The 57,442-nt window shown below is 59.6% G+C and carries 52 protein-coding genes and 4 pseudogenes; 37 read left to right on the top strand and 19 right to left on the bottom strand.

The genetic code is table 11. The features are described 5' to 3' along the window. A partial coding sequence (locus AC0L2Y_RS28030) for a transposase domain-containing protein (RefSeq protein ID WP_473560949.1) occupies window positions 1–297 on the top strand: 297 nt, incomplete at its 5' end. Window positions 298–367: 70 nt separating this feature from the next. On the opposite strand, the gene AC0L2Y_RS28035 is transcribed toward AC0L2Y_RS28030, so the two are convergent. The 3 genes from AC0L2Y_RS28035 to AC0L2Y_RS28045 all read right to left on the bottom strand — a co-directional run bounded on the left by AC0L2Y_RS28035 (window position 368) and on the right by AC0L2Y_RS28045 (window position 9,145). Further along, window positions 368–976, bottom strand: coding sequence for a 4'-phosphopantetheinyl transferase family protein (locus AC0L2Y_RS28035; protein WP_473560951.1), 609 nt, complete (start codon window positions 974–976; stop codon window positions 368–370). A gap of 291 nt (window positions 977–1,267) precedes the next feature. Then, window positions 1,268–2,620 carry an MATE family efflux transporter gene (locus tag AC0L2Y_RS28040; protein WP_473560953.1) on the bottom strand — a complete coding sequence of 451 codons (1,353 nt, stop codon included), beginning with the start codon at window positions 2,618–2,620 and terminating at the stop codon, window positions 1,268–1,270. 63 nt (window positions 2,621–2,683) lie between these two features. Beyond that, complete coding sequence (locus AC0L2Y_RS28045; RefSeq protein ID WP_473560955.1) at window positions 2,684–9,145, bottom strand: amino acid adenylation domain-containing protein; 6,462 nt, start codon at window positions 9,143–9,145, stop codon at window positions 2,684–2,686. Between the two features lie 509 nt (window positions 9,146–9,654). Here AC0L2Y_RS28045 and AC0L2Y_RS28050 point away from each other — a divergent pair. Further along, window positions 9,655–10,340, top strand: a pseudogene (locus AC0L2Y_RS28050) (IS6 family transposase); the annotation flags it as partial. A 660-nt stretch (window positions 10,341–11,000) separates the two neighbouring features. On the opposite strand, the gene AC0L2Y_RS28055 reads toward AC0L2Y_RS28050, so the two are convergent. From AC0L2Y_RS28055 to AC0L2Y_RS28080, 6 genes and pseudogenes are all read right to left on the bottom strand, one after another. Then, window positions 11,001–11,333, bottom strand: coding sequence for a hypothetical protein (locus AC0L2Y_RS28055; RefSeq protein ID WP_473560957.1), 333 nt, complete (start codon window positions 11,331–11,333; stop codon window positions 11,001–11,003). Further along, window positions 11,303–11,518 (bottom strand): molybdopterin-binding protein, encoded by a 216-nt coding sequence (locus AC0L2Y_RS28060; protein ID WP_473560959.1) that lies wholly within the window; start codon window positions 11,516–11,518, stop codon window positions 11,303–11,305. The genes AC0L2Y_RS28055 and AC0L2Y_RS28060 overlap by 31 nt, the downstream gene beginning before the upstream one ends. After that, window positions 11,490–12,314, bottom strand: a complete 825-nt coding sequence (locus AC0L2Y_RS28065; RefSeq protein ID WP_473560961.1) for a molybdopterin molybdotransferase MoeA — start codon at window positions 12,312–12,314, stop codon at window positions 11,490–11,492. Before AC0L2Y_RS28065 ends, AC0L2Y_RS28060 begins: the two co-directional genes overlap by 29 nt. Before the next feature lie 13 nt (window positions 12,315–12,327). Then, the gene (locus AC0L2Y_RS28070; protein ID WP_473560962.1) at window positions 12,328–12,759 is read right to left on the bottom strand and encodes a c-type cytochrome; all 432 of its coding nucleotides are present in this window, start codon (window positions 12,757–12,759) and stop codon (window positions 12,328–12,330) included. Continuing rightward, window positions 12,756–13,025, bottom strand: a pseudogene (locus AC0L2Y_RS28075) (Rieske (2Fe-2S) protein); the annotation flags it as partial. The pseudogene AC0L2Y_RS28075 and the gene AC0L2Y_RS28070, both read right to left, overlap by 4 nt. A gap of 1,412 nt (window positions 13,026–14,437) precedes the next feature. Next, window positions 14,438–15,364: an ATP-binding protein gene (locus tag AC0L2Y_RS28080; protein WP_473560964.1), complete on the bottom strand. Its 927-nt coding sequence runs from the start codon at window positions 15,362–15,364 to the stop codon at window positions 14,438–14,440. Between the two features lie 97 nt (window positions 15,365–15,461). Here AC0L2Y_RS28080 and AC0L2Y_RS28085 point away from each other — a divergent pair, with 97 nt between their 5' ends. The 13 genes and pseudogenes from AC0L2Y_RS28085 to AC0L2Y_RS28145 all read left to right on the top strand — a co-directional run bounded on the left by AC0L2Y_RS28085 (window position 15,462) and on the right by AC0L2Y_RS28145 (window position 28,062). Further along, window positions 15,462–15,812 carry a hypothetical protein gene (locus AC0L2Y_RS28085; RefSeq protein WP_473560965.1) on the top strand — a complete coding sequence of 117 codons (351 nt, stop codon included), beginning with the start codon at window positions 15,462–15,464 and terminating at the stop codon, window positions 15,810–15,812. Between the two features lie 126 nt (window positions 15,813–15,938). Beyond that, window positions 15,939–16,089 (top strand): annotated as a pseudogene (locus AC0L2Y_RS28090) (IS110 family transposase); the annotation flags it as partial. A gap of 379 nt (window positions 16,090–16,468) precedes the next feature. Next, on the top strand, window positions 16,469–17,635 hold the full coding sequence (locus tag AC0L2Y_RS28095; protein ID WP_473560967.1) for a GmrSD restriction endonuclease domain-containing protein: 1,167 nt from the start codon (window positions 16,469–16,471) through the stop codon (window positions 17,633–17,635). Next, on the top strand, window positions 17,632–18,783 hold the full coding sequence (locus tag AC0L2Y_RS28100; RefSeq protein WP_473560969.1) for a DUF3696 domain-containing protein: 1,152 nt from the start codon (window positions 17,632–17,634) through the stop codon (window positions 18,781–18,783). The genes AC0L2Y_RS28095 and AC0L2Y_RS28100 overlap by 4 nt, the downstream gene beginning before the upstream one ends. A 2-nt stretch (window positions 18,784–18,785) precedes the next feature. Further along, on the top strand, window positions 18,786–19,751 hold the full coding sequence (locus tag AC0L2Y_RS28105) for a hypothetical protein (RefSeq protein ID WP_473560971.1): 966 nt from the start codon (window positions 18,786–18,788) through the stop codon (window positions 19,749–19,751). A gap of 662 nt (window positions 19,752–20,413) precedes the next feature. Then, on the top strand, window positions 20,414–21,151 hold the full coding sequence (locus AC0L2Y_RS28110; RefSeq protein ID WP_473560973.1) for a sigma-70 RNA polymerase sigma factor region 4 domain-containing protein: 738 nt from the start codon (window positions 20,414–20,416) through the stop codon (window positions 21,149–21,151). Between the two features lie 4 nt (window positions 21,152–21,155). Continuing rightward, window positions 21,156–21,755, top strand: coding sequence for a hypothetical protein (locus tag AC0L2Y_RS28115; RefSeq protein ID WP_473560975.1), 600 nt, complete (start codon window positions 21,156–21,158; stop codon window positions 21,753–21,755). Then, window positions 21,756–22,217, top strand: coding sequence for an ImmA/IrrE family metallo-endopeptidase (locus tag AC0L2Y_RS28120; protein ID WP_473560976.1), 462 nt, complete (start codon window positions 21,756–21,758; stop codon window positions 22,215–22,217). Continuing rightward, window positions 22,195–25,098 (top strand): ATP-dependent DNA helicase, encoded by a 2,904-nt coding sequence (locus tag AC0L2Y_RS28125; RefSeq protein WP_473560978.1) that lies wholly within the window; start codon window positions 22,195–22,197, stop codon window positions 25,096–25,098. Before AC0L2Y_RS28120 ends, AC0L2Y_RS28125 begins: the two co-directional genes overlap by 23 nt. Before the next feature lie 161 nt (window positions 25,099–25,259). Beyond that, complete coding sequence (locus AC0L2Y_RS28130) at window positions 25,260–25,730, top strand: hypothetical protein (protein WP_473560980.1); 471 nt, start codon at window positions 25,260–25,262, stop codon at window positions 25,728–25,730. Further along, window positions 25,730–26,206, top strand: coding sequence for a DUF7665 family protein (locus AC0L2Y_RS28135; RefSeq protein WP_473560982.1), 477 nt, complete (start codon window positions 25,730–25,732; stop codon window positions 26,204–26,206). Before AC0L2Y_RS28130 ends, AC0L2Y_RS28135 begins: the two co-directional genes overlap by 1 nt. After that, the gene (locus AC0L2Y_RS28140) at window positions 26,154–26,678 is read left to right on the top strand and encodes a hypothetical protein (protein ID WP_473560983.1); all 525 of its coding nucleotides are present in this window, start codon (window positions 26,154–26,156) and stop codon (window positions 26,676–26,678) included. The genes AC0L2Y_RS28135 and AC0L2Y_RS28140 overlap by 53 nt, the downstream gene beginning before the upstream one ends. Beyond that, complete coding sequence (locus AC0L2Y_RS28145) at window positions 26,671–28,062, top strand: hypothetical protein (protein ID WP_473560985.1); 1,392 nt, start codon at window positions 26,671–26,673, stop codon at window positions 28,060–28,062. The genes AC0L2Y_RS28140 and AC0L2Y_RS28145 overlap by 8 nt, the downstream gene beginning before the upstream one ends. Window positions 28,063–28,188: 126 nt before the next feature. Here the strand turns inward: AC0L2Y_RS28145 and scpB are convergent, their stop codons facing one another. Continuing rightward, complete coding sequence (gene scpB / locus AC0L2Y_RS28150; protein WP_473560987.1) at window positions 28,189–28,875, bottom strand: SMC-Scp complex subunit ScpB; 687 nt, start codon at window positions 28,873–28,875, stop codon at window positions 28,189–28,191. Window positions 28,876–28,877: 2 nt separating this feature from the next. After that, window positions 28,878–29,825 carry a DUF1403 family protein gene (locus tag AC0L2Y_RS28155; protein WP_473560989.1) on the bottom strand — a complete coding sequence of 316 codons (948 nt, stop codon included), beginning with the start codon at window positions 29,823–29,825 and terminating at the stop codon, window positions 28,878–28,880. Window positions 29,826–29,951: 126 nt separating this feature from the next. Between AC0L2Y_RS28155 and AC0L2Y_RS28160 the strand changes: the two genes are divergently transcribed. Next, window positions 29,952–31,187, top strand: a complete 1,236-nt coding sequence (locus AC0L2Y_RS28160; protein ID WP_473560991.1) for a site-specific integrase — start codon at window positions 29,952–29,954, stop codon at window positions 31,185–31,187. Window positions 31,188–31,224: 37 nt separating this feature from the next. Here the strand turns inward: AC0L2Y_RS28160 and AC0L2Y_RS28165 are convergent, their stop codons facing one another. Continuing rightward, window positions 31,225–31,917, bottom strand: coding sequence for a nucleotidyl transferase AbiEii/AbiGii toxin family protein (locus AC0L2Y_RS28165; protein ID WP_473560993.1), 693 nt, complete (start codon window positions 31,915–31,917; stop codon window positions 31,225–31,227). Further along, window positions 31,917–32,180 (bottom strand): hypothetical protein, encoded by a 264-nt coding sequence (locus AC0L2Y_RS28170; protein WP_473560994.1) that lies wholly within the window; start codon window positions 32,178–32,180, stop codon window positions 31,917–31,919. The genes AC0L2Y_RS28165 and AC0L2Y_RS28170 overlap by 1 nt, the downstream gene beginning before the upstream one ends. 192 nt (window positions 32,181–32,372) lie before the next feature. On the opposite strand from AC0L2Y_RS28170, the gene AC0L2Y_RS28175 reads away from it, so the two are divergent. From AC0L2Y_RS28175 to AC0L2Y_RS28210, 8 genes are all read left to right on the top strand, one after another. After that, window positions 32,373–33,329 carry a hypothetical protein gene (locus AC0L2Y_RS28175; RefSeq protein WP_473560996.1) on the top strand — a complete coding sequence of 319 codons (957 nt, stop codon included), beginning with the start codon at window positions 32,373–32,375 and terminating at the stop codon, window positions 33,327–33,329. Between the two features lie 241 nt (window positions 33,330–33,570). After that, a complete protein-coding gene (gene repA / locus AC0L2Y_RS28180; RefSeq protein ID WP_473561044.1) occupies window positions 33,571–34,779 on the top strand; it encodes a plasmid partitioning protein RepA in 1,209 nt (402 codons plus the stop codon). A 71-nt stretch (window positions 34,780–34,850) separates the two neighbouring features. Further along, window positions 34,851–35,837, top strand: coding sequence for a plasmid partitioning protein RepB (gene repB / locus AC0L2Y_RS28185; protein WP_473560998.1), 987 nt, complete (start codon window positions 34,851–34,853; stop codon window positions 35,835–35,837). A gap of 156 nt (window positions 35,838–35,993) precedes the next feature. Continuing rightward, window positions 35,994–37,199 carry a plasmid replication protein RepC gene (repC, locus tag AC0L2Y_RS28190; RefSeq protein WP_473560999.1) on the top strand — a complete coding sequence of 402 codons (1,206 nt, stop codon included), beginning with the start codon at window positions 35,994–35,996 and terminating at the stop codon, window positions 37,197–37,199. 89 nt (window positions 37,200–37,288) lie between these two features. Further along, a complete protein-coding gene (locus tag AC0L2Y_RS28195) occupies window positions 37,289–37,720 on the top strand; it encodes an antitoxin Xre-like helix-turn-helix domain-containing protein (RefSeq protein WP_473561000.1) in 432 nt (143 codons plus the stop codon). Further along, complete coding sequence (locus tag AC0L2Y_RS28200; RefSeq protein ID WP_473561001.1) at window positions 37,717–38,199, top strand: RES family NAD+ phosphorylase; 483 nt, start codon at window positions 37,717–37,719, stop codon at window positions 38,197–38,199. The genes AC0L2Y_RS28195 and AC0L2Y_RS28200 overlap by 4 nt, the downstream gene beginning before the upstream one ends. 174 nt (window positions 38,200–38,373) lie before the next feature. Then, window positions 38,374–38,991 carry a hypothetical protein gene (locus AC0L2Y_RS28205; RefSeq protein ID WP_473561003.1) on the top strand — a complete coding sequence of 206 codons (618 nt, stop codon included), beginning with the start codon at window positions 38,374–38,376 and terminating at the stop codon, window positions 38,989–38,991. Continuing rightward, window positions 38,988–40,157 carry a hypothetical protein gene (locus AC0L2Y_RS28210; protein WP_473561004.1) on the top strand — a complete coding sequence of 390 codons (1,170 nt, stop codon included), beginning with the start codon at window positions 38,988–38,990 and terminating at the stop codon, window positions 40,155–40,157. The genes AC0L2Y_RS28205 and AC0L2Y_RS28210 overlap by 4 nt, the downstream gene beginning before the upstream one ends. Window positions 40,158–40,235: 78 nt before the next feature. Here the strand turns inward: AC0L2Y_RS28210 and AC0L2Y_RS28215 are convergent, their stop codons facing one another. Beyond that, window positions 40,236–41,138, bottom strand: a complete 903-nt coding sequence (locus tag AC0L2Y_RS28215) for a tyrosine-type recombinase/integrase (protein ID WP_473561006.1) — start codon at window positions 41,136–41,138, stop codon at window positions 40,236–40,238. Between the two features lie 400 nt (window positions 41,139–41,538). Between AC0L2Y_RS28215 and AC0L2Y_RS28220 the strand changes: the two genes are divergently transcribed. From AC0L2Y_RS28220 to AC0L2Y_RS28230, 3 genes are all read left to right on the top strand, one after another. Further along, entirely contained in the window at window positions 41,539–41,790 is a 252-nt protein-coding gene (locus AC0L2Y_RS28220) for a hypothetical protein (protein WP_473561008.1), read from the top strand. Between the two features lie 207 nt (window positions 41,791–41,997). Next, the gene (locus tag AC0L2Y_RS28225; RefSeq protein ID WP_473561010.1) at window positions 41,998–42,195 is read left to right on the top strand and encodes a hypothetical protein; all 198 of its coding nucleotides are present in this window, start codon (window positions 41,998–42,000) and stop codon (window positions 42,193–42,195) included. Between the two features lie 9 nt (window positions 42,196–42,204). Then, window positions 42,205–42,963 carry a nitroreductase gene (locus AC0L2Y_RS28230; RefSeq protein ID WP_473561012.1) on the top strand — a complete coding sequence of 253 codons (759 nt, stop codon included), beginning with the start codon at window positions 42,205–42,207 and terminating at the stop codon, window positions 42,961–42,963. Here the strand turns inward: AC0L2Y_RS28230 and AC0L2Y_RS28235 are convergent. Then, window positions 42,948–43,493, bottom strand: a pseudogene (locus AC0L2Y_RS28235) (sarcosine oxidase subunit gamma). The gene AC0L2Y_RS28230 and the pseudogene AC0L2Y_RS28235 overlap by 16 nt on opposite strands. A 377-nt stretch (window positions 43,494–43,870) precedes the next feature. Here AC0L2Y_RS28235 and AC0L2Y_RS28240 point away from each other — a divergent pair. Next, window positions 43,871–44,221, top strand: a complete 351-nt coding sequence (locus AC0L2Y_RS28240) for a DUF5131 family protein (RefSeq protein WP_473561015.1) — start codon at window positions 43,871–43,873, stop codon at window positions 44,219–44,221. Window positions 44,222–44,392: 171 nt separating this feature from the next. On the opposite strand, the gene AC0L2Y_RS28245 is transcribed toward AC0L2Y_RS28240, so the two are convergent. The 3 genes from AC0L2Y_RS28245 to AC0L2Y_RS28255 form a co-directional block, all read right to left on the bottom strand. After that, window positions 44,393–44,593, bottom strand: coding sequence for a DUF6494 family protein (locus tag AC0L2Y_RS28245; RefSeq protein ID WP_008878415.1), 201 nt, complete (start codon window positions 44,591–44,593; stop codon window positions 44,393–44,395). A gap of 256 nt (window positions 44,594–44,849) precedes the next feature. Continuing rightward, complete coding sequence (locus AC0L2Y_RS28250) at window positions 44,850–46,019, bottom strand: tyrosine-type recombinase/integrase (protein WP_473561017.1); 1,170 nt, start codon at window positions 46,017–46,019, stop codon at window positions 44,850–44,852. A 9-nt stretch (window positions 46,020–46,028) separates the two neighbouring features. Continuing rightward, entirely contained in the window at window positions 46,029–47,120 is a 1,092-nt protein-coding gene (locus AC0L2Y_RS28255) for a hypothetical protein (RefSeq protein WP_473561019.1), read from the bottom strand. 233 nt (window positions 47,121–47,353) lie between these two features. Between AC0L2Y_RS28255 and AC0L2Y_RS28260 the strand changes: the two genes are divergently transcribed. Both AC0L2Y_RS28260 and AC0L2Y_RS28265 read left to right on the top strand, forming a co-directional pair. Beyond that, window positions 47,354–48,472 carry an RHE_PE00001 family protein gene (locus AC0L2Y_RS28260; protein ID WP_473561020.1) on the top strand — a complete coding sequence of 373 codons (1,119 nt, stop codon included), beginning with the start codon at window positions 47,354–47,356 and terminating at the stop codon, window positions 48,470–48,472. Window positions 48,473–48,629: 157 nt separating this feature from the next. Then, entirely contained in the window at window positions 48,630–49,253 is a 624-nt protein-coding gene (locus AC0L2Y_RS28265; RefSeq protein ID WP_473561022.1) for an XRE family transcriptional regulator, read from the top strand. A 146-nt stretch (window positions 49,254–49,399) separates the two neighbouring features. On the opposite strand, the gene AC0L2Y_RS28270 is transcribed toward AC0L2Y_RS28265, so the two are convergent. Continuing rightward, entirely contained in the window at window positions 49,400–49,627 is a 228-nt protein-coding gene (locus tag AC0L2Y_RS28270) for a hypothetical protein (RefSeq protein WP_473561023.1), read from the bottom strand. Between the two features lie 158 nt (window positions 49,628–49,785). Here AC0L2Y_RS28270 and AC0L2Y_RS28275 point away from each other — a divergent pair, with 158 nt between their 5' ends. From AC0L2Y_RS28275 to AC0L2Y_RS28305, 7 genes are all read left to right on the top strand, one after another. Continuing rightward, entirely contained in the window at window positions 49,786–50,610 is an 825-nt protein-coding gene (locus tag AC0L2Y_RS28275; protein ID WP_473561046.1) for a MurR/RpiR family transcriptional regulator, read from the top strand. A 72-nt stretch (window positions 50,611–50,682) separates the two neighbouring features. Beyond that, entirely contained in the window at window positions 50,683–51,828 is a 1,146-nt protein-coding gene (locus AC0L2Y_RS28280; protein ID WP_473561024.1) for an ABC transporter ATP-binding protein, read from the top strand. 1 nt (window position 51,829) lies between these two features. After that, a complete protein-coding gene (locus AC0L2Y_RS28285) occupies window positions 51,830–52,783 on the top strand; it encodes a carbohydrate ABC transporter permease (RefSeq protein WP_473561025.1) in 954 nt (317 codons plus the stop codon). After that, entirely contained in the window at window positions 52,780–53,613 is an 834-nt protein-coding gene (locus AC0L2Y_RS28290) for a carbohydrate ABC transporter permease (protein WP_473561026.1), read from the top strand. The genes AC0L2Y_RS28285 and AC0L2Y_RS28290 overlap by 4 nt, the downstream gene beginning before the upstream one ends. A 43-nt stretch (window positions 53,614–53,656) precedes the next feature. After that, window positions 53,657–54,916, top strand: coding sequence for an ABC transporter substrate-binding protein (locus tag AC0L2Y_RS28295; protein WP_473561028.1), 1,260 nt, complete (start codon window positions 53,657–53,659; stop codon window positions 54,914–54,916). 274 nt (window positions 54,917–55,190) lie between these two features. Continuing rightward, a complete protein-coding gene (locus AC0L2Y_RS28300; RefSeq protein WP_473561030.1) occupies window positions 55,191–55,877 on the top strand; it encodes an HAD family hydrolase in 687 nt (228 codons plus the stop codon). 45 nt (window positions 55,878–55,922) lie between these two features. Beyond that, window positions 55,923–56,840, top strand: coding sequence for a CehA/McbA family metallohydrolase (locus AC0L2Y_RS28305; protein ID WP_473561031.1), 918 nt, complete (start codon window positions 55,923–55,925; stop codon window positions 56,838–56,840). Window positions 56,841–57,442 lie beyond the last annotated feature (602 nt).

Consider the following 57,442-nt stretch of genomic DNA (forward strand, 5'->3'; position numbering starts at 1 on the left):
GTATCATCAACGACGATAATCAGAAATCGCTGTTTCCCGCCATTTGAAGAGGGGGTGCATAATGAATCAGTCTTCGCGCTGAACCGCAAGAATGCGCTCTTCGCCGGCTCCGACGGCGGCGCCGAGCACTGGGCAACGATCGCTTCGCTGATCGAGACATGCAAGCTCAACGGCGTCGAGCCTCACACCTACCTCGCTGACGTGATCGCCCGGATAGTCGCCGGCCATCCACAAAGCCAGATCGACGATCTGCTGCCTTGGGCCTACAGCCCTATGCCGCTCAAGGCCGTGGCCTGAGAACAGCGGTTACCCTAATTCCTAATTCCACTTGATTTTCCGGAACTCGACGAGCTCTGCTGCGGCCGAGTCAAGCGCGGCCGAAGATGATGCCCCATTTTGATCGGGGCCCCGTAACGAAGACTGCAGTGAGTATCAGTCCATTGGCGATGATGAACCGGCCGCGAAGCTCCCACGCATGATCTTCGGCCGGCAGGAATGTGTGGGGGAGGCGAGCATGAAATGTGCCATCGTCGGGGATGATGGTGACCACGGCGTCCTCGAAGCCTAGCCATTCACGTGTGAGCGGGAACCATGCCTTAAAGATGCTTTCCTTAGCACTGAAGAGCAACCGGTCCCAATTGAGGCGCCCGGATGCGTTGGCCAGCCAATACCGTTCCTCGTCAACCGAAATGAGCTCCAATACGCCGGAGGGCAACTCCTCGTCGACTTCTGCATCGATTCCAAGCGCAGCGTAGTCCCCATGCTGAGCGACGGCGGCGGCACAGAATCCAGCACAATGTGTTATGCTGCCAACCACACCAGGTGGCCAAAGCGGCTCACGGTGAGGTCCACTTGGGATCGCGCAGGGAGGAAAGCCGAGCTTGGACAATGCCGCTCTGGCACAGGCACGCCCGATCGAGAATTCACGCCTTCTGCTCTCGACTGCAGTGGCGATTGCACTCTCTTCTTCGGCCATCACCAGGGCACTGCTGAGATTTCTTGCTCGACAGGTTTGCACAGCAACGTTTGGGGGGAGCAGCGTATCCAAATGTCCTCGCTCTCTCGACCGCGATCCGCTGCTGGGCGGCTCATGCAGGTCGCGCTGCGGCCAACACCCGTCCTTTGTCCTCGCCGTGCCGGATTGACCATTCGTGCGCCCGGTCAAGCATGCACGGATGGGTCCTGTATTGGATCTGGCTCTTCAACCACGATCTGCGGGCAGAACCGAAATGATCGCCCTTCACGTCAGCAGCGTCGACCCGATTCCCTAGCTCAGCGAGGGCATTCCTTTAAGAACGCCGATCTGCCCGCGAATTACAAACAGAGCAATCAGCCCCGCCACCAACTCAGCAACTGCCTGGCTGGCCAACAGTCCGTTAAAGCCCCAAATGACTGGAAACAGTAGTATGGCGGGTATGAAAAGGTAGCCTTGCCTGGCAAGGGAAACGACGGCACTGAGGCGTACTCTCCCCAATGACTGAAGCAGGGTGATCGCAACATACTGAACACCAAAGAGGCCAAAGAAAAGATGGAAAACAATACAGGCAGAGACGGCGAGATCGATTACATCCTCGTTATCGCTGAAAAGCGAAACCATTGGCCGAGCAAAAATCAGGACCACGGCGGAAAAGCTGACTGAAAATGCGACGGTTATGAAAAGCATGAACTTCGCGGCCTTCTCTACCCGGGCGAAATCCTGTGCTCCCCAACCGAAACCGAGAACCGCCTGAGAGCCTATGCAGAAGCCGATAATTGGGAGTGCCCCGATCGTTGACAATCGCACGGCTATACCCACAGCGGCAACGGAAGCGTCGCCGAATGGTGCAGCAGCACGGTAGAAGAGCATGAATGCAACGGCAGACAAAATACTGGTGATAGTTGACGGCGTTCCAATGGCAGCGATCTGTTTGATGCGGCCCACCCTGAAGGTAATGTAAGAAGTTCCGATACGAACAATCCCACACTTCTTCAGGAAATATACGATGTAGACGCTGATAGCGGCGATCTGAGACAACAGCGTCGCAAGCGCCGCTCCTCGAACGCCCAGATCTAGCAAGAAAATGAAGATAGGATCGAGCACGGTATTCAGCACGAAAGCCGTAATCATGGTCCACATGCTGAATCGTGTATTGCCCTCGGCCCTTACGATGAACCCATTGACAATGTTCAGCAGCATGAGAGTGTAGCCGAACAAGAGCGTCGATGCGTACTCAAGCGCGGCCGGCATGATTGTCGGACTGGCGCCAAGCATAGCGAGAATCTTGCGCAAAGACAGAAGCAGACCGACAGCAAGACCCACTCCGATCGGAACCGCGAGAGCGAGCGCCAAGCTCGCGCCGCGACTCGCCTCAAGCGAGTTGCCAGCGCCAAGATTGCTAGACACGAATGATGCTGTGCCAACGCCGAGCCCCTGTCCGACTGCCAAGAGGAGGACAACGATGGGGAAAGTCATGCTGACGGCGGCGATAGCCTGTGCCCCAAGCGTGCCAACAAAGATCGCATTCACGAACTGCTGAAGCGCATTGATCGATAAGCCAATAATCGAAGGAATGGCGAGTCGCATGATGAGGCGGGAAAGTTTTTCGTCCGACAGATTAATGTGTTGTTCCGGTGCTGCCATGCTTCCGATTGCCCCCTCTTCCTCAACCCCCTACCCCGGACTTATCGTCGGTTGACAGGTCGGCTACACATCTTCAGATGTATTGATTATCTGGAGCAGTTCCTGGCGCAAGATTGTGCAGAGGTTGCGGGTCGTTCCATAGCCAACTTGTCTTGGATCGTATCTCACTTCGATTTGTAGCTCACCAGCTTCGTATCCGACACGAAACCAGAAGAGGTAGTTCATGGCGGACTGCTCCATATCTTCGCCGATCCAAAGTGAGTGCGGATCTCTGGCTAGCAGACGCCGTGGATAATGGCGTTGCAGTCGTGCTCGATAGTTCAGTCCGATCCTAGGAAACGGCAAATGATCGATCCGCTTCCGCACTGCCGGATCCCGATTCAAGAACTTCATCGCCCGAAAACCGATCCCCCGGCGCGGCAGCGCGTTGCGCTGCCGATATATCGAACGAGCGCGATCCGGACGAGACTCCTTCCCCGTCAGATATAAGGGAAGCGGAACCAGTTCGCCGACATAGCCGATGATCTGAGACGGATCGATGTCGTCGAATAACTCACCTCTGGTCGATGTGAGGCTGTCGATCCAGAGCGAGTAATTCCCGAAAGCGCGGCCAAACGCCCCTGACACAGCCGCAAGGAATATATCAAAATCCTCGCATTGCGCAGACGTCGCCGAGACATTGAGAAGTCTGGCCGTCGCCTTCTCGCCGATCGTTACGCAATATTTGGCCTGATCTTCCCAAAGTTGGCTGCAATATTCTTCATTTACCAATCCCTCCAAGCGGGCATAATGGAGCCTTCTTGCAGTTTCATTTAAAAATTCCGCTGTACCCGAGCCAGCATCGCTCACATGCATATCGAACAGATCATATCGAACCCCCTCCCAATATTCGAGTTCGGTTGGCGCTTCGCTATCTGCGTAATGGCCCAATCGCTCCAGCCACCGAGAGAGAGGCGTCGTCTCTGGATCTGCAATGGTCCCGCCTGCGGCTAGCGTATTGTAGGCTGTTTCCAGTGCATTTAGGAACAGTCGGTACCCAGTACCGTCAGCTACAAAGTGATGCATCAGAACAAGCAGATAGTAGTCGCCGCTCTCTGATATCCGGAAGGCTGAAAGCCTGACGAGGGGTGTCTGACCGTCAAACCGAAACCCGGTTTGACGCTCTGCGCAGGAGCCTTCGATGACCGTCAGCTGTTCTGCCGTGGTCATGCCGACCAGGTCTATTTCTTCCACGAGGAGATTGGGTACCGATCCGATTGCCTGAGATAGGCCGCTCTCGGTTTGCACTATTCGAAGTCTCAGTCCTTCGTGCCGACCAATGACATGAGCCAGGGCGCCTTCAAGGATTGATAGATTCAAGAGACCCGCAGGCAGGAGGAAGAGGTCGCCAATGTTGTAGTGCTCGCCTAATCCGACAAGGCTGTTCCAAGATGAGACGGCAGGAGTCACTAGCAACGGTCCATCGGTGGCCTCAAAGGCAGAGATCGTCGTGGCTGATGCGATTTCCTTGGCCAATTCCCGAATGGTGGGTATTCTGTACAGTTGGCCAACGGTCAAGCTCAGTCCGGCTTTACGCGCTAATGTAACGCAACGCACGCTCAGAAGAGAGTTTCCGCCGATATCAAAGAAACTGTCATCGATCCCGATGGATTTGGCGCTCAACAGTTCTTGCCAGATCTCGGCAAGAAGTCGCTCCCGCTCCGTGCGCGGCTCAGCGGATTGGGCACTCCGAAGCTCGCGGGATCGGACAGAAGAGAGGCGACGACGATCTATCTTCCCGCTCGCCGTCAGTGGCAGACGGTCCACCATGCGAAAATCGGATGGAATCATGTAAGGTGGCAATTCCTGCCGTAGGTGATTCACAATGTCTCCTAAGGTAAGGCCATCGTCAGTTGGGACCACTATGGCCACCAGTCGGCGATTATCATCCACTCCCCGAACGACTGCGGTGGCCCTGGTAATTCCAGGATGCGCTTCAAGGGCGGTTTCGATTTCCTCCAGCTCAATTCGGAAACCCCGGAGCTTGATTTGGTTGTCTGATCGACCGCAAATCTCCAGAAGACCTTTGGCTGAGACGCGGGCGATATCGCCACTGCGATAAAGAAGGCCGTATTGGCAGTCATCGTATGGATTGGGCACGAAACTTTGCTTCGTTCGCTCTCGGTCCCGCCAGTACCCCGTGCTTACGCAGCGTCCCGCGACGCAGAGTTCGCCTGCTACCCCAACGGGAACCCGCTCCAACTGTGCATTGAGCACATAGATCTTCACATTGTCGATTGGGCGCCCGACCGGCACAGCTTTAGAGCCATCGTCGGCCTCCGATGTTGCGTAGACTGCCGCATTAGACGCGCATTCCGTGGCGCCATAAAAATTCCATAGCGGCACATCTGGAAAGCACTCTCGCCAACGAGAAGGAAGCGATGGCGGCATCGGTTCAGCACTGCTTGTGACTAGGCGCAAGCTGGTCGTTTCCGCATGTCGTTTTTGAGAGGTAATCAGACCGGACAGAATGGGCGGGGAAGCGAACAACCGAGTCACGCGATGCCTTGTCAAGGCACTCAACAAGAGGTCGGGGTCGAGCAACTGGTCATCGGTCAGGATCAGCGTCGGGACTCCCTTCAGGAGTCCTCCAAAATACTCCCATGCTGCGGCAACAAGTGCCATCGACTTCTGAACAACGATCACGTCGGCGCCATCAAACGGAAAGCATCGCCACATCCAATTCAGTCGATTGAGTATTGCGGGCTCAGGTATGAGAACGCCTTTCGCCTTACCCGTTGAGGATGAGGTGTAGATCAAGCTCGCTGCACCGTTATCAGGCCGCTCGACCTCGCAGTGCAACGCCCGAGCAGGGTAGTATCTCTCCTGCAGGAAGGACAAGCTAACGGACGGCACACCAAAATCGATCTCTTCGTCCGCGCTGGCGTGAATTAGGAGCTTAGCCCCGCTATCTCTTACAACATGGCTGATCCGTTCCTTCGGGTCATCTGGCGATATAGGCACGACGGTCGCCTGCATTGCCCGGATAGCCAAAGTTGTAGTGGCCACTTCAGGTGACCGGTCGATCAGCATGACGACCATGTCGCCCGGCCCTACCTCGCAGGTACGCAGAGCGGACTGGATCGCCGCCATGCGTTCGCGCAGTTGGCCGAACGTGACTTCTCCGAACTCGCCGAAATACGCCACCTGGTCGTTCTTTGCGCTGACCTGATCGAAGGCTTCCACGAGCGAAGGTTCGTTCTCATATACCTGCTCAGGGCCCCTGAGCGCGTCCAGCATGGCGACCTCCGAGGGGCACAGGCAGGTCAGGGCGATAATCGGCTCAGCCGGCCTCTCGACACAGGCAGCAATAAGATGGCGAAGATTGGCCGCCATGCGAGCGATCAGGTCACGTGAAAAAATGTCTTCCGCATATGCCAGTTGCAGCGCAATGTCATCGCCCTGGTCTTGCGCATACAGGGTAAGGTCGAACTTCACATAGCCTGTGTCATATTCACGAAACGTCAGATCCAAATCGCGTTCGGCCGGTGGCTCCTCCTGGGGTTCGGAGTACATGTTGAACATGACTTGGAAGATCGGTGATCGACCGGCTTCACGGTACAATCGGGCGTCCCTCACCATCCAACTGAATGGATACGCCGAGTTCGCGATGGCATCGCTGACAAGGGCTTGCACATGAGTTACGTGAGCCGCAAAGGACTTATTGACATCGATCGTGGTTCGGATTGGTAGCATATTGAGGAAAAAACCAACGATCTCCTCCGTGCCTGTTTGGTCGCGCACGACGTGCGGTATACCGACGATGACATCGTCCTGGCTGCTATACATCCGCAACAGGAGCTTAAAGCATGCCAACAGGATCGTGGATGTGGTGCACCTGTGCCGACGTGCAAAACCCCTCACTTGATCGGACAGTTCTTCACCAAGGGGAACCGCATGCGAGGCCCCACGGTAGGAATTCCCTTTCGGCCGGGGTCGATCACTCGCTAGCAAAAGCGCGGGCGGATTGTCGCCAATCTGCCCACGCCAGTAGCGCCGCTGCGCAACCAGCAAGTCCGGTGTAACGTGTACACTTTCCCAGAGCGCATAGGCCGAGAGTGACACACGATGCTCTGGAGAGAACGGGGCAGCATTGGTGTATCTCGTTCGCAAGTCTCTGAGCAACACGGAGATCGACCAGGCATCTATGATAATTTCGTGTGCGGTTATCAGTATTAGATGGTCAGCCGCGGCAAGGCGGATCATGCGCGCACGAAACAAATGGCCCTGACTGAGATCAAAGGCGTCGTTGAGCTCGGTCCGCCGCATCTCCGCCACAAGCTCCTCAGCCTCCTGTTGCGTAAGGTGAGTGGTGTCAACCAACTCTAAATTGGCGTAATGCGGATCATCAAAAATCTGGACCGGCCCATCTTCGTCGCTGAAACGTGCCGAAAGCGCGTCGTGGGCCCTGACGACATTGATCCAAGCTTCATTGAAAGCAGTCAGATCGATTGCTCCTCGTATACGCAGCCCACCTTGAATGACGTAGTTTTTCGCATCCGGATCGAGCTGCCAGAGGAACCACAGGTGTTCCTGCACCCGTGTCAGCGATGATCGTCCGTGCTTCCGGCCCGCTGGAAGCACGTTCTGTGTCGTCTCGGATTGGCTTGATAGCGATGCCGCCAGCGACCTGACGGTCCCATTTAGCACCAGCCTGAAATCCACCTTCGCCCTGAGCTGCCTCTGCAGCTGGGCTAATATAAGCATCGCCCGGAGCGAGTCCCCGCCAAGGTCCATGAATTGGTCGTTCACGCCGATATCTTTGATGCGAAGAACGCTGGACCAGATACCTCGCAGCTTGCCTTCGAGCTCCGTCTTTGGTTCCTCGAACGAATTCAGCAGCTGAGGGCGTATGGTCGTCGGATCCGGCAAAGCTGCAAAGTCTACTTTCCCGTTTCTGGTAATTGGAATGCCATCGACATGAATGATTCGCTCCGGGACCATGTAGGCAGGAAGCGTTTCGGCAACAAAGCTTCGGAGTCCACTTTCCAAGACGTCGGGAGGAGCCGATACATAGGCCACTATTCGTCTTGGCCTGATCCCTCCGTCGGCCTTGGTTATGTCTCTTGCTGTGAGCTTCACGCCTTCATTGACGGGTGCTACGGCGACGGCGCCACTTACCGAAGGATGGGTGCAGAGCCGAGACTCAATCTCTCCAAGCTCGACCCGGTGCCCCCGGATCTTGACTTGACGGTCTCGCCTGCCAAGACATTCCAGCAGGCCGTCAGCTCTGAAGCGTCCGCGATCGCCTGTCTTGTAGAGGCGCCGATGGGATGGATGGTTGGAGAACGGGTTTGGAAAAAAAGCATCTTTGGTACGCGCGCTATCATTGATGTAGCCAGCAGCGACACCGACTCCGCTGACACAGATCTCGCCGACTTCACCCGTCCTGCACAGCCGCCATCCATCGGCGACATAGACTTCAAGATTGGAGATCGGCCGACCGATCGGTACATAGGCGTCAGCTGCACTAGGCGGGACAGAAACCACATGGTGGGTAACCCCATCCGCACATTCTGTCGGGCCATAGTGATTGAGAATTGAGACTTGGGGATACAGTGCCAGCCAGGTGCGCGCCAGGGCAGGCGTCAGTGGCTCGCCGACCGTGGAGATCATGCGTAAGGCACTGAGAGGGCGCTCGTCTGCCGCGAGTGTCTGCAGATACTCAACAAATATGGCAAGCACCGATGGGACGAATTGGACAATTGTGACGCCTTGTCCCTGCAGCGCCTTAAGAAGAGCGATCGGAGATCTAAGCGTGGCATCGTCTATGATCGCGACGCGGCTTCCAACGCATAGCCCTGCCAAGAGCTGCCACAGCGAGATGTCAAAGCAATGCGATGCAGTTTGAGCGATGCAGTCCTTCTCGGTCAGCTCGAGCGCATCGATCTTGGCTATCAAATGGTTGTTTAGTCCGGTACGCTCGACCATCACACCCTTGGGCCACCCCGTCGAACCGGACGTAAACAAGATGTAAGCGAGACCGCACTCAGCCGAAGAGGGCATCGCAGAAGAGGGCATCGCAGAAGAGGCACGGTCCCCAAATAAGGCGGTCTGCACCGTCATGAATTCTCGAGTGCCGTGGCTGTTTTCTTGAAGTAGACCAAGGGCTTCCGGTCGCTCTTGCCCGATAATCAGAGTGCATCCACTCTGCTCGACCATGAATGAAGTGCGTGAGGCCGGTAAAGATGGGTCGAGCGGCAAATATGTTGAGCCGCCCTTCAGAATTGCGATTACTGTAGCGGCCCAATTGGGATTTCGTTCACCACAATAGCTCACGATCGTTCCCACCGCGCAGCGCTCTCGTAGAGTGCTCGCGATTCTAGCCGACATGACTCGCAGCTCACCATATGTGAGTTCCGCCGCGCCATGCGTAATCGCGATTCTGTCCGGAAACGATGCCCCGATTTCATCGATAGCCGCGATTACATCGGTGAGCCGACGTCCGTCCAGCTTGTGCTTCTCACGTGAATTTTCGTTAAACATGCGCCTCCAGCTCTGCGCCGCTAGCTCCGCGGCACTCGAAACCTACAATTTTTGGGGTCTCCCTCACTCCAGAGCCGATTCCAGGCTTGAAGTTTGTGAGGGGCTCGCCACGCCGGGGGCTCAATCTGCAAGACCATGTTGCTCCAAAGCTATTGCCAAAGGTTGCGCGACTTTATGCGCAAGCTTGTTTCCCTCTTAGAGACGAGGCGCCAGGTTCAAGGGAAGTTTCTGCGTGCAGTCAGCCCTCACTCAATGTCGCTGCATCTCATTCAGCAAAGGCCGTGCCAGCACGCTCCGCGCGCGGGAAGCGCATGATTACGCGTTGAAAACCTCCACAGTGCCCAAGATGTGTTTTGAACCTGACATGTTTTCTGACGATGTCAGGTTTTGGACACGCATCACGCGCTTCGCGCTGCCAGAATAGCATGGCCAGCTACGACGGATGTGTTGCAAAGTTTTTGGTAACGAGGCGCATGGCAATGGGCTCCGGTGTTCCCCGGAGAGTTGAGATGTTCAAAGGCCGCCATTTCGACCAATCTGTGATCTTGCTTTGCATTCGCTGGTATCTGGCCTACGGACTGAGCCTACGCGATCTTCGAGAAATGATGGCGGAGCGTGGCATTAGTGTCGATCATTCAACGATCCATCGCTGGGTCGTTCATTTCGCGCCGCTGCTGATGGAACGCTTCAACCGGCGCAAGCGCGCCGTGACCGGCAAATGGCATGCGGACGAGACCTACATCAAGGTGCGCAGGCGATGGATGTACCTGTATCGCGCCATCGACAGCGTCGGCGACACCGTCGAGTTCTGGTTCAGTGAATACCGGGATTTGCCGGCCGCCAAGCGTTTCCTCACAAAAGCGTTGGCACGCCATGGCCGTCCCGATCGCATCGTCATCGACGGCAGTCAGACCAACCGGGAAGCCATCGTTTCCTGCGATGCCACAAGTCGATTGCAGGATTGCTCCCAGCGCCGGTCGAAGCCGATCCGCATCCGCCAAAGCCAATACCTCAATAACCGCATCGAGCAGGACCATCGGCGCATCAAGCGCCGGGTGCGGCCGATGCTCGGTTTCAAATCGACGCACGCCGCCGCGGTCACCCTGTCCGGCATCGAGATGGTCCATATGATGCGCAAACGACAGGCACGGTACGCCTTCAATCTCTCGCCGAGCAGTTCGAAATCCTCGCTGCCGCATGTTGCCACCACTCTGGCAAATTCTCTGACCAGACAAAACTTTGCAACGGAACCACTTTCACCTATAGAAGACGCGGTCCGCAATCTGCGTTGCATTGCCAGATGATGCGGACTGGCTCGCAAGAAACTGTGGGCCCCCCATTCGTCCGCATCAAGATGCTCAAGTCGGGTTTGGACAAGCGCATTAAGGCCGATGCCATGTTCGTGGCACGGCCGGATCCAAACTGCGCGCCTCGCTTTCGGCAGAGGCAGACGCGTTGAGGAAGATCGGCAATATGCACCGCATTCGCCATTCCAAGACATGGCAAGGCCCCCGTGACCAGTTGCCGCGTTTGGCAAGGCGAGGCGGGTTTCCTCGCCGCCGCCCTCTGTTTCGTTCAAGATCTCAGCCCGCGGGAGGCCCAGATGATCGATCGTCCCAACCTTGACCCAGCCCTATACCCGAGTGACTTGGAAAGCTTGAAGTCGGTTTTCGACCAGCTTTGCCAAGAGAGCAATGTCCAACCAGGGTCACCAGAAGCCGAGAACGTTGCCTCTGACCTGGTTCGACTTTTCCAGGACGGACTTAGCGACGAGACCTGCCTGCTTATCGCAACTCGGGCGCGGCATCAGGATTTGCGGTGGCAGGCTGACCTCTCCCCGCAGACTCGCCCAATGCTAGGTCCCAAACGGCTCGTAGCGTAGCGGCATGCTGTCTTTGATTTCGGCGGCCTCAGGCGGCAGGAGTGCGATGCCGTCGGCCAACGCAATGGCCATCAAATTGGGCGAGGATCCACGTTCAAGCATCTCCAGCACAGGTTCACCCCTTTCGGTGCGGCCGGATATGCGAACGGGCACAAACTCGGTTTGACCTTGCCGCTTTTCGCAGTTGAAGCCAGCCACCGCCGGGAACCATTGCGGCTGGGTCTCGGCGAGGCCTGCCAGCCTTCGCAAGGCAGGCCGGACAATCTGCCGGAACGCTATGAGCGACGCGTTGGGATTGCCCGGCAACCCTGCAAGACTGTTTTCCTGATCCTTCCGACCTTCAGCGGCTTGCCCGGCCGCATCGCGACGTTGAGGATGTCAAGGTCGGCTCCATGAGCCTGAACAGCCGCCACCGTATGGTCTTCCTCGCCTGCCGAGACCCCGCCTCTGGTAACCAGGGCATCACAGGACGTGACGGCGCGGAGCGACAACGTCTTTGAGGAGCCCCAGGCTGTCGGGGACCATGCCGAAGTCGACGATATCCGCCCAAGGATACCCCGCCAGCAACGAGCTCAGCATGATCTGATTGGAATTGTAAATCTGACCGTGCTCAAGGGGTTCACCCGGTTCTTTCAATTCGGTTCCTGTCGAGAGCAGTCCTATCCGGATTTTTCGAAGCACCTGGACGTCGACGATCCCCGCCGCTGCCAACAAGGTTAGATCCCTGGCGGAGAGGCCCTTGCCCCGCCTTATCAGTTCCGAGTCAGCGCTGACGTCCTCGCCAGCAAAACGGATGTGATGGCCACGACGGGGCCGCTCATATACCGTGACGGTGTCGCCAATTCGCTCGCAGCCCTCTTGCATGACCACGGCGTCGAAGGTCCACGGAACGGGTGCTCCCGTGAATATCCTGAGTGCAGTTCGGGGGTCGAGGTTCTCAAGAACGCGTACATCGCCGGCGACCACCCGTTCAGCGACACAAAAAATCCAAGGCCCTTCCCCATCGAAATCCGCCGTTCGAACGGCAAATCCGTCCATGGCCGAATTATCGAACGGAGGCAGCGAAATAGGCGAGCATATATCGGCCGCGCAAACCCTCCCCAATGCACCGACGAGCGAGACCGTTTCCCTATGTCGAACAGGTTTGGCGAGCGCGATGGCTTTGGCTACCGCCGTCTCGAACGGGATAGCTTCGCCACTCTGCCCGGCAGAACAGTCGGCTTTCAAACCAGGTTTCGCGGCGTGAAATTCGATCGCTCTCTCCTTTGCGTTGTTCTCGAAAGGCAACGGCCAAAGGTTTCTAACCTGACACGCTCTTGAGATAGGCGATGACGTTTTTGACGTCCTCGGGATTCTGGAGACCAGGGAACCCCATTTTGTTCGCCGGCACTTTCGCCTTGGGATTTGTCAGATATTCCATCAGGTTCGGCTCATCCCATACGAGGCCCGCAGAGCCCACATCCTTCATGGCTTTCGAATAAGAATAGCCAAGGACGGTCCCCGCTGTCCGGCCCACGACGCCTTTCAAGGTTGGCCCGACTTTGTTCGCTTCGGTATCAGCGCTGTGGCAGGCGGCACACTTTTTGAAGACTGTCTTTCCGGCCTCGATATCCTGGGTCCGCGCGACCGGAGGCAGTAACGCCAAAACCACTGTGGCACCGACGAACAGATATTTCACGCAAGAATTCCCCGATTGGAGATACGGCAGGCGGTCGATATGTTTATAAGTCATGATCCAATCCTCTCTTGAAGTACGTTGCTCAGCCGGCCGTAAAGGAGCTCGTCGACCCCCTCGGCGTAGAGTTCAGACGTGCAGCGCGCGTATTGGGGAATATTGGCCGTCGACTGTCCCCAGATCTGCTGCCCTCCGGCATCAGCGTCAAAATGTGAGTATTGGCCGGAATAATTGAAGGAGTGGTCGTCGCCGTTGTAGTTCAATGGGAATCCCTTGTGCGGGCACGTGGTCGAGAATCCGACAATGTCGCCGTCCGGTCCCGCACCGTCTGGTAACTGACGTCGAGGGTTCGTTCGGCTTCAGCCTGTTGTATTCGATGAGTGCCAGCCCCGTGCAGACTTTGTCTGAGTCTGCGCAGGCAGTGCCACAGCTATGGCCATTCCTGCATCGGCAAACGTTCCTCCCCTTAGAGATTGACGGCGGCCGATGTCAGGCAGCTTTTTGCAGCAATTCATGCGTTCCCATCCATTAGGTGAAATGTTCTCGCAAATAGCTCTGCAACGCTTGTGCCAACCGGAAAAGCCGGCGCTTTCTTGAAGTCTCACCAACGACAGATAATTCTGGACGGCATACCACTGTGCCGTTCAGAATTATCTGGCGTGTCCGGAATTAAGCCGATCTTCCGAAGTCGTTTCCGCGCTCGTGCAAAAGCTTGAGCGCATCGCTGCCGCACGACATGACACGAAGCGTGGTCTCGATTCGGGAAAGACAATGCTGCCAACGCCGTTGGTAACGGCAGCGCAGCTATGGAGGAGGTGCCAAAGCGCGCGAAGGGAGGTGTTCTCACCGTGGATAACAATCGCTTCGTATGCGTCGGCTCCCTCAACCTTGTGTTCGGCGCCGATCCTCCCGCGTCGGTTGAATGACGCGCACCTCCAGCGAGTGCCCTCGCCAGTTGCCGCGCAGGCAGGCCTTCCAAATTGCCTGTCGAGAGATTCCTGCCAACTTGGCGAGCAGGTTGAGTGGCACGTACTCTTTCCTCGACATCGTGCGCTATTCCCTAGCGGCAGAACAGAACCACCGAGTAACAGCTGGAGTTATATCTGTCGTGACAATCGCACCTGGCATCGCCACGCAGCCTGCAAGGCGCGCCTGAAGGCGCACGGCTGGACCTTGGTCGAAAGGGCTGCTTCGGTTTACCAATCCTGTCGTCTTGGGTTGACCAATCCGTTGTCGACTGTGAGCGGGTTTACCAATAAGGGCGGCTATATTCTACGCAAATCCAATAACTTAATGCCAATCCAGAATTAACTGTCATTGAGGCCATTGGTAAACTCGATCTTTGGATCGGAAACTCCTACCTTCAGCCAGAAAACACTCCTGTTTTCAATCGCATAGGCCACCCACAAGCGACCCATAATTCCGGACTGGTAAACCCCGTGAAAGGCCAAATAATTCCGGACGTCACACCGTCCTGCCCTTTTATGCGACTTTCGGAGCACAAAAGGCGAACAGCATCATACTGGTTTTGCTCATGTCTTTCGCATTCGCCGGCCGCAATAGCCTCGTCTCGAAACCACTTGGCTGAGTGGCCGTCCGAGCTGGGCGCGTGCTGTTTGTTTTCGGAAAGGCTTTCGCAGAAGCGACCGGCATCCATGGCCTGTCGCGGAAGCACTCGATGACGACCTGCGCACCCGTCTTGTATTCGTTGGTGGACGGACGAGGGACGCGCGGCCTAGTTGAGCTCGTGGATCTTCACCCCAGGAATGACAGCGTTGGCGATTTCGCACAGATGCTGATGATGCGTGAGATAGATTACCTGGCCGATACTCGCCATCTCGCCAAACAGGCGGAAAACCTCCTCCGACCGGAGGTGGTCAAAGGTTTCCATGATGTCGTCGGCGATGAACGGCACAGAGGGCCTGAGCCTGGCAAACTCGTGATAGCCGGCTAGCCTTAGAGTCAGGTACAGCTGGAAACGAGCACCCTTGGACAGCGCGTCAGCAATCTTGGACTGGCCGTCCTGCTGGATCGCGATAAGAACTTCGCCGTTCTTTGCCGGCTGGGTCGTCAGGCCGGTGTATTGGCCACGCGTGATCAAAGCGAAAGCGTCGGACGCCTGTGTCATCATTCCGGAACGGTGGCGTTCGCGATAGGCCGTAAGCGCTCTCGCTGCAGACATAACGCCGAGCTTCAGTTCGATAAAACGAACAGCCTTTTCCTCGATCACCAGAAGGACTGTTCGGCGTTGAGCGTCTAGTCGGGCAACTGCGCTGTCGCCGCCGACGGCATCGAGTTTGTCGGACACCCGGGTGCGAGCGACAAGTTGCTGTTGCAACGCCTCCTCGAGATCAGCGAGACGGCGCTCGCCTTGCGCCTTTTCGACTTCAAGCGCGCCAAGATCGGCGCCTTCGAGAAGTGATCGCGCCTCAGTGGCACTGTCCACGCCCAACTCGGCTGTCAGTTGGTCCTCAAGCTCATCCAGACTGCTCCGCAGACGATCGCGCTCCCGCAACAACTCGTCGCGCTCGACGACTTCCGGCAGGCTTTCGACTCCAAAAGCACCCAACACTTCCTGCTTTACCGCCTCATGTGACGCAATCTCGGCGCGCAAAGAGTCACGGGCATCCTCCAGCTTTTGCAGATCCGCGAGCAGGTTCATCCTGGCGTCGCGGGCACGCTCAGATTGCTCCAGGCGCTCGGCAAGCCCAACGCTGAACTGTTCGGGGCGTGTCGATGTCGATCCGGCGGAGTCTTTCTTGCTACTTGAGCTCGACCATTTGGAACCCTCAGGCGCCTACGACGACGACTATAGCCGACGCATTGCGGAGCGCCGTCAGGAGGAAGTCGTTGACTTAGGCGGGGCCAACTACGTCAGTCGAGACGGCCGCGATGATGGCGTCTACTACGATGGAGACGGGAACGAGCGCGAACTCCCGGACGACTATCGCGGCGTCATGCGTTTCCTGGATGGCCAGATCATGTTGGTTACGAAGGGCAGCATCTGGAACAGCTTGTCCTCGACTTACGACGGCGTGCACGAAAGGCTGTCAACAGGACAGATTCGCCAGCTGATCAAGAATCTAATCACTCGACGCGATGCCGCATAGCGCCGTTTGAAGGGACTGTCCGTTAGACCGTATGTCCGCTTCTGCCGGTGAGGTGGCTCGCCCTATACTGCGCGTCCGAGGGTTGCTCGGCGGGCTGAGCCGCTCCTAATCATAGGAGAACGAGCCGTGGCAGATTATAGGGAAGCATTTGTCCGAATCGATGTCGCAAAGCTGAGGAATGCCATCGCAGTTGCGGATGGCGGGCGGGCGGGAGAAGTTCGCTTCTTCGGCGACGTCGACGCCTCGGATGAGAACATGCGCCGAGTTATCCAGCGGATCGCCATTTCGATCGAGTTGGCCCGCGCCCGGGATCGGCGTGGGGAGGATGACGTTGGTTTAGAGATCGAGTGGCTACCTTGCACATGCTCCGTTCCTTTTCTGAGTCTCGATAACCAGAGAAAAGACGGCCAAATCCCGTTTGACGGGCAGGCACATGCGACATTTCGATTCGATCAAAACTTTCCCCGGGTAGCCCTGCCAGGAATGGGGCCTGAGTTTGCTAATGGGCACGCATGAGCGGGCAGACCTCATAATTTCGGCGAAGCAGGTTCGCCTACGCCCGCGAAAACCCTTGACCCATCGGCGACAGTTTTGCGAACTGTGATATAGCGTGCTCGCATCGGCAGCCGACCAGCCCGCAGTGATCAAGGATAGCAATGAACGAGACTGAAGATGACGCTACGCTCGAGACAGAGGTGGCCGAAAATATCATCGGCGTCGAGCCAGAACCGCTCGACCAGTCTCTGGTAATCGATCGGCCGTTTGATCCCAGTAAGATTCGCGTCACCACCGAGAAGAAGAACATCGATCTCATCGTGAGGCGCATCCAGCACAGCGAGATCGATCTGGCGCCGGAATTTCAGCGCCGGGCACGCGTTTGGCATGTTCACCGCAAGAGCCAATTGATCGAATCGCTACTGCTCCGTATCCCCCTCCCCGTCTTTTATGTGGCGGCCAATGAAAAGGACGACTGGGCCGTCGTTGACGGACTTCAGCGGTTGACAACCATTTTCGACTTCATGACCGGCGAGTTTCGTCTGTCGGGCTTGGAATACCTAAGGGTCCTGGACGGCAAGACGTTCGAAGAGCTTGATCGCGCTATGCAGCGCCGCATCGAGGAAACGGAACTCGTCATCAACGTGATCCAACCGGGTACGCCCGAAGAGGTCATGATCAATATATTCAAGCGCATCAACACTGGTGGCGTTCCGCTCACCGGGCAAGAGATCCGCAATGCGCTGAACAAAGGGCCCGTGCGTTCCTATCTTCGCGAGCTGGCTGAGCATCCATCTTTCATTTCAGCGACAGACGGCACCGTGCGAGACGACCGGATGGATGCGCAGGAAATGGTCCTGCGCTTCCTCGCATTCCGGATGACAGCGCCAGCGGAGTACAGAGTAAATGACCTGGACACATTCCTGAACGACGCCATGCGGCGCATCAATGCCATGACCGACGTCGAACGAGACGCGCTGGCCAGCGAATTCGTTCGGGCGATGAGCGCCGCGCGCCGTATCTTTGACCGCTTGGCCTTCCGCAAGCCTCGATTCGACGAGAAAGGCAATCTCAAATCCGATCGCAACCCGGTGAGCAAGCCGCTTTTCGAGGCATGGTCAGTTTCACTGGCCACGCAGAGCGACGGAGCTCTTTCGGACCTTGGCGATCGCCGCGAAACTGTCGTCAGATCGTTCAATGAGCTGATCCGAACCGATCCCGAATTCGTCATTTCGATTTCCTATTCCACCGGCGTTCCCAAGCGTGTTGTGAAGCGCTTTGATGAAATCGCCTCTCTTTTGCTCAAAGTGTTGGCAGACCTGTCGTGAAAAGCCTGCATATCAAGAATTTCAAGAGCATTGCCGACGTCGAGCTGCCGCTTGGCAGGATAACCTTGTTGACCGGCCTCAACGGCGCCGGCAAAAGCAGCGTCATGCAGGCGCTTCTAGCCATAAAGCAATCCTACAAAAGTGGCGAATTGCAGCGAGGGCTCCTCAACTTCTCCGGCGAGCTTGTGGACCTGGGCTCTGCCGGCGAGGTGCTTTTCGAAGACGCCTCCGAGGACAGGATCGAATTCTCTTTCATCTCCGATGAGCGATCAGAAGCGATCCGGCTGGCATTTGCCATTACCGAAGACAGATCGATCGCGATCGCTGTCGATGTACCGGAGAACAAGCTAGCCATCCAAAGGATGCTGGCGCACCCGACGATAAGCGCTCTGCTAACAGGAGAACTACCTGGCGCCGATCACCTTGCGTTCCAATATCTTCATGCGGAGCGAAACGGACCACGCAAATCGCTGCCCATGTCCGGAAGGCGTCGGCTGGAACTGGGAACGCGAGGCGAATACGTGCTGCAGGCCTTGTTTGAGCATCAGGACAGCGCAACGCTGAGCGGCAGCGATCCGCGGCGCATCGAGGGGCATGGCGCCCGCCTCAGAGATCTAGTCGAGGCTTGGTTGAGTGAGGTCAGCCCCGACGTCCGACTCGATCTCACACCGCTCGCCCAGGCTGATCTTATCGTGGGAGGCTATACGTTTGGCAGCGAAGGATCCCTGCGCAGCCGGAGTTTTCGGGCAACCAATGTCGGTTTTGGCCTGAGCTATATCTTACCCGTTTTGGTCGCGCTTCTGGCAACCCCTACCGGTGGCCTGGTGCTGATCGAAAATCCGGAGGCGCATCTGCATCCCCGCGGCCAGACCAGGATCGGTGAGCTGTGTGCCCGCGCGGCTGCGGCCGGCGTACAGGTTCTCGTCGAGACCCATTCGGACCATCTGATGGATGGTGTCAGGATTGCCGTGCGCGAAGGAATCGTTGACCCTGAGGAGGCGGTCTTCCACTACTTTACGCGAACGGGCTCAAAATCATCGGTCGAGACTCCAAGCATAGACCGCTCCGGAAAATTGAGTGCGTGGCCCGCGCACTTTTTCGATCAGCATCGAAGAAATACCGCCCGGCTGGTCAAGCCGACGAAGTGATCATGACCGACTACGTCCTCAACCGAGCGTCCGTCTCCGCCCGCTTCGACAACCTTCAGGCCGCGCAGGCCGAGTTCCTGCAATTGGCTAGAGCGCTGGCAGCGCTTGATGACGAAGTTGAAGCCCTGCCAGCATTCCGCTCTTACAATGATCCATGGCTCATCCCGTTGGTCGATCAGCCCGACGCCGCTTTGTCGTTGGGCGATGTTGCCCATAGCCTCTATGCGATCGACGAGCACGAAGCTGCCGAGTATTTCGATGCGCTGCAAAGAATGGCGCCGGCGGATTCGGATCTTGAGGAGGCCGAAATCGAGGCGGTCCTGCGGCTTGAGCCTCAACATGCGGCACAAGATCATGACGCCTGTTTTGGCCGCGCCGTCGAGGCAGCGCCAGACGCAGTGCTATGCGCAGTCACCGGTGACCTGCTAGTGGGGCTATCCCGCCAAGGCCATTGGAACATCGACCATCTTGCTTTCAAGTCAGGGGACAAGGACTACCATCTCGATCATCTGAGCAATTCGGTGCACGCGGTCGCGATCCGTGACCGTCGCACTGAAGACATGATGAGAGCGCTAACCGCGCGAGATCTATGGGAAAGCAGAGGCAGGCTGTTCCCGAACCTCAAGTTTGGGGTCGAGGTCGAAGGCCAACTCGCCCACTTCGACGGCGGTTTGCTACCGCTATTGTTCCGTCGGTTCGCCGATCTGGACCGTCGTGCAGCGATTTGGAAAAACACGAGCTTGTTCCCTGACCATCGTCCCCGCATAAAGCCGGAGTCCGATCCGACCATGGCGCAATACGCAGCTCAGCGCAGGTTTCGTAATGCGCAAGGTCAAAGCACAACCTATGAAGAGCACATCTACGTCGACAGCCTTTACCGCATTCATCTTTTGAAGCTTGCCGCCGACCAAACTATTGAGATCGGGTATGTTGGCCGCCACCTGCCGACTGTCAGACACCGGACCTAGCGTTCTATGTCCCCCTTGGTGGTCTCAGACCGCCTGATATCGTGGTCCTGCATGCTGATCCCCGAAATAGGACGGATCGGTCGCATGTAGCTGGGTGATCCCGAAGGATCGAGGTCACTAGCCATGGCTCTTTCCGAGTCTTTGGCGGGCTTGTTAGCTCGCTAACGGTTGGAAGCTGCTGAAAGCAGACCGCAAAGGGCGGTTAACTTGCTTGGCCTGGCGTGCCAGCGACGAACGCGGCGTGACTAGACAGCAATTGTCTACCCTCACGGAGCACGGGTCCGGTCCGCCGCCCTTTAGAATTCGTGGTACTCATCCTGGCTCATGGCAAGCAGCCGACCGGGCCGCGGTTCAATTTTGGTTCAAAACCAATCCTCCGCCCGTTATTCCGGTGCTATAGTTTTGAAATATTCCGTGGAAATCATTGATCTGACGAAAAGGATTTCATTTCACTAACTCCATTTCGTGAAAATTGGCTGCAAGGTCGAATCGTTTCAGACAACCCGTTTCTGGCCTACATCACCGAGATAACAGGCCCCCGCGGCACTCAAGTTGGCGGGGTGGAACCGCGGGTTTGAAAAAAATGAAAATTCCTCTTTCCGCTTTTTCATTCTTCGTCAGATCAAGAAATACCAGATGACTGGTTGCCAAGGGAGAGCCCGGTGAAGCCACTGGCGGGATCGAACAAACAAGGCGAGCGCTACGTCCGGCCGGATGCGGTGGCGGCCGAGATAGAAGCCGTCCTTGAATGGCCGCTGCCGCAGGCGTTCGCTTTGGCTGCGGCGGGCAAGCTGCGGCCTCAGACGCTTGTCTACTTGATGCGAAACTGCAAGCCGAACCGACCTACTGCGCAATATGATGCCCTGATCGTTGCGTTCTTCTCAAGGCTGCAGCGGGCCGGCGCTCCAATGACAAGGGGTATGTCGGACCTGGACAGAGAACGCGTAGACGATCTGGTCAAGGACAAGGCGCTGAAGTTGATAGAAACGGACCGCCTGGACATCTTCGAGATGAGTTTCAAGCTCGGTGCGGAGCGGCTTTATCTGACGGCAAAGGCCGCTGTCCGTCTTCGCACTAGGACAGAGGTCTCACGCGAGGACCTTAGCGAACCGGGCTCCGACCTGACCGGCGAGGAGGCTGCGGATTCGCTGAGCCTGGCCAAAGGTGGGTCGATGCCTTTGGCGGAAGCCAAGGCTATGTTGAACCAGATCTACGAGTTGCTCACCGAAAAGGAGCGCCTGGCCATATTCTACGTTCATCAGGCTGGCCTGACGGAGAAGGAAGCAGGCGAGCAGATGGGCTGCACGGACCGCAACGTCCGATATTTGATCAAGAGCGCGAGCCGGAAGGCCCGGGCGAGCGAGGAGAGCGCGCCACGCCAAAGGCGCGGGAAAGAGTGAGGCCATGAACAGCAACCCAATCCCTATGGATCAGCTTGACGATATACTGGCCGTCGTGCACCTCGAGCTTGAGGATGGCGCCACCGCTGACCGCATCAATCAGATCGCAAACGAGAACCCGCAACTGCGCGCCGAGATTCTGGCCTTTGCCGCCGAATGGTTCGCTTCGGATGGAAGTGATTTGTCGGACGACATCCTTACCGTTCAACAGACAGTTTCGGAGCATACAATATTGTTGGAGCGGTTTTGGCAGCTGACGATGCCTGCTGCGATCGACCCGTTCGAGAAACTGTCGACTGATGACCTACAAGCATTGGCTGAACGATGCCGCGTCGACCTGATTATCCTACGCCAGCTTGTCAGGGGCCGCATTGACGAGACCACCATTCCGGGAAAGTTGATTGCCTGGCTTGCTGACGCCACCGGCGCGAGTATGGCAGACGTCTGGTCACATCTGGCATCGGGTCAGATCAACGCCGCGGCCGATTATTTCGCGCCTTCCGGCAGGCGCACGGGTGCGAAGGTAAGCTTCGCCGAAGCGATCCGAAGTTCGGACCTCAGTCCAGATGACAAACAGTTTTGGCTCGCGCACCTGGAAGCTTGATTGGACCAGTTTGCAGCAATTCGCGCACTTGCTCGGGCGCTCAGGAATGAAGCCGCACTGTCGGATTCTCTGACAGCAATGGAGGTTGCTCGCGGGGTGGCAAAACACCTCGGGCTCGCCATCCGACCACATGAACCGGACTACCATGAGCTGGACGGTGCGCACGGCGCGCTCGATCGTCAGTTCAAATTCATATTCGTGCGTAATGACCTGGCCGATGACGAGCTGGCCGAGGTGATTGCCCATGAGATTGGTCACTTCAAAGTCCATGATGGTGTTGAGAAGGGCTATTATCCCCGCTCAGAAGCGAATGGCGGGGATCCCAGCCAGCGCATTGAGACTTATGGCATCAAGGAGCGCCGAGAGGCCCAGGCCAACAGTTTTGGACGAGAGCTGATTTTGCCGCGGCCGCTCGCCAAACGACTATTTCTGCAAGGAAATGAATGCAAGCCGCATCTCTGAAGATCTCAAGGTGCGCTATGACACTACGCTGCAACAGCTTGCCGACGGCCTGCTCCTGCCTGACGTACAGTCCACTGCCGAGACGTTCAGTCCCGCAAACGACAATTGCAATGAATCGCAGGCCCGTGCGGTCGATCATCGCGGGTCGCCGTTCCTGCTTGGGGCCGGACCTGGAACCGGGAAGACCAAGACCCTCACCGCGAGGATCGTCTCTCTGATCGCGGACAAGGTCCCACCCGAGAAGATCCTGGCTCTTACGTTCTCAAACAGGGCAGCACTGGAACTGGCGGAACGCGTCCAGCGCGTGGCAGGCTCAAGCGCCGTCAATGTCTGGACCGGAACATTTCATGCTTTCGGATTGGACACGATCCGCAAGCACCACGCGCTTTTCGGTGTCTCGGGCGATCCAAAGATCGTCGACGCCAGTGAAGGCGTGGCAATGCTTGAGGAGGTCCTGCCAGCGCTTGATCTGAAGCACTACCTCAATCTCTTCGAGCCCGCGCTGGTGCTTCGCGACATATTGCGAGCGATCGCGCGCGCCAAGGACGAATTGTGGACCTGGAAAGACTACGCTCGGGCTGCCGAACAGATGCGCGTGAGGGCACAGACGGGTGACGAGACGGTGGCTGCCGAGAAGGCGCGCGAAGTAGCGCTGGTCTACGAGCACTATCAAAACCAGCTCATCAAGGACCGGGCGGTCGACTATGGCGATCTGATCATGCGACCGACACTGTTGATGCGCTCGGACCAGGATTTTCGGGACGGAATGCGCAAGCGCTTCACCCACGTCCATATAGACGAATACCAGGACGTGAACCGCGCCAGCGCGATGCTTGTCAAGGAAATCGTTGCAGAAGGCAGCAATCTGTGGGCCGTAGGCGACGCCCGTCAGTCCATCTACCGGTTCCGTGGCGCATCCGCGGCAAACATAGCCAGGTTTGAAGCTGACTACTCCGTGGGAATAAGGGACGGCTTGGAAGAGAACTACCGCTCAAGCGAAGAGATCATCGAGGCCTACACGGCCTTTGGCGCCACCATGAAAGTCAGCGCCTTCGCAGGCACCAGCACGCTGCATGCCGCAATCGGTTCGATCGGTGAGAGCCCATCCATTTTTCCATGCGCCGACACCCAGGCCGAGATGGACGTCCTTGCCGGGTCAATCCGCGAGCTCGAGGCAAGAGGCGTTTCGCTTCGCTCGCAGACCGTACTTGCCAGAAGCAACGGCTTGCTTGCCACTGTTGCGGAGGAGCTCGAGGCACGGGGAATACCCGTTCTTTATCTCGGGCCGCTTTTTGAGCGTGCAGAGGTTCGCGATCTGCTTTCCCTGCTTTCGATCATTTCCGACAGCGCGGGCACCGGCCTGGTGCGTATCGCTGGTCTTCCCGAATATCGCATCCCCCTGGAGGACGTACTGAAGGTCATTGGGGCCGCACGCACTACCGAGCAGCGGGTTCTCGATCTTCTCAGAAAAATAGAGAGCTTGAAGGAAATTTCAGCGGCCGGGCTTGCCGGACTGATGGTGTTGGCCCGTCACCTGCAAGGGACTACCCAAGGCACGACACCCTGGCTGGCGCTTAGCCGGTTTCTCTTTGATACAAGCGACTATGTAAGGACGGTTCTGTCGGGTCAGTCGCCATCCGACGACTTGCGTCGGGTCGCTGTGCGCCAACTCCTCGATGCGTTGCGCGCCATGCCCCTCCACGGTAAGGGAACACCGATCCGCCGCGCCCTTGATCGCATCCGCCACATGATCATGCTTGCCGACGAGCGCGACCTCAGACAGCTTCCGCCCGAACTGAGCGGGCTGGACGGGGTGCGCCTTATGACCGTTCACGCATCCAAGGGCCTGGAGTTCGAGGCAGTCCACCTGCCGGGGCTTTACGCTGGAGCGGTTCCCGCACCAAACCGACCGCCGGCCTGCCCCGCGCCGGTCGGAATGCTAGGCCCCGAGGAGGAGGACGCTCACGAGGCGGAGGAGGAGTGCATCCTCTTTGTTGCTATGTCGAGGGCAAAGAGGCACCTCAGACTCTATCGGCCCACCACGCGAAACGGCCGGAAGGCCAATCCATCAAAATTTCTCGAGCGTGTTCCCGTCGGCCCGGGTCATTCCATCGCCGGCGTGATCCGCAAATTGCCCCCGCGGAGCTACCACCCCATTCGCCTTCCGGCTGCCCCTGATGAGCTGACAGCAGATGATGTGGAGCGCTACTCGCAATGTCCGCGCCGCTTCTTCTACGCGCGCGTCCTAGGCCTGTCACAGCGATCCAAGGCAGGCGCATATCTTGCCGCGCATAGCTGCGTGCAAAAGGTGATCGCCTTCGTTCGCCAACTCGGCGAAGGCGTCGAATATGATCGCGCCGAAGCCGCCGCAATTTTTGACCATGCGTGGCATGAAAGCGAGCTCGAAGAGCACATGTTTGGCGCTGCATATCGCAAGCTGACCATGTCAATGCTCGATCGGTTGCACGCTTCGGCTGCTGGAGCGGCCGCCACCAATGGCCGCCTCTCCACAGCCATTGGTGGTGAGACCGTCGGCCTAGAGGTGGACCGTATCGTTCGCGACGGCGACAACCACGTTGTCAAGACAATCCGTTCGGGGCGGCAATCGGCCGGCGATGCGGATCGGCTGTCAGCGACCCTTCTTCTCAAAGCCGTCGAAGAGACGCTCGGCCCCCAAACGCGTGTCGAGCACCATTACCTGCTCCTGGGCTCAGTCCTTGAGATTGGCCAGACAAAGGCGAAGTTCGACAAGCGTCTGGGCGACTGCGAGGCGGCGATCGCAGATATCCGGAACGGGCTCTACGAGCCAAGGAAGGACGATTTCCGCTGCCCGCGCTGTCCTTACCTCTTCATTTGCGCCGCGCCGAACGCCGAAGCCTGACCGGGACCCTTTCTTCGGCAGCACCGTTGGCGGCCGAAGCACCAGCGGCGAAATCAATCCTCTAAAAAATCTTGGCAGCGGCCTTTCCGTTTTCATTGAACTCAGCCGATCCAATGTTCAAGGGCGGCCTGTTGCCGTGCCGGAATAGAGGAAACTGATAGATGAAAACTGTAATCTTTTTCGCGGCCGGAGCCGAGCCTCTCGATCGCGTCGAACTGGAAGGGGCTGCCGTCGTCGGGGATCTCCTTGCCGTGGTGAAGGAGCGCGGTATCGATGTCGCCGAGCTCCTGATTTTCAAGGAGGACGACGACGAGCCCCTGGAGCACCACCACCCGCTCCATGGCCATGATCACCCGGTGTTCCATGCCCACCGTTGCCGCAAAGTCGACGTCACCGTCCACTACAAGACGGAAGCCTTCAAGCACAAGTTCGCGCCCTCGGCGACGATCGCAAAGGTGACCCGCTGGGCTGTAGAAAAGGCGGGCCTTGGCAAGGAGGAGGCCGAGGAACACGTCCTCCAGATCCATGGTAGCCGCGTCCAGCCGCCCCAGAATGCGCATCTGGGCAGCTTCACCGGCGAAAGCTGCGCCGTGGTGTTCGACCTGGTCCGCAAGAAGTTGGTACAGGGCTGATGGAAGCTTTGGCGACGGCCGAGGAAAGGGCGTTCCGGGAACACCTGGAGCGCCCTGATTTCCAGTTCGGCACGATCAAACAACAATGGCGTCTGCTGCGCGTAGCGTGGCCGATCGCCGACTTCGCTATCAGAGCGCGCGATGGCACCGAATGGGGGTTCCGTTTTCTTCTGGACGGTTATCCAGCGCAACTGCCGAACGCCAGGCCTTGCGACATAGAGACCGGCGCGCCGCTTGCCGCAGGAAATTGGCCCAAGGGAGCGGGCCGGGTGGCGGCGGCCTTCAATCCCAACTGGAACGCCGCAGCCCTCTATTTGCCATGTGACCGGATGGCGTTGCCCGGCCACGAGCAGTGGATCGTGGAACACCCCGAACTGCTCTGGAAGCCCACCCGCGGAATTGTTCATTATCTGGAGATCATCCATGACCTTTTGGCTTCGTTTGCTTATTTCGCGCCTGTTCGGCCGGCCGCCTGATCTTTCCATCTCGGCTGGCCTCTGGCTCGAGCTGCTTGAGGGGCTGCGCATGCGAGGCGGCAATCGCCGTGAAAGCGGCGCCTTCCTGCTCGGGCCGACTGCAGCGCACCGCAGGGTCAGCTCTATCGTGTTCTACGACGAGATCGATCCTCACGCGTTCGATACCGGCATCATCGAGATCGACGGCGGCTCGATGGCGGATTTGTGGAACATCTGCCGTGAACGTGGCGAAGTTGTCGTGGCCGATGTTCACACCCATCCCGGCAGTGCCGGGCAAAGCGAATCTGATCGGCTGCACCCGATGATCGCCGAGCCGGGTCACATCGCAATGATCCTGCCTCGCTTTGCCGCCGAGCCGATCAGCTTCGAGGAGATCGGGCTCTACCGCTACCTGGGCCGTTTTCGCTGGACCATTCTCAAACGGTCGCTTCTGCGGCCCACACTGCGCATAGAAGGAACAATCCATGGCTGAAGATATCATTGATACCCTGAACAGGTCCGCCAAGCTCTTCATGGATCGCGGCACGGCCGCTACCGCGGAGGAAGCCCAGCAGCAGTTGCATTCTTTCCGGATGCACCTTTTCATCGGCGAGAGCGCAGCCTCGAGCCCGACCCATCAGGCGGCGCTGCTCACCGCTCTCAATTGCGCTCGCCGCACCCTTCTTGGCGGCGTTACGGTGTCGGGCGCCCTAGACGCGCCTTTGACTGTGCCGGTGGTTGCCGGTGCGACCCTGGCTGACGCGGTAGGACACCTTCATGGCATCGTCGTCGAGACCATCCCGCAAGACGTTCCGCTTGTCAGCATCGGAGCTCCGCCGCCGGTCGATCGCGCGGGTTTTGCTATCAGAACAACATTCGAAGGCTGGCGAGCCGGCCTAGCGCCCTTCGGCGCCCCTGCCCTCGCCGACTGTGCCGAGTTTACTCCCTCTGGCGTGCTTGCTGGAGCGCTGGCCGTGTCGGAAGTCTTCGCTCATTTCGATGGCGAGCCGATGGCGGGACACCGACCGATTGGGATGTCGCTGTGGGACCTCAAAGGGTCCGCCGATTGGAGATCGCCGACGTCTGATGGACCCGCCGTGGCACAGTTCCCATCGGATTTCTGGGTGATTGGGCTTGGCCATCTTGGCCAGGCTTTCCTATGGACGATCGGGCTCCTGCCGTTTGCTGATCCGTCAAATGTTCGCATGTTCCTTCAGGACATCGACCGGGCCGGGCCGTCGACCGAGAGTACATCCGTTCTCACTTTCGCTACAGACGCCGGGCGGCTGAAGACCCGCGTCTGCGCTGACTGGGTTGAGGCCCGCGGCTTCCAGTCCAGGCTGGTCGAGCGGAGGTTCGCTTCCGACCTGCGTGTTGGCCACGACGAACCCCTGCTGGCGCTTTGCGGAGTGGACAACCCCCAGGCGCGGGCCATCCTCGAAGGCGCGGGCTTTGCGACGGTTTTCGAGGCCGGCCTCGGTAGCGGCTTGGAGGATTTCCGCCTGATCAGAACCCATAGCTTCCCGGCACCAAACAAGGCGCTCGATATCTGGGCCGACGACCCGGAGATGGACGAGGCGGGGCATCAAAGAAATGCGCCCGTTGCCCTAGTTGGGCGCCCGCCTGCTTACAAGGATCTTCATGATCGCGGCGATCTCGACGAATGCGGCCTGACGCGGTTGGGACAAGTGGCGGTGGGCGCTCCCTTTGTCGGTATGACTGCTGCTGCCGTCCTGATTTCGCAAACGATCCGTATGGTCGCCGATGGCGTTCGCCCCACCGTCGTCAATTTGGATCTTAGGGCACCACAGCATCGTAGCCTCGTGCTGCGCGAAGCTCATGACATCGTTCTGTTTGGCACCGCCGGATTGGCCTGAGGAGGATGTCTACCTACTCGAGAATACAAGTCCTCTCGCCTGTTAAGAGCGTTGGCTTCCAGCGTGCAACGGTGAGGGCCGGATATATCCACTGGAGGGGGGCGAGAAGGACGACCTCAACCATTGTCAGGGTAGCTCCATATCGGCCGATCGAGCAGCGAATGATCCCGGGATATCACCGACCAAAAACTTCTCCTTCGACAGCAGCCCGGCGTCCTCGAGGGCCTCGAAATCCGGCAGCTGGCGCAGCGTGTCGAGCCCGAACTGCGACAGGAAGGTTTTCGTCGTCACATAGGTGTAGGGCGCGCCGGGCTGCGGGCTGCGCGGCCCCGAGGCGATCAGTTGCTCAGCGCGCAGCACGCCGATCAGGTCGCGCGACACCTCCTTGCCGAAGAAGGAAGACAGCTCGCCTCGCGTGATCGGCTGGAAATAGGCAATGCACATCAAGACCAGCGCCTCCGATTGCGTCAGCTCCTTTGCCCCCTCGCCCGCTGCCGTGCCGAAGGCGGCGCGGATGGCGTCGCCAAAAATTTTCTTGGTCCGGTGCTGCCAGCCGCCGGCGACCGCGACCAGCTCATAGGGGCGGTCGGCGAGCTCGGCGCGGATGTCGTCGATGATCAGCTCGAGATTGCAGTTTCTTCCCACCACCCGCGCGAGGACACTGCCTGTCACCGGTTCATTTGCGGCAAAAATCACCGCTTCGACGCGGCCCATCCACTCGCGCCAGCGCAGTTCCGGCGGCAAGTGCTCGAGTTCGGTGTCCAGCAGCGCCGGCTGATCGTTCGGCTTGCGGCGGACGGAGGCTTCGGCCATCGCTAGAGTCCAAACAGCCGAAACGTGGTGCGGCCGGAAAGCTCGCGCACCGCCTCGAGTTGTTGCAGCCGCTCGAACAGGCGCCGCGCCGCAAAGCGCGACAGGTCTTTGGTCGTCAGCGAGCCGGAGACGGCGTCTTCACTGAGAAGCAGAAAGATCACCTCGCCGGCGCCTTTGGCGCGCAGTTTCGGAGCCACGGCCAGGAGTTTTTCGGCGCGGCGCGACAGCTCGGCGGCCAGCCGGCAGGCGTCTGCCCCCGCCGCCACCAGCGCCAGGCAAACCGCCCGCTCAAAATTCTCGTCCCCGGGTCGGATGCGCCTGCCGCCGGCCTCGCCGCGAAAGACCGAAGCAAAAACCTGCGCCATCAGCAGCGGCAGCGGCCGCGGCCAACGCAGGCTTTGCGCCAACACCAGGTCGGCGAGCCACCAGGCAAATAGCTCGGCATCGGGGCGCATGGCGACGACGTGAGCGGCGATCGCCGCGGCGGCGAACGGCGCCGACCGCTGGGACTTTGCCAGGTTATCGACCTCCGCGCAAAGCGCGGCAAGCGCGGCACCGTCCCAGTGGAGTCCGAGCATCTCGACGATCCTGGCGAAACGATCGGCGGTGACGGGCGGCTGCCCGGCCAGCTGTCGCCAGGCGCCAAGGATGGCGCCGGCGGGACCGGGATCAACGCCGACCGGGCGCAGGTGCCAGGCGTCGCGCAGGGCGGCCGCGTCCTCGGCGCGGCCGGCGAGCCGCATGCTGGCGGCGGCACAGCGATGCGCCAGCCGCTGCCGCCAGGCGCCGGCCCAGGCAGGCTGCGCCCGGGCAAGGGTGTCGAGCGCGGCCAGGGCGGCGCCGGCCTGGAAGGCGGCGTCGGCGTCGCTGGCGGCGCCGGCGGCGAGCGCCCAGGCGGGGACGGTCGGCGGCGCGGCGGAGCTGGCGGTCGCGGGATCGAGGCGAATCATGGTTTTGGAGGGTAAAGCGGCCGTGCGCTTTGCGCTATCGTTTTCGCGCCAAAGCGCACAACCTGTCGGGGCGATAAAACGAATGATAATCTTGCCTTATCGTTCGTTTTCGTCTCTATATGAGAAATGGCCGTTTTCGTCGAGCAGAAGCCCAACAATCGCCCTCAGCCATCATCCGGAGCGTCCCACAGCTGGCCGCAAGACCTTGTTTCCGCCACGCCGGTGTCGGCTGAGCCCAGGGCCGGCGCCGACAGTCCCGACGGCGAGCTGCCGGACATCGTCTCGATCGTCATGGCGATGGATCAGGCGCCGGAAGACCAGCCTGCGAAAGCCCCCTCCCCTGCCCTGCTGATCAGCGGCGGCCAGACGCGTGTGCCGGCGCATCTGGAAAAACTCGCCGATCGTGCCCGCGACTATGTCGAGGCGGCGAGCTCGGCCAACACCCGCCGCGCCTACGCCGCCGACTGGAAGCATTTTGGGAGCTGGTGCCGGCGCCAAAGCGTCGAGGTGTTTCCGCCCGATCCGCACGTTGTCGGGCTGTACATCACAGCTTGCGCATCCGGCACGGCCACTGGCGACAGGACGCCAAACTCCGTGTCGACGATCGAGCGACGGCTGTCCTCGCTGACCTGGAATTTCTCTCAGCGTGGCCAACCACTGGACCGGAAAGACCGGCACATCGCCACCGTCATGGCCGGTATCCGCAACACCCACGCCTCCCCTCCCCGGCAAAAGGAAGCCATCCTGCCCGAGGATCTGATTGCCATGCTGGAAACGCTCGACCGCGGAAGCTTACGCGGGCTGCGCGACCGCGCTATGCTGCTCCTCGGTTTCGCCGGCGGCCTCCGCCGATCCGAGATCGTGGCTTTGGATGTCGGCCGCGACCAGACCGAGGACGGCCGCGGCTGGATCGAGATCCTCGACAAGGGCATGCTCGTTTCCCTTCGCGGTAAGACCGGCTGGAGAGAGGTCGAAGTCGGGCGCGGCTCATCCGATGCCACCTGTCCGGTTGTCGCGGTGCAGACCTGGCTCAAGCTCGCCCGTGTCGCACACGGACCGCTGTTCCGGCGCGTCACCGGCCAGGGCAAGGCGGTCGGCGCCGATCGGCTCAACGACCAGGAGGTCGCCCGCCTGGTCAAGCGGACCGCGCTGGCGGCCGGCGTACGCGGCGACCTGCCGGAAGGCGAACGCGGAAAGCTCTTTGCCGGCCATTCGCTGCGCGCTGGCCTCGCCTCCTCGGCCGAAGTCGACGAGCGCTATGTGCAGAAGCAACTCGGCCATACTAGCGCCGAGATGACCCGCAGGTATCAGCGGCGGCGTGACCGCTTCCGGGTCAATCTCACCAAGGCGTCCGGGCTCTGAACAGCCCCCTCCCCCGGTTGATCGCTGGGTGAGGCGGTCAGATTCTTTGAGGTGATGACAACACCTCGTCGAGCACAGCCAGCGCTGCGTCCAGACTATCGGCGGCCGACGCTTCGTAGTCAGGCATGATCATCAGCTGCGCGATCGCGCGGCCGACGAATTCCGGGTTGAGCTTTTCCATCCGCTGTCTGGCGAGAGCGACCTGTTCTGGGAGCGCACGCAGAGCGTTGACGACCTCGTCCAGTTGCGACCGGGCTGCGGCAGCGATGTCGAAGATGTCGCGCGGTTTGGCTTCCGATCCCCGGTAATAGACCTTCTTGGCGATAATTTCCGGAATGGTTTCAAGACGCACCGTCCTGCCTTCCACCACACGGGTCTCGAACGGCGTCCTTGTTAGCGCTCCGGCAACGATGAAGTCGATTTCGCCAACGCCTTCGAAGGCGAACTTCTGAAATCGAAGCCCGTCACCCAGATAGTCGGATGGCATCGCTTCGAAGTGCAGGTGGCTTCTGGAGGGGTCGATGAATCCGAGCAATTGAGGGTCGTCGAGGAAGATATCGATGTCATGGCTTTCGCGATGGCCGATCTGGATCATCATCGCCGTTCCGCCGCCAAATGACCATTCAAAGTCATCGCCGCCGGCATTCTCGCGAAGCTGATCGATCAGGTCGATAGTAATGCCAAAAAGCCGCCGCCATTCGGACGGGCGTCGGCTATCAAGTCCAGCCATTACGCGGCGAGCGGATAGCTCTCGCCGGACCAGGCAGAGAACTTGGCGGCAAACGCCTTCAGGTCGTCGACCGCGATGTGGTGCGCGGTTGCGAACTCGACTTGCTGGGCGAGAGGGACCTCGCCGAGAAAGGCGCTGACATGACCGGGATGCTGCTTGGCCAGATCGATATCAGCAAGGCAATGCGCCAGCGCCGCCTCGTCCAGTTGATCACTGTAGGGCGCGTTCACCGTCGTCAGGACTGAACCCAGATGCTTGCTCATCATGCGTGCAAGATAGTCGTTTCAGGCTGGTCGCACAAGTTGCCGCCCTCTAGCGCACCATCGGCGGTCGGCGACGTCAGCGTTGTTCTCGTGACCCAAATGAGCCAGAATCGCCTCCAAGATCGCCGACGACGACGCGCGGCATTCCCTTGATGAAAAAGCGCGGATTTCCCAGCCGGCCGGAGCCCAAGAATGACCGAGCAAAAACCCGTCCGCCTGCCCGACCCCGCTTCCGTCGAAACCGTGCTCGCGGGTTTAGAGCCGCAGTCAGCCGACATCGAACTCGCCCCTGCCCTGAACAAGGCCTTTCCAGGCTTCGTCTTCACCGTCGCGACCATTGACGATCCATACTGGTGCAACCCTCACGACGTTGTCGCTGCCGACGGCACCCGCCTGGGCGACCATCGCGCCTGGGTCGAGCATGAACTGTCCGAGGTAGGCGGTGACCTCAACGCCTTCTGGAACCGGCATCGCCAGAGCGGGGAAAAATTCGCCGAATGGCGCGGCACCACCGCCTTCGCCTTTGCCCCGACCGGTCCCGGCGTCGCCGACTTCGTGCAGATCTCGCTCGGCCGCCAGATCGAGTTTCTGGCCGGCGCGGTGGTCGATCCCGACTATCGCCCCCGCAAAGTCGACGATCTGTTCGAGCCGACCTGGATTCTGCGCGGTTCCGCGGTCGAGACACAACAGCCCGCAGGGCCAGTCAATCGGCTGCGCGGCCGTTCCGGCGGCGGCATCGTCCACATGCGCAGTTTTTTGGCGCGCCGGACGCGCATCCAACGCAAACTGCGCGAGGCGCAGCGGCCCGAGCTGGAAAACCGTTTCATCCGCGAGGTCGGCCCAGATGGCACCCGCGAAACCGCATTTTTTGACGCCGATCCCGACTGGTTCGATTTCGTGCCGCGCGAAAGCCGCTTCTTTGTTGCCTGGACTGAGCGGCTGCTCGCCGACGAAGGCGTCTCCGTGCACCGGCTGATGGAACGGATTAAGGCGATTGACACCGAAATCGATCTGCCCTTCGCCTGGTTCTTTCTGATGACCCACGACCATTGGTTCGATCCGAATGTCGGTCACGCGATCGTCGCCAGGAGCTCAATGTCGCGATCACTCGCCAGGCACCGGTGCGGGTCGCCTAAGGAAAGCCGATAAGAATTTGCGCGGGACGCTTGGGTAAGCAGGAGCTGTGCTTGGGATAAGCACGCTTTGTCCGCAGACAAAATCGCCGAATTATGTAGCATATTCAGTTGCATGAATCACATCATGTAATGCTATCCTGAGACCATTAAGCTTTTGTTAACTTTAAATTTCTTGCCCGGGCGAACGAATCGGACATAATGACGGTTGCTTGGCGCTTTTACGTCAAAAATCGTTTTTAGAGAGTCTCGATCGAATGAACGTGAGTTCGCCCGTTCCTACGAAAGTCCCGCTGCTGTTCGAGAAAAGTATCCTCGATCAGGGCGACCAGATATCGAAGAAGTTGCACCTGCTTTCGATGCAGCGCTTCCCTCCCCATGCAAAGAAAAATCTTCGTTCGTTCTCGCTGGCGGAGGTTGCCACGTATCTGGGGGTGTCCCAGAGCCATCTGAAGAAACTGCATCTGGAAGGAAAGGGACCGGTGCCTGAAACCTCGACGTCGGGCAGACGCTCGTACACTGCTGAACAGATGCTTGAGTTGCGCCAGTATCTCGACCAGTACGGTCGATCCGATGCCCGCATGTATGTTCCCCATCGGCGACCGAGCGAGAAGCTTCAGATTTTGGCTGTGGTTAATTTCAAGGGGGGCAGCGGGAAGACCACTACCGCTGCCCACCTCGCCCAATACCTGGCACTTACCGGGCACCGTGTCCTAGCTGTCGATCTCGATCCGCAGGCGTCGCTTTCTTCCTTGCATGGGTTCCAACCTGAACTTGACCAGACAAAATCGCTTTACGACGCGATTCGTTATGACGACGAGAGGGTGCCTCTCTCGGAAATCATCAAGCCGACGAATTTTCCGGGCTTGGACATCGTCCCAGCGAACTTAGAGCTGCAGGAATTCGAATACGACACGCCTCTAGCAATGACGGACAAGTCTTCGAATGTGGGCAGGGCGTTTTTCACGCGCATCTCGAAGGCATTGATGGAAGTCGACGATCTCTACGATGTCATAGTTATCGATTGTCCGCCGCAGCTTGGCTACCTTACGATCACCGCACTGACCGCGGCGACCTCAGTGTTGATCACGATCCATCCGCAAATGCTCGATGTTATGAGCATGGGCCAGTTTCTGCTCATGCTCGGGAACATCCTGGAGCCGATCAGGGCGGCCGGTGCGGAGGTGAATTTGGAATGGTATCGCTATCTTGTTACTCGATTCGAACCCACGGATCAGCCGCAAGCGCAGATGGTGGCGTTCCTGCATACGCTGTTCGGCGAATTCATTCTCAAGAACCAGATGTTGAAATCAACGGCGATTTCCGATGCGGGGATTACCAAGCAGACCCTCTACGAAGTCGAAAAGAATGCGATGACCCGTTCCACATACGAGCGAGCAATGGAGGCCTTGGACGTCGTAAACGGCGAAATCGTAGCTTTGATTCATGAAGCATGGGGGCGTTGACTTTGTCTGCTGACAAAAGTGGATATTTGCCAAATGTATTCAATGCACTACGCGCTATCTGGAGGTAAAATATGGCACGTAAGAATCTTCTTGCAGGCCTGGTAGAAGCTGAGGCCGACGACCGGACGTCATCAGCCTCCGCTGCGGCATATCCAATCCGCGGCGCGTCAAAATCCATGATCCGCTCAGTCAACGAGTTGGCAAAGCAAGCCGATGCGTATCTTGAGGGGGAGCATGTGGTCGAACTCGACCCAAGCGCAGTCGATGGCTCGTTCGTTTCCGACCGCATGGGCGACGACGAGGAACAATATCAAGAGCTGCTGGAAGCGATTAGGGAGAGAGGGCAGGATTCTCCCATACTTGTCCGTCCGCATCCGAGCTCAGACGGCCGCTACATGATCGTCTTCGGCCATCGAAGAGTCCGAGTCGCTCGCGAACTGGGACGGAGGGTGAGGGCAGTCGTCAAGGAGATCGACGACAGGACCCATGTAATTGCCCAGGGTCAGGAGAATTCCGCTCGGGCAAATCTCACTTTCATCGAGAAGGCGATGTTCGCAAAGCGCCTTGAGGATTTGGGGTACGACAGAGATGTGATCTCGTCAGCATTGGCCGCGAACGCCGCTGCGGTCTCGAAGATGGTATCGGTTGTCACCAGAATTCCCGCATCTGTGATCGGTAAGATTGGATCAGCTCCGTCTGTAGGCCGCGAGCGTTGGGTTGAGCTGTCTCTGCTCGCCGGCAAGAAATCCGAAGTGGTTAATGCAATCGTGTCCGAACCAGAATTCGGTGAGCTGGAGAGCAACGAACGCTTCGAAAGGTTGCTAGCAGCCTTGAATGCTAAGGGGAAGCCGGTTCGCAAGGTAGCCATTAAGTCCCAAGCACAGTCCTGGGTCCCCGAGGACAAATCAGTTAGCGTCAGCGTCAAGAAGGCAGGCAAGGCCATCACGATCGCCGTGAAGGAGATGGACGGCAGCCGCTTTGGGACGTGGATTTCCGATAATCTGGGCAACCTTTATGAGGCGTTCAGAAAGTCGGAGAAGACATCAATAGGAGACTGAAACCGCAAAAGAAAAAGGCCCCCGAACGTCACCGTCGCGGAAGCCCTTCTCGTCTGTCGCAAGCTGAGAATCGCATTTCCCCGAATCACTGTCAAGAGTCTTTGGCGTCGTTTTGGCGAGCAGATTTCTTTTGCCTAATCGAGGGTGAAAGAAAAAATGGAGACGGGTATTGCAACGACGCCCTTTGGGCGGCGGCCGATGTCGCTTGCCATGCTGGCAGCGCAAAACGATTCACGTGAAATCCCCAAGGGCAGGGTCGTCGACAAGTGGCAGATCTATCGCAATCTCTGCGAAGGCAAGAGCATCGTCGGCATCGGGGATCGTGCTCTGGCCGTCCTGAACGCGTTGCTATCATTTTATCCTGACAGTGAGTTGAGCGAGGAAAACGACCTCATCGTCTTTCCCTCGAACGCTCAGCTGTCTCTCAGGGCGCACGGGATGCCTGACGCCACGCTCCGGCGGCACCTGGCGGCTCTTGTGGACTGCGGGCTGATCATCCGTCGGGATAGCCCGAACGGCAAGCGCTACGCCCGCAAGGGCAGAGGAGGGGAGATCGAGGAAGCATTTGGCTTCTCCCTGGCGCCGCTGCTGGCTCGTGCTTATGAGTGCGAGGCGGCGGCCGAGCGTGTTCGCGCCGACAACAGGGCGCTCAGGCTTATCCGCGAGCGGATCACCTTGCAGCGCCGTGACATCCACAAGCTGATCGAGGCGGCGCTTGACGAAGATGTCCCAGGAGACTGGGGGGGCCTGTGGAAGCGATTCCGCGGCGTTGTGGAGGCGGTTCCGCGCCGTGCCAGCGTCCCCGAGCTCGAGCCGATCGTAGCCGATCTGGCCGCCTTGCGTGATGATGTGGATAAGCTGCTGGAAATCCATATGAAATCCACGAATCCGAACGGCAATGACTCTCAAAACGAGCGGCAGCAATCTAATTCAAACACCGACTCTATTTTTGAATTTGAACCTGCTTTGGAGAAAAGCGGGCCGACGGCCGAGCCCAGGACGAGGACCGCAGAGGCCCCGAAAACATACCCGCTGGGGATGGTGCTAAAGGCCTGCCCTGAAATTGCGGACTACGCCGTTGATGGGATCGACAGTTGGCGCGATTTCATGATTACCGCCGCCCAGGTGAGGGGCTACCTTGGTGTCTCGCTGTCGGCATATGAGGAGGCCTGCCATGCGATGGGCCAGGAAACCGCCGCGATCGTGATTGCCTGCATCCTGCAACGCGCTCAGCACATCAATTCCGCCGGCGGATACCTGCGCGTGCTGACTGACAAGGCCAGGGCAGGGGCGTTTTCGGTCGGGCCGATGCTGATGGCGGCATTGCGAGCGAACGGCGTGACAGCAAAGATGACAGGGTAACCGTTGGCGGATCGTTCGCGCTGATGCGGGGGGCTTGTATGGCGCATCATGTGAGGCTATATTTTGTCTCAAATGGATTGGAGAGTGAGATGCCAGCATTCGGAAATGTCGCCGACGTGTTGGGGCTGCCCGTTAAAGAGGTGGCGGCGCGGTCGCCCTTCGGGCTGATCTCCCGGATCGAGCATGGACTTCCCATTGGGGCGCTCGAGCGCGTTGCGCATCTTCTGGCGCCTGGCGACGCTCAGTTCAAATACCGGCTGATCCCCAAGGCGACCTATGAGCGGCGCAAGGCGGTACATCGCCTCTCGTCGGACGAGGGCACACGATTGGCCCGCGTGGCGCGCATCTGGGGTCTTGCTGTCGATGTCTGGCAGAACGAAGAGGAAGCGCGCGATTTCTTGTTTCGGCCGCACCCGATGATTGAGGACAAGCGACCGATCGATGTCGTTATCCTGAGCGAGTTCGGCGCCGAAATGGTGGTCGATGTCCTCGGAGGTCTGAAGTACGGCAGTGCTGCGTGACGGCGCAGACTCTCGATCGCACGCTATCGTCCTTTCGCATCGGCGATCCGGCCGGCACCTACCCGATCTTCGACGCGACCGGCTCGACAATCGCGCCAGGGCGATGGAACACGCCCGGAAGTCCTATCATCTACACCAGCGAGCACTATTCGACGGCCCTGTTGGAAAAGCTGGTGCATGGCAGCGGCCGCCTGCCGCCCAACCAGCACTACATCAAAATCACAATCCCGCGCGGACTGAGCTACGAGGTCTTTTCCCAGCCGTCACTGCCGGGCTGGGACACGATGCCGGCGACGGTGAGCAGGGGATATGGCGAAGCTTGGTGTTTAGCACGGCGCAGCGTCATCCTGCTGGTGCCTAGTGTCGTGGCGCGCCTCGATTGCAATGTGCTGATCAATCCGGCGCATCCGGAGTTTTCAAGGATCCAAACAAGTCTGCACCAGCCCGTCTACTGGGACCGGCGGCTGTTTGGCGCGTAACGGGGGAGGCCGGGGCTTTCTGTTGCTATCAGCGTGTGCCTGCCGACATGCAACAGCTGGCGGATTTCGTCACCGCCGATGCTGATTGCGGCGCTGCGGGCGCAAAGCCGATCAAACAAGGACAGGGTGAGGGTTCTCGGTTAGCATCGACGCGCATCTTTGCGGAGGAAAAATATGACCAGTGTGACGCGCGACAGCTTCGAGGCATGGAGCAGGCTTTGTGCGGCGGGCGGGCTTGAGCTCGACGATCGCGATGCCGATTTCGGGGAGAACCTACGCACCGCACTTTCGCCATCGGCCGCCACACTGGAGGAGGCGCTGCGCTCCAGTTCCACCGATCATCTCGTCAGAGCTGTCTTTGACTTGGCAGAGCCCTTCGTGGCCATGTTCCGCGCCATCCTGAGCTTCTTCCAGGCTGCCGGAGTGCAGCAGGGCCGCTCCCAATGGGATATCCATATCGACGAGGAACACTTCGAACTGAAGCATTTCGAGAAGTTTCTCGAGACTTGGAACGCGCTCGATTGCGAAGTGGATGTCCCAGCTGTCGATTCCGAAGGCGCTTCGGCAATCTTGCGGGCGGGTGATGACCTGATCGATGCAGAATGGCGCGCGAAGACCGGTGTCCCAGATGTCGATCATTGGCAGCAAATATATCATTATGGGGGACTTTATCTTCCTTCCCTCGCTCGCTCCACGCCGATCGTGTCCCGGCTGGGTTTCGGGATGCGATCTCGATCGCCACCGTTCTGGTGGACCGCGTTCGCCGTGCTTGGCCAGATCGCGAGACAATGATGCAAGCCTATCGGGATCATAGGCTCGGGTTCGAGAGCAGCGACGGCTTCAACTTAGGAACTATCGCGCAGCACGAGACTGACTTTCAACTTGGCTTCATAGTGGCGCAGCTTGGGCGGTATGTGTCGTTGGATGAGGCAAGCCAACGCATGGTCGGGCAACGGCTCGCCATCGCGTTAAGCCGCTACCCGAGACGCAAGATTGGCATTCGGGCGGAGCTGCCGGAATTGGAGCGCATTCTATCTCTGCCTCTCTGGCAGCGTCGCCACGAGCTCTACGCCGTCTGGATCGCGACCGAGATCGTCAACTCTCTCGACGGCCACGATTGCGCGCTCAATCACGAGAAAGGCCGCATCACTTTCGCGTTTCGAGAGTCTGTCATTGCGACAGTGCGTTCGAGCCACCCGAAAGTTAGGTTGTTCGCCGAGCGGCGCAGCCGTCTCATCGCACCGATCGGGCATGGCCGCACGGGCCACGTCCAACCCGACTACAGCCTGTGGCGCAGCTCCGGAGATCGGGAAGAGTGTGGTCTCGTCGTCGAGGTGAAGCATTACAAGCGCGGGTCGCCGGCACGATTCCGGGAGGCACTGATCGACTATGCTCGGGCGCATCGCGCCGCGAAGGTCTTACTCGTCAATCATGGCCCAGCGCGGGAGAGCTTCCACGCAGCCGATCGCGATGTCAGCGGCCGATGTATCGTAATCGGTGATTTGACTCCAAGCCACCTGAGACAGCGCGAAACATTGAAGGAGATTGTTCGGGACTACGTGGGCGAGCCAGTCTTCCGCAGGACTGGTGTCGATGCGGGACCGCTCCTCATGCTTGCGGTCGATGTATCAGCGTCGATGTCGGCTGCGATCGACGCGCCAGACTTCGCCGGGCTTTTATCCTCGGTTGCGGAAGGGCGCACAGCAGCCGTAGCCCTCGTCGATTCCGAGATTCAAAGCGTCGGGCAACTCGACCTCGTCAATAACGACATTAGACGCTCACGTCGCGGCCACACAAGCCTGCACGAACCCATCAACAGCCTACTCGAAGATCATGAACGTGTCGTCTTGCTAACCGATAGGGACGGCATTGCTGATCTCGTTGGATTCAAGACCAAACATTTGGGCTCCAGGCACGCTGGCGGGATAAGCGTCGAGTTCATCGAGATTGAACGATGACTGCTCGGCACCGTCGGCCAGATCTATATCGAGTGAATTCCATAGAACCAAGATCATCTCACGCATCTACCAATCTGGTCAGGCAAGAATCCTGACCGCTCGACCGAGCGTCCGTTCGGCGTCGTTATAGTAATTCGAGGCCTGCTGCACGGAGCGGTGCTGCGACTGCTGCATGGCTTCCGGCAGCGGAATGCCGCGGCGTGCGGCTTCGGTGAGATAGCCGGAGCGCAGGCCATGGGCGGAAAAAAGCGTCGGATCGAGTCCAGCCTCGGCGAGGCGGCGCTTAACGATCAGGTTGACCGCCTGCGGCGTCGGCGCGCGTTTTTCGAGATTGCCCCAAAGGTCGATGCCGCGAAACACCGCGCCTTCAGTGACGCCGGCGCGCTCGAGCCAGTCCTTTAAGACCAGCACCGGACGGCCGACGAGCAGCACGAAAGCATCGCTATCGGCTTGTGTCGTCTTGGTGCGGCCAAGCCGGATCGACAGGCAAGGCAGCTTTTCGCCGTCGGGATTATTCGTTGCCCGGAAGGCGAGATCCTCCAGCACGAGTGCATTGACCGGGGCTTCATCCCCCGCAAGGTCAATGATGCTGAGGTCCGGGAGAATGCACTCGTCACTCAGATTCGGAAACACCGCTTCCCTGAGTGGCCGGAAATCGTCGTTATCTTCATGAGCCGCAATGGCGGCGGTTGCGCCAGCAACAAGATCGGCAAGTTGCACCGCAGGATTCTCGGCTGAAGATGCGAAAGCGATCGGCTTGGCCATGTTCCAGGTCAGGCGTCGGCGCTTTCCGAAAACGTTGATGTAGACGGGATCCGGACGATTCACCATGCCATCGTAAATGCTCGCAAGTGCGTGGAGCGGCTTTGAATCGTCACAGACGACCTCGAGCAAGGAATAGCGCTCGCCCCAGGCGCGCAGGTGATCAGTGACGGCACTGATCGTCAGATCGAGCACCCACTTACCGGTATCACCTGTCAATTAAAGGCCCCGCGTTTCCTGGGCGATGATGACATTGTAGCCGCGTGCAAAGCGCAAGATAGGTCCGAGCAACAAGCTGAAATGCTGGGGATCGGCGTCGCCAAACAGGCTTCAATGCGTCTCGATAAGGATGTCAGCATGACATCGCCCGCCGCATAGAGCAGGGTTACGCACCCGGCAGGTTGTCGACGCCTGGGACTATCATTAGCCGGCGGCATGCCGTGAACGTTTCGCGACGTTCTAGATGTTGCCATCGATTGCCGACGGCCGAGTGCATCGCGGCACGCGCTGCAATGAGGCTCTGCACGGCGGCGGATAGCCCGGCTATTCCCTCGCCGGCCTGCAGCGCCTGTTTGATTAAGCGGGACTGAAACACCCACGACAACACCGCGGATCTGGTGTGCATGACGCGTTGCCCGACCAGCTTTTTGCGGGCGATGGTCAGCGCGCGAACGGCAAACGCCAGAAGTCACTTCACATGCGCCGGCTTGAAGAAGCCGATGCGGGCAAATCCGTACGTCGCCGCAGGGCTCAGCGGCAGCCTCAAAAGACCAAAATCAGAGCGGCTTCGTGTATCCACAGCGCCGATAAGATTCATACAAACAATCGATTTTATCAATCTTGCCCGATGCTGGATAAGGACAGCGCCTAACGGCGCATCGATCTTTCGATCGCCAGGTGGGACCAACGCTTAAGTCGGGCAACGGCACGCGCGGGCGCGGTCTCTGGCGGTCATTGAGAAGTTCAATTGAGCGGCGGCGGCTCCGGTCAAGGACGCCGCGCGCCTCATCAGGCCAACTCGTTTGGAAGGTCGCCTGCACGAGAGTGCCGTCCCTCAGCCATTAAATTGGAGAAGCCGTTGAAACTTACAGGTAAAATCATCGTCATAACCGGTGTCTCCCCCGGAGTAGGCAGCGAAGTCGCCCGTCTTGCCCGGTGCGAAGGCGCGCGCGTCATCGGCTCGCTTGAGGTGATCCCATTGTCACGCTGGATCATTTCTAGACTGCGCATGATCCTTTCCGGAAACCGATTTCCGGTTTCCGGGGTCATGCGCTAAGGACGGCCGATGCTAGAAAACAGAACTACAGTTACAGATGATGCGGCGATCGTAGACGAGGCAATCACGTCGCGCCGTTCGGTGCGCGCCTTCCTGCCCGACATGGTCGATGACGAGACGATCCGCGCCATTCTCTCTGTTGCCGCGCGTGCACCTTCGGGCACCAACATGCAGCCCTGGCGGGTCTACGTCACCACGGGCGAGGTCAAGCAGCAGATCACCGACGCCATCCTCAACTCCGGCATCCGCGCCGAAAAGGCCGAGTGGGACGAGTATCGCTTTTATCCCGACCAGTTCTTCGAACCCTATCTCACCCGGCGGCGGGCCAACGGCTTCGGTCTCTACGGCGTGCTCGGCATCGGCCGTCGCGAGGTCGACAGGATGCGCGCGCAGCATGACCGTAATTTCGTCTTCTTCGACGCGCCGGTCGGCATGATCTTCACCGTCGACCGGCGGCTGAACAAGGGGTCGTGGATCGACTACGGCATGTTCCTGCAGAACATCATGGTGGCGGCGCGGGGCAGGGGCCTGCACACCTGCCCGCAGGCTGCCTTCGCGCCCTATCACCGGCAGATCAGGCCGGTGCTCAACATCCCCGACGAGGAGATCGTCGTCTGCGGCATGGCGCTCGGCCATGAAGACACATCCAAGCCCGAAAATGCCTTCCGCACCGACCGCGCGCCGCTGGAAGAGTGGGTGACGTTCGCCAATGAGCTGGCGCCACGTGAGGTGACGACGCGCCGTCTCTCAGTCTACTGCACTTCGTAGCCGACTTCCTCGCTGGCGTGGCAGAGCGCCTTCCAGAACGAGCGGGCAAACGAGCGGAATACATAGATGTCGAACTGATCGGCGCCGGTGCGCTGGATCTGGGCGAAGACGTCGTGATGCATGGTCGAGCGGCCGGCGCCGATCGGGAAAGCCGGCAGCGCGAAATCGATGGCGAAGAATTTCCCAGCACCCATTCGGCCTTCGGTCCGGCGATACGGATCGCGGTGCGGCCGTGCGAAAGGTCGGTCACCGTACCGATGGCCGAAGTGACGACACTGGCAAAGGCCGACGCCAAGCCTTCGGCCTCACAGTGAATTTTCCCGGCGCAAAGCCGAACACCGACCTCATGCCGTCGGTGCTGCCGGCGCCGGCGCCATCGGGCAGAGCGAGGCCGGTCACGGTGCGGATACCTGATATCAACTCCTTCTCCTGGCCCGGCCAGGCAGCGAGCTGCAGGATCGCCCCGGCCTGGTTTCGGAGAGGATGACATCGACGCCGTGTTCGAAATCGCCGTGCGAGCCGGTGCGCAGTTCCGGCTCAAGCGGTGCCGGCTCGAGCGGTGATTGGTGCTGTTGCTTGGCAGTTAATGGTGAGAATGCGGTCGTTTCGGTTGGGTTTGGCAGTTAATTGCGAGAATGGGGTAGCTAAGATTCTCAATTTAACTGCAATCGCATCAGCGTGAAGGTCATAAATCCTTTGAATTTTATACACCGTCCTCGAGAAATTCGCTCCCGTTGCGTTGCCGACGCTGCTCCTCACATTAAATGCCGACGGCCCAGTATGGTTATCAAATTAAGTGCACGTTCTCAAATTAAGGGCACAGCTAACCAACTGAAATCATTGAAATGCGATTCTCATAATTAACTGCAAAGCGACACCGGCCCCTCCAAGAGCTTGCGCGGGAACCGTGACACAAAATCAGGAAGTGAAGTGGAGCTGCGATATCCTTCTGGAGCCTTTCTCCTGGAAAGATCCGAAGATCGTGCGTGTTCAGCCCGATTTTTTCGAGCCGGAGATCAGAAACGCATGGCGCGACAAGGTGTTTGCGGCAACGTCGCTTTGTCCACAGCACCGATTTTGGCTGAGAACCGCCTATCCGCAGCTTTACGGTCAGTACATTGAACAAATCGCCCATGATCGTCTCGAATGGCTTGCGTGGCGGGTGTCGGCAAGCCAGGTGCTGCGGGAGCTTGGCCGTCAGGAGGAGGCAACCGGCAATGGCCCGGCGTGGCCGCTGGCCAATGTCGATGTCGAATGAGCGGCGCGGTCCGCAACAGGCCGAGGGCTTGGTTTTCGCTTGTATTCGAACTGCACCAGTCGGGCCGATAGCCAAGAGCGTGGTGAGCGGTACTGCGTGGATCCGACCAGACCCCATTCCAACTGCCAATTCGTCTCGACGCTTTCGGCCGCGTCGAACGTTTGGCCTGGCTTATGGAAGTTCGATCTCGCCGTCCACCACGTGGTTGAGGCCGGTGCCTTCCGCCGTCAGCGTTATGCGGACGTTCAACTTCTTCTTCTTCTCGCCGCCGATTTGTCCTTCGCGCACCGTCTCCTCGATCTTGCGCTGGGAGGTGACGCCGACTTCCTTTAGGAACTTGCGGATCGACATGTTGAAGGCGTCTTCGCTCATGGCGGAACTCCTCTGTGTCTGGAAGAGATTGTAAGGGAAGGCAAGGGATCAAGGAAGCAGGACGGTGCCGCTCGGTCTCAGAGGAACAGATCCCGAGCCGGAAGGAGGCGTCGGGCCCTTGGACTTGATCGGCCTTTGGAAGAGGGAAGAGTGGGCGCTTACTGCCAAGCCGCTGCTGTGAATCGGTGTCGTAATAGTGCACAAGGGCCGTCTTTGTGCGGGCAGCAGTGTTTCCGAGAGAACGGCTGGGGACGCGTCAGACAATCAGCCTTGCCGCGCGTCCCAACTGCCGTTCCGCATCGTTGTAGTAGCGCGAAGCCTGCTGGACGGAGTGGTGCTGCGACTGCTGCATGGCTTCGGACAGCGGAATGCTGCGGCGGGCGGTTTCGGTGAGGTAGCCCGAGCGCAGGCCATGCGCGGAAAAGGCTTGCGGGTCGAGGCCGGCCTCGGCGATGCGGCGCTTCAGGATCAGGTTGACCGCCTGCGGCGTCAGGGCGCGTTTTTCGAGATTGCCCCAACGGTCGATGCCGCGAAACACGGCGCCTTCGCTGATGTCCGCACGCTCCAGCCACTCCCGCACGACCAGGACCGGACGGCCGACCAGAAGCACGAAGGCGTCGCTGTCGGCTTGTGTCGTCTTGGTCCGGCCGAGCCGGATCGACAGGCACGGCAGTTTTTCGCCGTCGGGAGCTTTCGGATCGGCCGGCACCGGGTCTTCTTCGATGATCTGCTCGATCCTGAGCGAAGCGATCTCGCTGCGGCGGCGGCCGCCGGAGGCGAAGGCGGTGATGAGGATCGCGCGATCCCTGACGTCGACGAGACGGTCGCCGGCGCAGGCTTTTAGGAGCGCGGTCAAAATGTCGGCGGTCACCGCCTTCTTGCTCTTGCGGCCGCGCGGGCGGGCGCTCGCGCGCACGGCGAGTTTTATGGCGCTGCGCAGGCCTGGCGCATTAAACTTTCCCCTAAGACCGCGCCATTTGGTCAGCGTCGACCAGCTGGACAGACGCCGGCGCACGGTGTTCGGTGCATGCGGTCCATCGACGCGCAGCAGGCCTTGGGTCCTGAGCGCTGCAGCCACCTCTTCGGGCATGCCGTGCGTGGACAAAAGATCGCGTTTTGCGGGATCCCACAGGTGATGGGCGACGAATTTGATCAGCAGCGCCTCCGGCGCCGGCCAGGGGAGCGAAAAACCGGTCGCGGCCAGAGACCAGGCTTCGAGGTAGCCGAGATCTGAGGCCAGGGCGCGCAGGGAATTCTCGCCGATGCCTTCCTTGGCGAGATGGCGCAGGGTGGCGACGTCGTCGTCGGTCAAAAGTTCGGCCAGAAAATCGCGCCGGTCGAACGGCAGCACCGACTCCAGCGCATCGAGCGCCTCCGCACGGCGCAGTTTTTGCTCGGATACGGGCTTTGGCAGGCGAAGATCCATGGCGGCGGCTCAGAACAGATATTTTTTGTCGGCCCAGGCGAGCAGCACAGCTGCATCGCGGTCTGGCAGGCGGACGCGGCCGGCGCGCAAGCCGTTGGCGATCGCATCGCCGACGTCCGGATCGACCCAGTGCCCGTGCGTCAAAAAAAAGAACCAGGCGAAGGGCAGGCCCACCTCGGCGTCGATCGCCTCGATGCGCTCCATCACCCGGTGGATGGACATGCCATCTTCGACGAGCAGCCTTTCGGCCGGCATTTTCAGTGGCCGCGGGATAAAACCGATTTCGCGCCGGCCACGATCGTCAAGATCGTGGATGTCAAAAGCCCAATGGGCAAAAATGCGGTGGCCGCAAGCGCTCGACCGCTCCCAGTCGGCAAAAAAGCGGTTTTCGCGCGGTACGAAATCGAACCACCCGGGACTGGCTTCCAGGAAGGGGATGTCTCGTGTGCCGGCGGGCCCAACCTCGATGACGCGGTTTGCGAGCTCGGGCCGCGGCGCCTGGCGTTGCTCGCGTTCGACTCGGGCCCGGCGCGCCAGAAAACTGCGCATGTGGACGATGCCGCCCCCGGAACGGCCGCGCAGCCGGTAGACTGGCCCTGCCAGCTGTTGTGTCTCGACCGCGGAACCGCGGGAAACCCAGATCGGCTCGAACAGATCGTCAACGTTGCGGGGGCGATAGTCGAGATCGACCACGGGTCCGGCCAAAACCTCGATCTCGCGGCCGAGCGAGATCTGCAAAAAATCGGCGACGCCCGGCCCGGTCGGCGCAAAGGCGAAGGCGCTGGTGCCGCGCCATTCGGCGAATTTTTCTTTGCTCTCCCGATGTCGGTTCCAAAAGGCGGTGAGATTACCGCAACATTCCTGCAGCTCGCGCTCGATCCAGGCACGGTGATCGCCGCGGCGCGTGCCGTCAGCAGCGATCACAGCGTGAGGGTTGCGCCAATAGGGTTCGTCGATCGCCTCGACGGTGAAGGCAAAGCCTGGAAAGGCCTTGTTGAGGGCAGCGGCGAGCTCGGCGTCGGCCGACTGCGCCTCCAGAGCTGCGAGCACGGTTTCGACCGAAGCGGGGTCGGGCAGGCGGACGGGTTTTTCTTCGCTCATGCCGGTGGGCCCTTTTTGCGCGGTAGAAAGCCGCGCCTTGCGTCATTCTCGGCCGCGCGGGACGTCGTCGGCGGCCATCTTGGGGCCGAAAATGGCTGATTTGCGCCGCAAAAACAATCACTATCGATAAGAGGTGATTATCGATAGTGATATAGCCGCCAGAGAAAATCCCCCGCAAGTCAACTTAACTGCCTGATAGCATTGACTAATGCGAATCAGTCATCATGAAAACAATGGCTTACACGCTCGACAAACTGCCCCTGGAAACCCTAATCGGACCGGTTGCCCGCGCCACCGAGGTTTTGGCCCGCCTTGACGAGCGGCTGGCCCGTTCCCCCGTCGGCGACGGTTTTGTCGAGCGCCAGCACTTCGCCGACGCAGCCGCCGCCCTGTGGCTCGAGGGCGAGCTCGTCCACCTCGAAGACCTCGTCCTGCACGACGCCCACATGGACATTCGCACCCCAACCCACGAACTCACCCGCGCGCACGCGGTGCTGCGTACCCGCCGGCGCATTTTTGTGCAGAAGCCGGACTGGGCGCTCAGCCGAGAAGGTTTTTTGGCCCTGACCGGTCGGGACGGCGCTCCGCCTGCGGCGGGACAAAAAAGTCGGGAAGGGGAGCGGGCCAGCCCCATTGAGGCTGACGGTCGGGATGACGCTGACGACGATCTTCTGGCCGAAGAATTTGCCGAGATCGATGCTGTCCTGGCACGCTCGTCAAAGATTCTCAGCGGCGCCGACGTGCCTGCTCGAAAAAAGGAAACGTCACGACGTGACCGGCCGGACCTGATCTACGATCTCGACTGGAATGAAGAAGAACGGCTGGCCGAATGGCAGGCCGTCCTTGCGGAAACGCGGGAGTTGCCGGCGGTGTTGCGCGCGGCGCTCCTGCTCGAGGCCTGGCAAAACATCGAAGTGCTGCAGCATGGCATGTGGCTCGGGCCGCTGTTCGTCGCCGCGCTGCTGCGGCAGGAAGGCCTTGCCGCCCACCATCTCGCCAGCCTGCATCTCGGCGCGAAAAACATTCCGCGCGAGCGGCGGCAGGCGCGCAATCGCTCGCATCGGTTGTTGGCTTTTGTCGATGCCATCCACGAGGCAGCGCTGGCCGGGTTGAAAGAGCATGACCGGCTGGTGATGGCGAAAAGGCAGATGGAACGGCGGCTGCGGGAGCGGCGCGTCAGTTCAAAACTTTCCGACCTGATCGAGCTGGTGCTGTCGCGGCCACTTGTCTCGACTGGCATGGTTCAGAAGGGGCTAAAAGTGACAAAACAGGGGGCGCTGAATCTGGTCGGTGAGCTTGGGCTGCGCGAGATGACGGGCAGGGGAAGGTTTCGGGCGTGGGGGATTATGTGAGCCTCGGTCGGTCACGATAACATCATCTTTACGAAATTATCGAACTTGACGAACTTACGATCTGTAACCATATTGGTGACAGCAGGAGGTTGTCATCATGGCCGCTCCAAAACGCAGCAATCATAGCGGGACCGGGTCTCATGCGGGGGTCGCCAGCATGGGTTTTACCACGAAGTTGCCGGCACAGGCCGATTTCAAAAAAATGTTGCTCGAACGCTATCAGGAGGCGATCGCACACAGCCGCAAGATCGGCCATCGCGTATCGTTCCGGGTAGAGGTCGATCCGGCCGCCGGCGCGCAGACGATCACGCCGATCGAGGAACAGCCGAGCGCTTCAGATGCGTTTCCCGTCGAGGATACGGGCAAGCCCGACGCTGAGCTTGAAGCCGCGCTCGTCCAGGCGCGCGAACGCGGTCGAAAGCGTGTTGCCGAAATTGTCGCCGGCGAAGACATGTTGAGCGCGGATGCCTTTTCCAAGCTGATCGGCACGTCGCGGGTGACGGTCAATGCCAAGCGGCAGAGCGGGCAGGTGCTCGGCATCGATGGTGCCAAGCGCGGCTTCCGGTTTCCTGTCTGGCAGCTCGACAAGCATGGCCGGCCCTTCGGGGCATTGCCGGCGCTCCATGCGATGTTGGGCAACAATGCCTGGGCGGTCTACCGGTTTCTGGTGTCACCCCATGGCGCGCTCGATGGGCGGACGGGTCTTCGTGCCCTTCAGCAAGGCGATGACGCTTCGGTGTTGTCCGCGGCGGAAGGCATGGCCAGAGGCGATTTCGACTGAATGCCCGGCGTTCCACCTCCACCCGATTTCGGGCGCGCAAAGCTCGAAATCGAGACCATACCGCCGGGGGACATTCGGTCGGATCTACTGGAGCACCTATCCCGATCCGCTCGGATACGGGAGGCTACGGATCGCTCGATGGTCGCTCACGCATGGCCGAGTTCCAGCAACTGGCGAACAAACAGTTGCCCTTCGGTTGGAATAAAGCTCCACTTCGTCACAAAACTTAAATTAAACACCGATATTTGCTGCCGCGATACGCCGATGGCTGACTGCGAGCTATCCCCAACGTCGCGGAGCAAAATGACCAGTCTGCTTACTCCCTGGCGCAGCGTCTCTGCTGCATTTGCCGTCAACGGTGTCTTGTTCGGCACCTGGGCATCTCGCGTGCCGGTGGTGGCCCGCCTTGATCTGAGTGGGGCGGGGCTCGGAGTGCTGTTGTTTTTTCTGGGGCTCGGCGCGCTGATCTCGTTCCCTATCGCGGGCCGGCTTTCCGACAGTCAGGGCGCTTAAAGGAACAGGTATTTTGGTGATGAACATCAACTCACCGGCGGCGACAGCGGCACGGCATGAGAATATCCTGGTTCGCTTGCAGGAGGACTTCGATCTTCTGCCAAACGCGCTCGCGCGCATCGCCAAGTACATCTTGGAAAACCCTGAAAAGGTGCTGCACCAATCCGTCGCGGAGCTAGGTGACTTCGCGGGTAGTGGTGAAGCAAGCATCTTGCGGCTGTGCCGGCAGATCGGCTTTTCCGGCTTTCGAGATTTCAAGCTGGCCCTGGCGGCGGAAATCGGCCGCCCCGGGCTTCATTCCGCGGGCCCCGAACAGCCGGATCAAGTCTTGAAGTCACTGCACGATTCCATGGCGCAGAACCTTGCCATCGCACACAGCAATGCGGATCCCGAAACGCTTGCAAAGGTCGCCGCAGCACTTGCGGCAAGTCGACGGATCGATCTCTATGGAGCGGGGATGTCGGGTGTGACGGCTGAACTGCTTGCCTATAGGCTCTTGCGTGTTGGGCTTACGGCCTTGGCGTTCAGAAGTTCCAACATGGCTCACGAGGTCGCCAACGGGCTCGGTCCGGGATGCGTGGCAATCGGCTTCTCGATCTCGGGTCTGTCGGTTGACACCGTGCAGTTCCTCAAGACGGCCCGTTCCGCCGGGGCGGTGACGGTCGCCATCACCAACCGCTCTCGCAGCCCCTTGGGTGAAACGGCGGACTTTAACCTAAAGGCTTCGAGCCTTCATGACCTCCCGATCGGTGCAATGCTGACGCCGATGGTCGGCAAGATCTTCGTCATCGAGAGCCTGATGGTGGCGCTTGGCAAGGCGATGGAGCAACCCGTCCAAAAATGAAACTAAACTCCATTCTGTCATGAAGATGAAATAAAACACCACTACAGCTGCCGCCAACCGAAAGGAACCGGAATGGCAGCTTTGGATCTCCATATAGACAAGATCAGCAAGAGCTTTGGGGCGACGGCTGTCCTTCGCGATGTTTCCCTTAGAGTCGCCGCCGGCGAATTCGTCACCCTGCTCGGGCCTTCCGGCTGCGGCAAGTCCACGCTTCTGCGCATCATAGCGGGGCTTGAGCGTGCGGACCAGGGTCACGTGCGCGCCGGCGGCAGGGAACTGGACGGCGTCGCGCCAAAGGATCGCGACCTCGCCTTCGTGTTCCAGAGCTTTGCGCTCTATCCGCACCTGAGCGTCTACGACAACATCGCCGCCCCTCTGGTCATGCGGGAACTCTCAAGCCTCGAACGGCTCCCGGTGATCGGACCTCTGCTGCCGGGCGCCGACGAGCGCAATCGCTCGATCGAGACGCGGGTCCGGCAGACCTCGGCACTCCTCAAGCTCGACACGCTGCTCGATCGCCGTCCGGCCGCACTTTCCGGTGGACAGCGGCAGCGTGTGGCGTTGGGGCGCGCCATGGTGCGTAATCCGAAGATCTTCCTGATGGACGAGCCGCTGGCGAACCTCGACGCAGCGCTGCGCATCCATACGCGCGGCGAGATCGCGCGGCTCCACAAGGAGATGGAAACGACGACGTTGTTCGTGACCCACGACCAAGCCGAGGCGGCGGCGCTTTCCGACCGTGTTGCCGTCATGTTCGGCGGCGAAATCCGCCAGATTGCGAGCCCGGCTGATCTCTATCGCGATCCCGTCGATCTGGAGGTAGCGCGGTTCCTGGCGCAGCCATTCTTGAACGAATTGGCTGTGACAGCACCGATTGGCGGAGCGCTTCCGATCGGCAGCAGCAGGATCGTCATTCGCGATGCTCTTGAATGCCGAGAGGCCGGAACGTTGGCTTTCCGGCCCGAGCATGCTGCCCTGGTCGGTCGTGACCAGCCGCGCGCCTTGCCGGTTCGCGTCATGCGCATCGAGCATACGGGGACCGATGCCCACGTGTTTGTCCGTGCCGACGGCGCCGAGCTCGTCGTCCGCATTGCTGCCGAAGAGGCTCAATCGCTGCGGGTCCATGAGGACCTCGGACTAACCATCGATGCGGAAAAGGCCTGGTTCTTCCCCGCAAGTGGATCCCGGCACCATCGTACTCAGAAGAAGGCAGCGTGACATGGCCGCGGTCGATGACATCTCGGTCAGTCTGATAACTACACAAATCCGGGCTCATTATCGGTCAGAGGGTGCGCAGGCGAAGGCCGGCATCATTCTCGCACTGCCGGCGACGCTGTTGCTGGCGGCCCTGTTAATCGGGCCAGCCATCATGGTGCTCCTACTGTCATTTACAGACGCATCGCTCGGACTATCGGGCATCCGTTTTGTCGGGCTCGACAATTATGCGCGCATGCTGAGCGACCCGGGCTTTGCAATCAGCCTGCGCAACACCGCGCTCTATGTGCTCGTGGTCGTGCCGGTTTCGATCGGGTGGGGTCTGCTGGTCGCACTCTTTCTCGCACGCGCACGCTTTGCTGCATTTTATCGCACCGTCTACTTTCTGCCGGTCGCCGCGACGCTCGTGGCGCTCGCCACCGCCTGGGAGGCGATCCTCCATCCCAGCCTCGGCGTCGCCAACGCGCTGCTTCAGCTCCTCGGCGCCTCGCCGGTCAGATTCCTGTCCGATCCGTCGACAGCGCTCTATGCGCTTGCGGGCATCGGCATCTGGCAGCTGGTCGGCTTCAACATGATCCTCTTCCTGGCCGGGCTGTCGACCATTCCCGAGGAACTCTACGAAGCCGCGGCAATTGACGGCGCGGACAGGGGGCTGAAGCGCTTCCTGCTCGTGACCTGGCCAATGCTGGCGCCAGTGACGCTGTTCGCCACCGTGATGACGATCATCCGCGCCTTTTCGGTGTTCGAGACGGTCGCGGTCCTGACCCAAGGCGGGCCGGTCAAGTCGACCACCGTCATTCTCTATACCTTTTATGAGGAAGGCTTCCGATTCTTCCGGGTGGGCTATGCGTCGGCGATCGCCGTTTCCTTCTTCGTCTTCGTGACCTTGCTGTCGCTCCTCCAGATGCGCTTCTCCGAGTGCCGGGCCGGCTCGAAAACCAGGGTGGGCCGGTCATGATAGTCGCCCAATCCGCCGCATCCCGCCTTGTCGCGCATACCGTGCTTCTCGCCGGCGCGATCGTCATGGTCTTCCCGTTTTTGTGGATGCTGCTCGCCTCGACAACGCCGCAGAGCGAGATCTTTAGTGGCAGCCTGTTTCCGGCCCCGACCTTTGCCGGCGCGATCGAGAATTACGGGAAGGCCCTGACCGCGATCCCACTCTTGCGCTTCATGGCTAACGGCTTGATCGTCTGCCTTGCCATCCTCGTTCTGCAGATCGCAATCGCGATCCCGTGTGGCTATGCGCTGGCCAAGCTCACTTTTCCGGGCCGGCCGCTCCTGCTCGGCGCCGTCCTGCTTGGCCTTCTGGTGCCGGTGCAGATCCCGACCATCCCCATCTATATCGCAATCGCCAAGTCGGGCCTCGTCAACAGCTACGCCGCGCTGATACTGCCCTGGATCATCTCGGTCTTCGCGATCTTCCTGTTCCGGCAGTTCTTCGTGACCTTCCCGGACGAGGTGATCGACGCAGCCCGCCTCGACGGCTTCAGCGAGCTCTCGATCGCCTGGCGGATCATGCTGCCCGCGGCCTGGCCGGCGGTCGCCTCCTTCTCGATCTTCTCCATCGTCGCCCACTGGAACGATCTCTATTGGCCGCTGGTGGTGACGACCAATCCCGACATGATGACCCCTTCGCTCGGTATTGCCTATTTCCGGCAATCGGGTGAGGGCGCCGGTCATGTCGGTGCACTGATGGCCGGAGGCGTTCTCGTGACCGCGCCCTTGGTCGCCGTGTTTCTGCTCATGCAGAAACATTTCATCCGGGGCCTCGTGCTCGGCCGACACTGACCCCGTCTGAATCCAATTCATCCAGAACCTCAGGAGAGCAATCTTGAAACCCTTTGCCTTGATCCTTGCCGCCGGCATCCTCGCGGCCGGCATGGCTGCCCCGGCAGCCCATGCGGAAACGACGCTCGATGTCCTTTATGCCTGGCCCGAGCACGAAGTGCTCCACAAGTCGGTCGCCGAACCCTTCATGGCGGTCCATCCGGACACCAAAATCAACTTGCTGGCCGCAGCACCGAGCTATGACGAAGCAGTCCAGATGCTGATCCGCCAGAGCATGGCCGACCAACTGCCGGATGTCTCCTTTGTCGGCTTCAACGTGCTGCGCCCGCTCGTCGCCCGCGGGCTCGTTCAGCCGATCGACGATCTCGTTGCCGCCGACAAACTGACCGAGAAGGGCTATACGGACCAGGTGCTATCGCTCGCCAAGGCGGACGGAAAGCTCTACGGCCTGCCTTTTGCCATGTCGACGCCGGTCGTCTATTACAACGCCGACCTCGTGAAGAAGGCGGGCGGCGACCCGGACAAGATCCCGAGCGACTGGGACGGCTTCATAGCGCTCGCCGGCAAGATCGGCGCGCTTGGCGACGGCACGTCAGGTATGTACTACGAGGTGGGTTACGACGATTGGACGACCCAGAACCTGGTGCGCAACCTCGGCGGCCAGATGATGAACGACGAGGAGACCGATATCGCCTTCGACGGTCCGACGGGTCAGGCTGCGGTCAAACTGTTCAAGCGGTTCCATACGGAAGGCGCGCAGCCGGCCATCGAAAACCGCGCCGCGAGGCAACTTTTCTACGCCGGCAAGCTCGGCTTCTACTTTGCTTCCACCGGCGGCGTCAGCGGGTTCGAAAACGAAGTCGGTAACAGGTTCACGATGCGCACCGCCCAGCAACCGCTCGGAGCCGAGAATGCAACTATGCCGACGGGCGGCATGGTGGCCGTGATCCTAACCAGCGACCCCGGGAAGCGCGCCGCCGCCTGGCAGTATATCAAATTCGCGACCGGTCCAGATGGCCAGAGTATTGTCGTGCCCAACACCGGCTACATGCCGACCAACACCCTTGCCCTCGACGAGGATCATCTCGCCGGCTTCTACGAGAAACACCCTAATTGGTACATCAGCGTGCTGCAGACGCCGCGTGCCCGTCCGTGGTTCGCCTGGCCCGGAGACAACGGCGTCGAGATTGCCCGGGTCATCCAAGACGAAATGACCGCTATCGCGCTTGGAGCCAAGGAGCCGGAAGCGGCCCTTTCCGACATGGCCTCGCAGGTTCGCGCGCTCCTGCCGAAGACCAACTGACATTCGGCTTTTGGGGGCGCCGGCACGCCGTGCGGCGCCCCTTCGTTTCCAGACCAACATGACCTTGCGATGCAACGCCCGGAGCCACGAGCGGCGATCTGGTGGCAGCAACGTGACATCATTGATGCAGTGATGTGGGGCGCCACGTTACCCCAGGGCCGGTCTGACGAAGATGATCGAGCACGCCAACTCCCTGAAATGCAACACAACCCCGAACCCCGAAAATCACGCCGAGCGGAAGAGGCTCCGCGTGGCAAATTGTACGGTAAAGAACATGATCGAACTGGTTATTTTTGACTGCGACGGCGTTCTCGTCGACAGCGAACTGATTGCAGCCCGTGTGACCGCCGAGCTGCTCGCCGAACTGGGAGCCGAGATCTCCGGCGAAGAGGTTTTGACGGCTTTCGCCGGTCTCGACGCGGATGCAAACGTCAAGCGTATCGAGTCGGATTACGGCATCACTTTGCCGCAGGATTTTGATGATCGTGACGCGCGCAATCTCGAACTAGCCTTTCAGGCTGAACTACAGCCGATGGCTGGCGTGATGCTGCTTCTGCAGAAACTGGACGTCCCGTTCTGCGTCGCCTCCAACAGCAGTCACGCACGGCTGCGCCAGACCTTTTTGCTCACCGGTCTCGCACCCCTTGTGGAAGGCCGTGTCTTCAGTGCCGACGACGTGACGCGCGGAAAGCCGGCCCCGGATCTTTTCTGGCACGCCGCCGGGCGGATGGGTGATATCCCCGCTGATCGCTGCCTTGTCATCGAAGACAGTATAGTCGGCGTGACCGCCGCCCGCGGGGCCGGCATGCGGGTGATTGGATTCTGCGGCGGCAGCCATATCCGTACCGGTCACGACCTGCGCCTGCGCGCGTTGGGCGCTGAAACCGTGGTGTCGGATCATGATGCCCTCGGCGCATACCTCCCACTTACCGGCGATGTGGCTTCCCACCGGACCGCATGACCTTCTTCCCAGCAATCCTTCCCCTCTCTTTTCAGGACCCCAAACATGGCTACACTTGCGCCTTTCTCGTTGCCCGGTCGCTTTCTGCGTGGCAATTTGCATACGCATTCCGATCGCTCGGATGGCAAACTGTCTCCCAAACAGGTGATCGCAACCTATCGCGATGCAGGGTACGATTTCCTCGCCATCACCGACCATTTTTTGGCGGTGTTCCAGTGGCCGTTGGTGGATACCCGCAGCTTTCAAAGCGCGCGCTTTACCACCCTGCTCGGCGCCGAATTGCACGCACCGCGGACCGAGATGAGCGATATCTGGCATATCGTTGCCGTGGGACTGCCGCTTGACTTCGCCCCGGCCGGCCCCGACGAAGACGGCCCCGCTTTGGCCCGCCGTGCCCGCGCAGCCGGTGCTTTCATCGGCATCGCCCATCCAGCCTGGTACAGCCTGTCGCTCACCGACGCTGAAACGCTCGACGCCGCCCATGCGGTCGAAATCTATAATCACGGCTGCCATCTCATGCATGACAAGGGCGAGGGGGGCTATCTTCTCGACGGCATGCTGGACAAGGGGCATCGTCTCCTGACTTATGCCTGCGACGACGCCCATTTTAAGCTTCCGGATTTTGGCGGCGGCTGGATTGAGTTGAAGGCAAATGCCAATGAGCCGGAGACAATTCTGAACGCCCTCAAAGACGGGCATTTTTACTCGACCCAGGGCCCTCGCATCGATGAGATCGCGATCGCCGCGGATTCAGTTGAGGTCGTCTGTTCTGCTGCCAAGGGTGTCCTGGTCGCCGGCCAAGGATACCTCTCGGCCTACCATTTCGGCACCGGCCTAACGCGGGTGAGCCTGCCGCTTGAATCGCTTGCGGAAAGCCCCTGGTTGCGGGTGATCATTTTCGGCGAGGACGGAAAGAGAGCATGGTCCAACCCGATCTGGAAAGACAACCTCGTCAAAGCATAACCGTAACTGGGTCATCTGCGACTCCCGGGGTCGCAGGTCTTCTGAGCGTACTCCAGACGGCGCGCGCCCGTCCGTGGTTCACCTGACCCGGTGACAACGGCGTCGAGATCGCTCAAGTCATTCGCGACGAGACGACGGCATCGCGCTTGGCTACAAGGAAGCGGAAGCAGCTCTCGCCGACATGGCTTCGTAGGTTCGCGCACTCCTGCCGAAGATCAACTGAGCCACACCTCCAGGGGCGCCGTCGCCTGTGCGGCGTCCCTTGCTGATATTCGCGGATTTTTCTCATGAAACTCATTCACCTGACCGACCTTCACTCTTCGGCTTCGATCCTGCCGAGACGTGACCCATTCCGTGAGAAGAACCATGCCTTCTCCACGTCGATCGGGAGTCCAGCGTACTCGCCAGCGCGCAGGACTACGGCACGCTCGGCGTCGGTTCGGTCCCCAGAAGACACGAAAGCATGGGCCTCGACGCCTAAGTGCTCGATCCGTGAGACTCGAGCCGGTATCGCTGTAGGATGTTTCCGGTCAACCAGAGATCCCAGTTCGGACCGGAACGCAATGGTCCAGGCTCGTCGGAGCCAATGGCCATCCCGGAGA

This window comes from Mesorhizobium sp. WSM4830, from assembly GCF_055811495.1.

Bases quoted from the DNA above. Each gene is read 5' to 3' on its own strand.
- AC0L2Y_RS28155 (WP_473560989.1), bottom strand. From the start codon at position 29,825: ATGATTCGCCTCGATCCCGCGACCGCCAGCTCCGCCGCGCCGCCGACC.
- AC0L2Y_RS28210 (WP_473561004.1), top strand. From the start codon at position 38,988: ATGATGCAAGCCTATCGGGATCATAGGCTCGGGTTCGAGAGCAGCGAC.
- AC0L2Y_RS28285 (WP_473561025.1), top strand. From the start codon at position 51,830: ATGGCCGCGGTCGATGACATCTCGGTCAGTCTGATAACTACACAAATC.
- AC0L2Y_RS28230 (WP_473561012.1), top strand. From the start codon at position 42,205: ATGCTAGAAAACAGAACTACAGTTACAGATGATGCGGCGATCGTAGAC.
- AC0L2Y_RS28140 (WP_473560983.1), top strand. From the start codon at position 26,154: ATGACCTTTTGGCTTCGTTTGCTTATTTCGCGCCTGTTCGGCCGGCCG.
- AC0L2Y_RS28145 (WP_473560985.1), top strand. From the start codon at position 26,671: ATGGCTGAAGATATCATTGATACCCTGAACAGGTCCGCCAAGCTCTTC.
- AC0L2Y_RS28045 (WP_473560955.1), bottom strand. From the start codon at position 9,145: ATGTTTAACGAAAATTCACGTGAGAAGCACAAGCTGGACGGACGTCGG.
- AC0L2Y_RS28035 (WP_473560951.1), bottom strand. From the start codon at position 976: ATGGCCGAAGAAGAGAGTGCAATCGCCACTGCAGTCGAGAGCAGAAGG.
- AC0L2Y_RS28305 (WP_473561031.1), top strand. From the start codon at position 55,923: ATGGCTACACTTGCGCCTTTCTCGTTGCCCGGTCGCTTTCTGCGTGGC.
- AC0L2Y_RS28130 (WP_473560980.1), top strand. From the start codon at position 25,260: ATGAAAACTGTAATCTTTTTCGCGGCCGGAGCCGAGCCTCTCGATCGC.
- AC0L2Y_RS28080 (WP_473560964.1), bottom strand. From the start codon at position 15,364: ATGAACCTGCTCGCGGATCTGCAAAAGCTGGAGGATGCCCGTGACTCT.
- AC0L2Y_RS28280 (WP_473561024.1), top strand. From the start codon at position 50,683: ATGGCAGCTTTGGATCTCCATATAGACAAGATCAGCAAGAGCTTTGGG.
- AC0L2Y_RS28175 (WP_473560996.1), top strand. From the start codon at position 32,373: ATGACCGAGCAAAAACCCGTCCGCCTGCCCGACCCCGCTTCCGTCGAA.
- AC0L2Y_RS28255 (WP_473561019.1), bottom strand. From the start codon at position 47,120: ATGAGCGAAGAAAAACCCGTCCGCCTGCCCGACCCCGCTTCGGTCGAA.
- AC0L2Y_RS28170 (WP_473560994.1), bottom strand. From the start codon at position 32,180: ATGAGCAAGCATCTGGGTTCAGTCCTGACGACGGTGAACGCGCCCTAC.
- AC0L2Y_RS28250 (WP_473561017.1), bottom strand. From the start codon at position 46,019: ATGGATCTTCGCCTGCCAAAGCCCGTATCCGAGCAAAAACTGCGCCGT.
- AC0L2Y_RS28300 (WP_473561030.1), top strand. From the start codon at position 55,191: ATGATCGAACTGGTTATTTTTGACTGCGACGGCGTTCTCGTCGACAGC.
- AC0L2Y_RS28205 (WP_473561003.1), top strand. From the start codon at position 38,374: ATGACCAGTGTGACGCGCGACAGCTTCGAGGCATGGAGCAGGCTTTGT.
- AC0L2Y_RS28115 (WP_473560975.1), top strand. From the start codon at position 21,156: ATGAACAGCAACCCAATCCCTATGGATCAGCTTGACGATATACTGGCC.
- AC0L2Y_RS28290 (WP_473561026.1), top strand. From the start codon at position 52,780: ATGATAGTCGCCCAATCCGCCGCATCCCGCCTTGTCGCGCATACCGTG.
- AC0L2Y_RS28135 (WP_473560982.1), top strand. From the start codon at position 25,730: ATGGAAGCTTTGGCGACGGCCGAGGAAAGGGCGTTCCGGGAACACCTG.
- AC0L2Y_RS28070 (WP_473560962.1), bottom strand. From the start codon at position 12,759: ATGACTTATAAACATATCGACCGCCTGCCGTATCTCCAATCGGGGAAT.
- AC0L2Y_RS28245 (WP_008878415.1), bottom strand. From the start codon at position 44,593: ATGAGCGAAGACGCCTTCAACATGTCGATCCGCAAGTTCCTAAAGGAA.
- AC0L2Y_RS28040 (WP_473560953.1), bottom strand. From the start codon at position 2,620: ATGGCAGCACCGGAACAACACATTAATCTGTCGGACGAAAAACTTTCC.
- AC0L2Y_RS28275 (WP_473561046.1), top strand. From the start codon at position 49,786: ATGAACATCAACTCACCGGCGGCGACAGCGGCACGGCATGAGAATATC.
- AC0L2Y_RS28095 (WP_473560967.1), top strand. From the start codon at position 16,469: ATGAACGAGACTGAAGATGACGCTACGCTCGAGACAGAGGTGGCCGAA.
- AC0L2Y_RS28260 (WP_473561020.1), top strand. From the start codon at position 47,354: ATGGCTTACACGCTCGACAAACTGCCCCTGGAAACCCTAATCGGACCG.
- AC0L2Y_RS28265 (WP_473561022.1), top strand. From the start codon at position 48,630: ATGGGTTTTACCACGAAGTTGCCGGCACAGGCCGATTTCAAAAAAATG.
- AC0L2Y_RS28125 (WP_473560978.1), top strand. From the start codon at position 22,195: ATGAATGCAAGCCGCATCTCTGAAGATCTCAAGGTGCGCTATGACACT.
- AC0L2Y_RS28165 (WP_473560993.1), bottom strand. From the start codon at position 31,917: ATGGCTGGACTTGATAGCCGACGCCCGTCCGAATGGCGGCGGCTTTTT.
- AC0L2Y_RS28160 (WP_473560991.1), top strand. From the start codon at position 29,952: ATGGCCGTTTTCGTCGAGCAGAAGCCCAACAATCGCCCTCAGCCATCA.
- repC (WP_473560999.1), top strand. From the start codon at position 35,994: ATGGAGACGGGTATTGCAACGACGCCCTTTGGGCGGCGGCCGATGTCG.
- AC0L2Y_RS28195 (WP_473561000.1), top strand. From the start codon at position 37,289: ATGCCAGCATTCGGAAATGTCGCCGACGTGTTGGGGCTGCCCGTTAAA.
- scpB (WP_473560987.1), bottom strand. From the start codon at position 28,875: ATGGCCGAAGCCTCCGTCCGCCGCAAGCCGAACGATCAGCCGGCGCTG.
- repB (WP_473560998.1), top strand. From the start codon at position 34,851: ATGGCACGTAAGAATCTTCTTGCAGGCCTGGTAGAAGCTGAGGCCGAC.
- AC0L2Y_RS28105 (WP_473560971.1), top strand. From the start codon at position 18,786: ATGACCGACTACGTCCTCAACCGAGCGTCCGTCTCCGCCCGCTTCGAC.
- repA (WP_473561044.1), top strand. From the start codon at position 33,571: ATGAACGTGAGTTCGCCCGTTCCTACGAAAGTCCCGCTGCTGTTCGAG.